This window comes from Butyrivibrio sp. AE3009 (assembly GCF_000420845.1).
GTDB lineage: Bacteria > Bacillota > Clostridia > Lachnospirales > Lachnospiraceae > Butyrivibrio.
The window spans coordinates 57,672-100,441 of the sequence record NZ_ATVS01000012.1 but is presented as its reverse complement, the minus strand read 5'-3'; the positions used below and the strand labels follow the sequence as shown (position 1 = coordinate 100,441).

Here is a 42,770-nt window from a genome sequence, read left to right as displayed (position 1 = left end):
TTTATAGAAAAATCATATCTTTTTCAGTGAAACAATGCTATGATTAGTTCACTCCATGTAGGGAGCCGTCGAGCACCTACATATCATAAGAAAACAGGGAGACTGCCATGTTCTTGGTTGTTCTCCCTGTACTACGTTTTAGCTATCCATTTAGTGTTACATTCCTTCTAAATATTATGCTTTACTTATGATTCCTGTCCACTATACATTGAAAGAATCTAGCATTCTCTTTAAAAGTTTTTCAACATCAAGAACCAAATCAAAGCACTGCTCTGCATCAACTTTTCTTAACTCATTAGTGTGTGCTGAAGGATTTCTATAATCATTCTTGACTTCTTCTATAGAATCCGCATAGTCATTGAGAAGCTCAACAATCTCATCATCAGTTTTTTCTGAAAAAATCTTTTCTCTTGAGTACTCCAACAACTTTCTTCTATTGTTTTCCTTTATTTCTTCCGACAACTTATCATCCTCAAGTCTACAGAGAACATACGCAACCGATCCTAACGTAAAGTGTTTAGGCTTTATTGGTTTTCCGTGTCTATCCAGCAACGCTGATGGATATTGAGGATAATTCACTTTTCCAGGGTATTGCTGCTTTAAAAAATCGATAAATCCCTTACAAAATCTCTTACTCATTTCATTTTCAAGAGCTTTCGTCACTAGCAAACAAACACCAGAGTAATCGACAACGTTCTCTAATCCCTCCAAATCATTAAATGTCACTTTAGAAGAAATCAAAAATGTCTTAGACGATTCATCGAGTTTATTCCAAGCGCTCTCTCCCAAAGATTCAATAAGATTGTTGCGCTCTGTATTAAACTCTTTTTCAGAATTACTAGCATTTACCTCTTTAACTATTCTTTCAACACATTCTTCGGTAAATGCATGTAATATATGCTCTTCTTCCTCTATTGAGGCAGCTATATCAAGCTGTTTATCTACAAGAGATTGAAAACCAGATATTTGCTTTGATAATTGATCTATCTTATCAGATATGTTGTGTACCTCTCTTCGAATATCTTTAATATCTCGCAACATTTCTATCAACAATCTATCTGATACCGAAGATTCTTCCACACTGACTTTTTCTACGCTAAGTACGCCTTTGTTTTCCTTCTTCTCTTCTTTATCCTTTTTCTTAATCGCATCCAGGCTTCCAGGTCTTGGCAGTTCTAATAACTGTTTAAGTTCTCCTTCATCATATTCATATAGTTCGTTATCAACAAACAAATATACATGCGCATTCTGAATGTCCGCTCTTATACCACCAAGATAATCTGCCATTCTATGACTGTTTACTACTTGGCTTGATCTATATTCCTTTACTTCGACTACTCCTCTAAGAATGCCATTATCAAAAAGGGCGATATCAAACGAATGCCTTCCTTTCCTGTACCATTCTTCAACAGTCCAGCCTAATTCCTTAAAAAGCATAACTGCTCTAGCTTGCTCATCAACAGCATGCTGCATACTATCAGCAGTTTTCATTACTTTTATATCAGGAACAAATATCTCAGCCAAATTACTGCATGAAATATGCAACTGCCTTCCACAATGACTAATAAAATCCAGTTGTGATTCAAGATACTCAACGCCTGTCTTTGTACTGAAAAACAGCTTTAACCATTCTTCATATTCCTGCTTTCCTCTAATTATTGCTACATGCTGATTCGCAATATAGTAGTCATCTTCACCATGAAATACAGCCCAATCAACATTATTGCTACTAATTGTGCTAATAATCACATCTCCGTTTTGTAATACACACCTCGATGCACGCCTGTCCGATGCTACAAATTCCTTACTGCAAAATGCCACTCTGCTATGTTTATTAGCAAATGCTCCTTCATGAATAAATGCAGAATTTATAATTTGGTAATCACCTTTCTCCAATCTATTCTCTGAATTAATCATGCATCCATAAAGAATATCTGCTATATCTCCAAGCTTAATGGTATCTCTTCTCTGTATAAGTTCTCTGACCTCTTTATAATCTGGATCAAAATAATTTGGGTCAAATCTTTCATAAACTTCTGAAGAATCCACATAAAACCCTGATGAGCCTTTGCTATATTCTTCGTAAGCATTTTCAGGATCATCACTGTTCATGAGCATATAGATTTTTTCACTTTGAATCTTTTTTTCTATTACAAGAGCTGACAATTCCATAGTCGAAAACGGTAACACTCTGCGCATAGAAATAACTGCTTCCAAAGAAAAATCGCGAAGTATACGCTTTCTCAACTCTTTGAAAGCTTGTACCGATAATAAGGATTGCGGTACCAACATAACAAGTCTCCCATTTTCTTCCAACAAGTCGAGGCTCTTGTTGATGTACAATTCCTCACTCCTGTCTCTATCTATTCGGGCTCCAAAAACTGGGCATAGAATTATGGTAGAATAAGCCCCGACTATATCAGTATTAAGGAAATCCCGATTCACTATATTTTTGTTAATTCCACAACCACTCTTTTCTATTATTTCAACCACATCAACAGATTTTGAATAAACATCTGCCTCATCCGCGCACAAAGCCAATTCTCCCTGCCCTGCATTTGGAATCAGACATCTTTCTATATGCTCTCCTCCCGCAAGCAAGTTTAATAGTTTAAGTATTTTAATCGGATATATAAAGTTTCCTCTACCATTTCCAAATCTATCAGCTGCTAGCCTTTGAATCTTCAAATAATCACAGTCTATGTCATTTGCCTTCATAGCATTCCTCCTTATGATGCGTCTTTATATTGAGTATCTTTTATAGCTGATTAAGTTTTTTGTGTAAAAATTCAAAATTCCGCCCGCGTAGCCTATTTCACAATCTTTTCTAATGCAATAATAATCTTTTCCTTTTCTCCGCTCTCATTTGTTCCTAACCTTACAAGGTTTAATCCGCACTTTTCAAGAATATGATTCTTCTTGATGTCCCTCTCATGCTGCACTGTTCCAGCCTTATGGTATTTAAATCCATCTACCTCAATAGCAAGAACCGGTTGCTTACTCATCTTGTTGAATACCGTTAAGTCCAAATGTGTTCCCGGGTTATATGCATATCTCATTTCTTCAGTATCAAGCTTAGAGACATCCCTAACCACCATAGACAATGGTTCAAAACACGTAACCCCATAATCAGGATACTCCTTCAGAATGTCCTGAATCATATTATATGCAAGGTTCTCAGAATCATATTCTGATACTCTTCTATGATTTCTGAGATACTCCCAGCGTTTTTCTCTATACTGTCCATAAAGATAGTCAAAGACAGAATAGATCTTGCTATCCACGACCTCCATCTTGTTGTACTGGATGTAGGATATAAGATCCACAATGTTACCGCTCTTTTCCTGTTTATTTCCGGACACAACAACAATAAGCTTTTTCTTCGCTCTAGAAACAGCTACATTAAGCAAGTTGGGATTATCTGTGAAGTTTCTTATCTGATCATCTACTGTAGACAGGATAATGACATCCTTCTCCCTGCCCTGATACTTGTGCACAGTCGCTACATCTATTCCAGGGATCTGTCTTTTAATCTCATCGACCTGCTCATTGTAGGGAGCAATAATTCCAATATCATCCAATGGTTCCTCCAGCTTGGGAAGAATCTCTTGTTTGATAACATCTATCTGTCGCTGATTATACTTTCCCCTGGCATGATTTCCTTCAACGGTTTTAACTGCCATAAGTGCCTGGCCAAGATTATCATCTTCAGTCATAACGACAAGTTCATTATCGTAGAACTTCTGATTGCAGAAAGAAATGATCCTCGGGTGGCATCTATAATGCTCCTTTAGTAGTGTACTGGGCACACCAGGAATAGCCTCCACCATACTCTGCAGAAAGCTCTTGTGTGCAAAGTCGTAAGCATCCGCAATGTTATAGTTTGTTCTAATCAAGTCCGCACTTTGCATGTTTTCAGGATTCACAACATTAGGAAGCTGCTTTAAATCTCCAACTATAACTGCATTGTGAGCACAGGATAATGCAAGGGCTCCTGTAGCAATATCTACCTGAGATGCCTCGTCCATAATAACGTAATCATACGTAACATCAGCAAGGTTAAGACTGGTTCTCGCTGAAAAAGTGGTACTTAGTACTATCGGATATTCCTTTAATACTGCAGAGGAATTCCTATAAAGATTCTCGCTCGAAAACTTAATCCTCTCTCCGTTCCACTTATATCTTCTCGCAATAATATTCTTCACAAAGCTTAATGATTTGTCCTGAAGCTGTTTTTCATAATCTCCGCGTTCCTTCTCTAGAGTATCTTCATTTTCCTTTAACTCTGACTGTATTTCCTCAAGGCTTCGCTCGTAGTACATTCCCTGAAGCACAGTAATTATCTTGGAATACTCCTGCTCATAAAAGTCCCAATCAGCAATTCCATATAACAAAACGCTTTTAAGCTTTGTCCAAAAAGTAAGCTTCTTATCCCTATCAGCTCGATCCTGTACTTCCTGCCAGAGGCGCATAAGCTTATCTGACTTAAGCCTTCTTCTGATTTTCACAGCTTTATAGTCCGCACCAGTCTCCTGAACGAACTCATCAAAATGCTTCCTCTCTATATCTACTGCATACTGCTTTTCTTTTAATCTCGCTATGTTTTCCTGGAGCTTATATACATTTTGCAGTCGTTGAGCCAGTGTATTTATTTCGCTTATTGAAACGGAATTCTCCCCGCTGATAAGCCAATTCGACAAATCCGGATATCTTCCGGTCTGCTCCTGTACAAAAGCCTCTTTGTTCTCAAAACTTCCCAAAGGTGCGACCAGAAAGTCCATTCCGTACTTTTCCTGGGAAAGCTTTTCCATTACATTCAGAGTTGCTGCATTGTTATTCGATACAACAAGAACTGTCTTATTCTTGATCAAAAGATTCGCAATGATATTTAGTATAGTCTGGGTCTTACCAGTTCCTGGCGGGCCTTGAATAACACTTATCTGATTCTCCATGGCATTTTTAACCGCTTGGAACTGGCTCTGATTACAGCCAAACGGGAAAATCAAAGGTCCAGGATTATACTTTTCTATCCTTTTGGAGGGCTCAAGGAAATTGGCCAAAGCAGAGGTGTTTCCGATGAATGGCATCTTTTCAAAATGCTTACTTAGGATAAGCTCTCCCTTGTCATTCTTGATATTGCTTAATTCAGATACATCCTTAAGATAGTCAAAAAGATTTGCTGATTTCTTGTTAGCCAGGCAGTTCTCAACTACATTAAGATCACTCTTTTTGAAATCCTGTGCATAACTCTCAAATACAATATGCCAATACAAGTCACTACTGCTGGCAAATTGATAAATGCACTTTATATCAAAAAGCTTTTTCGCTTCAGAGGTTCTTATTATATAGTTCTCTGGATTCAATACTGATGGGTTACTCAAAACAAGAACATTACTCGGCATGTAAGAGTAAGCCCTTCCATTAGTGAACTTTATATCATATTTGTTTGTGGCAGGATTCTTAACACAAGTATCAATCCTACTTGTCTCAATCTTCCCCTTGGCCACTATCATGTACTTAGTAGTGTCAATCATTCGTATAGCTCTTTCTCATTACAGAACACCAAGTCTACGTCACTTATTGCTCCAAATACTCAACTATTTTTCCATGATCTTTTGCATACTCTATTTCTGACTTCGTACTATCCCCAATATAACCGCCAACATTGATAACATAAATACCATCAGCCATATCTATCTTTCGCTTGTGCATATCATCCAGCATTTCCTTGGTTTTTGTCAGTGTTCCTTCGTCCATATTCTCCCAAACTTCCTGATCTCCTGAGTGTCCGAAGAGTCCAACGCTTATCACTATGTTTCCTTGTAGAGTAAGCTTTTTTTGCGCTTCCATAAACTCGTTTTTAAATCGTGTGCTACCACACAGCGTAATTACTTTATATCGCCCAACCATTAGTTTTCTCCTTAAAACTGATACTTAAATTATATACCATCAAAACTTCATTCCCTATATAAAGATGAGCTAGGTGCCCCTAGCTCATTTTCCTTTATTATCCTATTTTTATTGGAACATTGTAAAAAGGTGGTATTATATATACTTGGCGATGAAAAGCTTCACAAACTGTAAAACTTAAGAGGTTCATTATGACTACAACAACGATTAGAAAATACTGGGTAAAAGACTATCTAACCGGCGAGCAAATGGATATCTTTGCTTATTCCAACACAAAAGCCATTAAGGAGTATTTCTGTTCCATGAACATTGGAGATGAACCTGTAAACACTAGATTAGATCAATTCAAGCATCGATATGACTATTTCTCGGCTTCAAGGTTTGTTGTCGCACCCTATGGAAAAAACGGTTCTCCAGATGATTGGAATCACGGAACATACTTCAATCGCTATGGCTATGATTTTGATTCTAACGTATCAAAATATAAATCTGTAAAAATCCGTGGAGTAGAAAGATCAATCGAAACTGGTGAGATTTCAGTGGCAACCGATGAAGCAGTTAAGCTTATACGCAGAGCAAAAAAGAATAAGCTCAAGCAAGAATAATCGGTGGCTCCGGGTATTCTATCTTCATACAGAATCAGTATGCCCTTTAAAAAAGTCAAATACGGCAAGTGTAAACCGGAGAGTACACACTCCGGTTTTCTTTACTCCTAAATTAGTCAAACTCTCATTTTTCAATAAATCGATTCAATTCAGGAAGCTCCATATCATTTATGTTTTTACCTTTTCCTAGTTGAATATATTTCTCTGTATCTTCCCTACCGCAAAGCGTAACTATAAATAGATATGAAAGAAGCCTTTTGACATCCTCATCGGTAGAATCATTAAAACCATTTATGATCTTTTTATATCCGCCTTCTAAGCTAACACCTTCGAATGAATCAATGCGAATCGCTTCTTCCTGATTACAGATTTCTTCCGCCTCATCATCACTAATTCCAGGTTTGAACTTCTTCTCTATGTAATCATCCTCTGATAAAAAGAATTCTTCTATTCCCTCACCATCAATGATACTAAGCCACTTTGAAGAGCCTCCATCCTTACTATACTTGATTCCAACTCCAACAAATCCAGAGCATGCAGCCCAGCATTCCTCAATTCTACAGATAACATCCTCAATAAGAATCATGCATTTATCCTCATCATTCAAAAATCATCCGGGTCAAATCCAGCATCTTCTAGTGCTTCTCTGCGTTCTTCTGGATCCATGAATTCTATTTCGTCCCTGAGTTCCTCTTCCTCATCAATATCATCATGCACTTCCTCCGAAAAGATAGTGTCATTAATATATGCAGTCTCTCCTGCATCAATCTTTCCATCATGATTTAAGTCAAATGGTCCATTTCCAAATAATCTATCAAGTGGTCCTATCATAATAATCTCCTTTCTAATCAGTGATGATCTCTCCAATAATCCTCTGCAGCGTCATAAGCTTCATCTTCGTCTTCGTAATCATCTTCATAGTCGTAGAATTCTTCGTACTTATCATCCGCAAATGACTGTGCTGATTTATAGTTATAAACATCATATTGATCATATTTCTTCTTTGTCGATGATTTTGAGCTATTTTTTTTCGTGCTGCTATACTTACTCGTTGAATTCTTTTTAGTAGTTTTGGAGCTTAAACTAGTGGTTGTGCTTTTGGATTCATGTGTTGAGCAAAGGTTTGAGCCTTCCACACGCTTATTATTACAGCCGCCTCTCATACAAGCGTGAGAAGAACAATATGATCCTCTTGTTGCTTTTTTCATGCATCCGCTAACTGAACAGGTCTTGTAGCCTTCTGACTTTACATACTCAGATGCATGCCTGTTGCAGTAAATTGTACCGTTTCCACCCTTTTCGCTGTTGCATCCACTTTTTCCGCATTTATGCAATCTGCAATAACTTCCAGAGTCAACACCTCTGTCACATCCTGCATGCGCACAAGTTGTCTTCGCATAAACTGTAATAAAGCCCGAGTTTAGCATTGTTACTGTAATCGCTATCATTAAAACATACATAAACATCTTTTTCATTTTCAATACCTCCAAAGTATAAAACTCTTATCCAAAAGCCTGGACCAAAATAATAATGATTCCAAGAATAAGAAATAACGTGCCTACAATAGTTCCATCAGATTCACAAAACCTATAGTTACCATATCCTTCGCCAAAGAAATAATAATGATCACCATGATGGCAACCATGCCCATGATCATCGTGGCAATTACAGTTATGTCCCATATTTGTACCTCCTAAATCAAACCAAACATGCCCCAAACAATGATTCCTACTATAAGAACCGCAACTCCAAGTCCTCTATTTGCTGCTTGGTTCTTGTCTACAAGTAGATATAATCCGAAAAAAGGCATTCCAAAGATCAGTAATATAAATATCGCGATTATCTCAAGCATTCCCAACACCTCCTTTGTTCTGGGATTGTTATTTTAGAAAGGATTCGGCCAGCTGATCTTGCTTTGTTCCCCTACTAGCCTAGGTGCTCTCTATAGAGCTACAGATTCTTACTATCCAGAGGAATGATCATTTCATTCAGAATCTGCCACTATGTCAAACTCAAATGTCAATTTAAAAGAGGCCATACAGCAAACAACAATAAACCACATAGAAAGGAGCACACATTGAAACAAAACAACCTATTTGTACGACCTCTTTTAAATCGACATTTCTTTTATATATACATCATACCTATAATGGTTTATATATTTTCCGAATTATAACGACCTAAGTATTACATAATAAGAAAAGGCATTGTGATATGCATTCATCACAATACCTTTTTCCAATCATTCATTATCTAGAATGTCACTCAATACAGGTTCCATCTGCTTTATCAAATCTACAACCAAAGCATTCCCCATCATGAACTTACGCTTGTTGATGGGCATTTCTACAGTTTCACCATTTACAAGACATTCTTTAGTCCAGTTTGTTGGGAATCCCTGAATTCTTTCCATCTCAATAGGTGTAAGAAGTCTTATCTCCCCAGTTTTCTTATCTCTAACTATATGAGTAGTTCTGCTAAATGATCCTTCACTAGTAAGCATTGTCCTTGCTGGCTTGTCATACTCATCAACCATTGGTATTGCTCCTTCAGCAAAAACATACTCGTGACCATTTGCCGCTGTACGACAGAGCTTTTTTGCTCCTTTTAAATACTGCCAGGTCTGACGTTCTTCTTTTGAAAGCCGTTCCTTTGTCTCATCACTATGAGTCACTGTTGGGCTAGTATAATATAGTCTTTCTTTAGGAATAAAGAACTGTGAATCAACCTCACCATCTTCCATGATATCTCCCAGAGTGATTTGCTTACCACTGTATTCCGGAACCGTCTTTGCTGTATATATTGTTCCATCCAGCATCATTCCTGAATTCTCAAAAGTGAAAGTAAATGATGATGATAATTCACCAATTCCTTTTGGAAGTTTGCCAATCTTTACATATTTAGCATCAAGTGGTGCTACCGGAAAACATGTCGCAAAAAATCCCTGCGAAAGGATAACCTTTGAAATACTATGTCTATGCATTTCATCACCATGCATAGCGATATATTTAGCATCCTCTATAACCTTATTTGCATATTTCGTATCGTTACGATATGCAAATATAAATGTACGCCTCCTACGCTGCTGATAGCCATACTCAGCCGCATTAATAACTCTCCACTCAACTGTATATCCTAAATCTCTGAAGCAAGCAAGAATAATAGCAAAATCTCTACCTCTTTGACTTGCAGGACTCTTTATCAGCCTATCAACATTCTCCAGTAAAACAAACGGTGTATTCTTGGCTTCTAACATATCTCTAATATCCCACCAAAGAATACCCTTCTTTCCCTCAAGACCTTTTGAAGTAGCAAGTGTTGATGCTACCGAGTAGTCTTGGCAAGGGAATCCGCCAACTAGTAATGTATGATCTGGCACCTTGTTCTTATCAACAGCATTTATATCTTCATTGGTGGTATCATTGCCGTCAAGATCTAAGCATGTTCCAAATCTATTCACATAGCAATCATGGGCCCACTGAGTTTTTTTGTCAGCAGGTTCCCACTGACTAAACCAAACGGTTTCCCACTTTTCTGGCTGTTTTGCATCATCTATAGAACTTATGTTGTTAAGTCCGCATCTGAATCCACCTACTCCCGCGAACAATTCACAAACTTTTTTCTCCATTAATAACTCTCCCAAAAACAATTATCCGTAATAGGATCTTACCACATATATTATAAAGGATCAAGCACTTTCGATCAATCCCTATCTTTTATATTTTTTCACCAGCTCATCATCAAGCTGACCTTCAATATATGCTCTATTAAGCCAATAAGCCTGCTTTGTCATACGTTCCCCACTTGGCAAAAGGTCCGAATCTGTAATGCTTCCAGATCCATATCTCTGGCCATCTTTGAGTTCATAATATGACTTAACCGCATGTGGTCTAATGTGAAATACACCATTATCACTTACACCCGGAAGATTATTTTCGATATTTACTTTTCCATTAGCCAGTATCACTTTAGTCAGCTCGACACCATATTTCAAGATATGTTTTGTCCTATTCCATGCATCTCTAACTATTTCCATGTCAGACTCTGGCATTCCCCATATCTGACACCCTTTAAACACTGTGCCTTTGTCATCTTCCCAAAACACCAGCAGAAAATATTTTCTATTTTTTAAAATATCATACAATGCAGATGCTTCCCACCCTGCTGGTTCACCAGTTTCTTCATCAACTATCTCCGTATCAAACGCCTCTGATGCAAGATCAAGAAGTTTAAAATCCTCAAGTCGGAATTCTTGATTCTTACTTTTCTCCTCTCTGAAACGAATTATCTTTGTAATGATGCCCGCCTTAACAAACTCCTCTACCCGGTTTGACTTCACGCCAAGCATTCTACAGGCCAATATAGCCTCATAAGACTTATTTTGCCTATTAACCTCTATGCCGAGAGCTCTTTCTATTTCCTCTTCATACAATCCAACATACCTGCTTACACGCTCTTGTAATGCTTCTTCAAAAGACATTGTTCTTAATTCATTCACTCCAAAAGCTGCTTCGTATGTATCTTTGCCAGGTATTACGTAGTTATTAAGCACATATGTCATATACGAGGTTTTAAAAGAAAATGCTCTTGGTTTTGCAGGAATATCGCTAAATGGTTGCGATATCCTATCAGTAGACTTTGAACCTTTTGTGCAAGCAGCCAAGTACATCGTGTCGCTTTCCGATAGTTCATGTGCTCGGCCAGACTTGATTTTATTCACAATAATATTGTAATCATTGCGTATTATCATCAAATCTTCAGATGGAGGAGTAAATAGATGAGCATATTTTATCTCATAGTCATATCGTCTCAACACTTCTTGTCTATAGAGATAGTATATAAGTAGAAGAAGCCTAGACTTTGTCCAAAAATGTCCTGTTTCAAAGTCTTCATTTACTACATCATTATAGTTTATCTTTGTGAGAACCAAACGTTCTTTAGCAGAAACTGAGCCGTCTTTGTTTTCTTTGAATGGAGTGACTTTTAGCTCAACTCCCGCCTCAGGAAAATCTGGTCGCGAATCACTATTGCATTCATAATGAAAATGATGTTTTTCTACAAGTTGGCCTAAATCCCCCTTATTACTAAAGTCTTCAACATCAGATGAACTATCATCTTCAATAACTTTTGCAAAAGTTTTTCCTACAAGTTTTTTCGCATAAGCCTCAATGGAAGACGGTTTTCTACCATCATATTCCATTGAGGCATTTATACACCCATTTTCTTGTGCATTTATAATAATCTCATACTCTTGTATGTTTTCTGCGTTCTTTTTAATCAGTTTATCTTCTGACCGATCATCGTATATCTTGTTGGTAGCGTAAAAGTTCCTTCCCGAATCAAGATTTTCTTTATATCTACATGCATCCCTATATCTCTCATCTGGATGAATACAGAATCCTTGATTTGAACATTCAATATATCGATGGCAACAGCCAAATTTTGTAATTTTATCGCCATTTACATCCATAAACGCTTTCCTTTTTATGAATATGCTTTTCTATTGTGACATTTCAGCTTAAATTGTATCAGTATCATCCTCTGTCTTTATATCAAATATTGCCTCTTCAACCACTTTAATGCACGTCTCTGTATCGTTCAGAATATCTTTCCCCCAGAAATGAATTACCGTCCATCCCTGAAAGAGCAATTCAGCATCCTTCTCTGCATCACGTTCTCTATTTCTCTCTATCTTCTTGACCCAATAGTCAGCATTCTTTCCTTTTTCAATCCTGGGCCTCAAAACGTTCCATTCTTTTCCGTGAAAAAACTCACCATCACAAAAGATGGCTATCTTGTATTTGGTAATCGCTATATCTGGACTACCTGGGAGTGTCTTGCAGTTCTTCCTGTATCTATATCCTTTTGCCCATAAAGACTTTCGCAAAACAAGTTCTATCTTTGTATCTTTCCCCCTGATTTTACTCATCGTCCGGGAATTCTTTTCAGTTGTTTGCCCATGAAACCGTGGCTCGCGGGGAGTATTCTTACCTTTCATTGCTTAAGCCTTATCATTCATTTTAAAGCTGTAGAATCTACTGATTCTAACCATTCATAAATATTCCTAGAAGAAATTGAATTATTCCTCAATACTGCTGCTATATCTGATGCTGTTATAAGGAGTATTGGATAACCATTTTCAACAACCTCATAGTAGGCCTGTTCATCGACAAAACTTGTAGTAATAAATACACCCATTTGTCTGTTCTTCAGTCTAGAAATCAACCTAGACATATCCTTTACGCCAACACCATCATCAACATCACTGCACTTTGCCTCCAAAGCACAATCAAAAGAGAGTGGTACATTAACCTTTCCACTTTGAGAAATGATATATTTCCCTACAATATCATTTGCACCATCTGTCCATGTCCCGGCCGATGCAAAGCTCTGAAAGTTAGTGTCCATCTTACAAACAATATTTGCTGCGCAAACCTCAAACCCTCGTTTATTTCCTCGATAATGGTCTCTTAAGATTTTCAGGCACAACATTCCTTCTTCATCGCTTTGAAGTTGATCATATTTATTTGGAATGTCATGTTCTTCATGCGGCCGTAGCGGAACTATACCATTTCTTCCTTCCCGAACAAACTTCTTCCATGCTACAGGTGCATAATTCAAATTGTTTCTATGGTCATAAATTAAGGCCTTTATCCATTCTCTAGAAATTGGCGTTTTGCCAGTATCTAAAATAGTGAAATATGCCTCGTAATTCTGAAATGTCTTGTCGTTTACCTTCTTCCAGGAAGCAAAAAGATCTTTTCCCGGAACTATGTTGGGATTACCTGGCGCAGCAAGACCTAAAAACTGGATATCTCTTCCATGTCCAGTTTTCTTGAATATCAAAAACGGCGGGATATCTTCAAGCTTAAACCCATCATTAAGTAGGTCAAATGTTGTTTTTAAAACTAGGTTCCCCTTCTTCTTTGTGTCTAACAGTGCCCTTCCAGGTTCTCTATTATCACCAAAATACCTAAAGACACCTGTTTGCTCGTCCAATGAATCAGGCCATTCTGGCTCTTCCAGGCTTGTGTACAGGACAATGTAAGCATACTTTCCAGAGCCATCTTGTCTTAACCTTTTTCTAAATCCTCCAGAATTTTCACATTCCGGAATCAGCTTGTGAAATGGCTCGGCTGACATGTTAGGAGCCTTACCACCTTTGTAGATACAATTTAAAATCAAATCTGATTTATCAAGATCATCAAATTGTACTTCCATCCTCTTATCCTCTCCAAATCAATGACACCTAAAACTCTTCACCCTGGCAAAGTTATATCACGCGGTCTGACTTTCTTTAATTCTTGGTTGATATCATCAGAAGCACTAGTAAGTGGCGTCAACTCACCTATGATCAGTGGAATATCTATCGCTCCATTTAAGCTCATAATCTCATTTTCAAGTTTTTCAAATGACACTATTGCATTAGCATCATTTGGAGAAATGATATCCAATGCTCTTTTATTTGCGGCCATGATTATTGCTAGTTTCATTCCTTCAATCTTACACACCTTCAAAGCGTCCAAGATATCAGATCCCAAGCTCATCTGATGTCTAAAGGTTACTCTGACCCACGTTTTGTCTTTAAAGAAGTAACCCGCATCACCTTCCCAGCCATTATCTATGAACTTTTCTACTAACACTTCATTTAAGTAGCGCTGCATCCCTTTAGGTGCACTCTTCCCCGCCCGGAGTTTATTCTCGCGTTCAGCAGAAAATCTAATAGAAGCCTCTTTCCAAAGATCGTCCCCTATTATGTTTACAGCCTCTGCTGCTTCTTCTGTTAGTTCTGCTTTCACCCATGGCGGTGCCACCAACCTAACTCTCATTTAATCCACCTTCATTCCCCAGACATCGGGACTTTCTTCGCACATGTTTTCAATAGCATATGACAAATCAAGACGTTTTGGATTTGGAAGCATCTGTGGATATCCTTCCAAAGTATCCTCTAAAGTCAGCTCATAGCCTAATAGGCTGTGAATAACCTCTTCATGTTTCAGTATTCTTCTCTCTTCCGCACCAGCCATCTCAAAGCATATTTCATGATTTTCATCATCAGTAATATCCCTTACCTGATTGCTACTGAAATCCGAATAGCGCCAAGGAGATGATTTAAGAGAAATACTCTCCTTCATCCCCGCTTCCGTAGTAAGAGAAACAGTTTTTCCATCTGGCATCTTGAATGTTTTGATTCTGCCTCCATATGTCTGCTCAATATTTTCAAAATTCTTTTCGCACAGCTCAAGAAGAGAATTTCTAATATATTCGCTAGTGGTGACCTTTTCATCAGACCTATTCCACAATTGTTCAAGTGCTTTTATTTGTGAAGAATTACGGATTTCTCTTAACTCTTCAACACCACTTTGCTCATCATCCTCGTCATCGATTACAGCCAAACGTATATTTAAAGCCATAACCTCAGGAAACTCTCCTATGGCAAGGTTAGTCTGATCAAGCCTCTTCTGTATGCGATGGTACATTCTTGCTTCTATGCTGTAAGGATACCAGACATTGAAAACTTTAACCTCATCTGCCATCTGTCCTAATCTAGCTATACGGCCTATTCTTTGTTCAAGTCGAGCCGGGGTCCATGGAACATCAACATTTATAAGCACCGTGGCTGCTTGAAGGTTTAATCCTTCAGATGCAGCATCTGAGCAGAACATCAACTTTAATTTCCCGGAAAAGAGCTCACGTTTTATCTCATTCTTGTCACAATCTACTTTATTACCATGCTTAACTATACATGACGTTTTTCCTGTATATATTCCATATTCGATTTCTGCTGCGTTCTCAACTCTTTTAAATTCAGTTAAAAGCGCCTCAATTGTGTCAGTATATCTAGAAAACAGCAGTACTGGCTCACCCTTACTAAGATACTCACGCGCAAGCTCGATTGATTTGATTACCTTCAAATCTCCGCAGCTTTTCATCAGTTTCTCAGCTTCATTGATAAGGGACGTAAGGGCAGTTGTTTCAATCCCAATAGCTCTTTTTAAATCTTTAAAATCTATTCCGGATTCCTTCTCCTTGCCTATTTCATCCGCATCAGAGTTTAATCTTTCATCTGAGTCAAAGTCATCCAAAGAATCATTAAATGAAATTTCTTTATATAGCAGACTGTTTGCATGTTCATGGATTTCCAAGAAGGCTTTCACCTGATTAATCTTTTCTAATCTACGCTCCAAGCTCTTCATGCATGAATATAATGACGATGCAACTCTCTGCTGATAACTTACTCTTACAAATCCGACCGATTTCTCATCCTCATCATATAATGCTTTTTCGACTAAGAAACATGAATCTGTAAGATAATCATTCACTTTGTTGTAATAGAGCTGTATCGGCATAGAATCATCAATAGAAACTTCGGTGAGATTTCTCTTCGGGAATTTATATCCTACATGTTCAAGAGCTCTTCTTGTGTTTCTAACAGTAAGCAGATGTGCAGGATGCATCTTAACAAATACTTTGTGCAACTCATCCCAGTTATTACTAACATAAGTTCCTATCTCACACTGATCATCAGTGCTGTGGTACATAGATACTAATCCTGAAAGAGCCGCATTTTCCCTGGCAGACAACCTACTACAATCTGGTTTCATTACATCTATGGTCTTCATCAGGAAAGATGCTGCACTATACCCATCTGAAATATCTGCAATCTCGCTGCTAGCGATAAGCCTAAGGGAAGTTCTATACACACGATTTTTCTGCCACAGAGAAGGTAAGCCTAATAATTTAAGCATTGCATGATACTCGTCAGCATCTTTCTGCATAGGAGTAGCTGTGGCTAAGATGAGATGGGGAATCTGCTTTGATACTGATTCAAGAACGTTATACATTCTTGTTTTCCTACTATTGCCGCCAAGATCCTTGCTGATTCTAGCAGCATGTGCTTCATCAACAATCAAAAGGTCTGGAAGAATCGCGTCTGGCGAGTCAAAAACACTCCCCTTTGCCTTAGTCCCTCTAGCATACTGCGCAGACATCAGTATCACATCAGGAGCATTTTTTCCAATAGGGCTACCATAACCGATACTCTTTGTTCTACCATGGACATCAATATACATCCTGTTTCCAGAATCATACAGCCAAGCATTAATCCCAAAGTGCTCACTTAATTCATCCTGCCATTGCTGCAACACTGATTTAGGCGTGAAAATATACGTTTTCTTTATTCCACAGTATTTCATTAAAAATACCATGGTAGCAGCGACTTCAAAAGTTTTACCCAATCCAACTTCGTCTGAAAACATTACTCTGACAGGCCATCTTGAAAGAGCATCAATGACAGCTCTTTCCTGATGCATATATAGAGCCGGAATATCTCCAGAGACAAAGAAATTCGTGAGCATTTTCGAAGATTTCTTAATGATATTGTCACATGCATTATTCTTAAGGTCTGTTAAATGTACAAACTCTTTTCCCAGACCCTCTCTAATCATATCTGCAGTGTCTTCAGAAATATCATAGCAATAAACGTCTTCATCCTCATTGTTCCACAATGATTCAAAAAACTGTTCCTGGGTCTTAATCGCTTCAGGATTTTCCCAGGATTTCACAACTAAGATTTGCTCAAAATTACTTCCTAGGCCGCTCCTCGTCTCATTCGGGCTTCCAATGGCAGCAATAGCATTCTCTTCTTGATCTTTAAAAATCATTGTCTTAGGATGAAAAAGACCTCTTCCTCTAACAGAAGCCGCCTTTACTTCCAGCAGTCCATCCTGAATCATCCACGCGATAGTCGCTAATCTTTCCTTTTCCAACGAATCAGATATGGTTCTAATTCCTATAACTATCTTTTCTCGAATCTCACTTATTTGTTTTTCTAAATACTCTTGTAAAACGGATGCTTCAACTAACTCTTCCGGAAAACTATGGATACCGATGATAAGGCGCATTTTTCCACTTTTATCATATATATCCTGTATTCCCTGTGAAACTGCCAATAAAGATTCCACAGTAAAAAAGCTCGTGACTCTATCATAAGTCAGAGCTTCTTTCATTACGGGAAGAAGAAATGTTTGTAATATAACATTCCCTTTTCCTGCGTAGCTCACATTAATGTCTAAATCTCTAATACTCATCACTCTTTTCCAATCGCATCAAGTATTCTATCGCATGTTTCCTGATCACCATCGATACTATTTCTGGTGATAACGCCTTTATCCGCTAATTCTGTAAGTATCCTTAGTAATATAGGTAATTGCTTGGAAGAAAGAGTTTTCCCCCTCTTCTTTTGTGCAGCAACACTCTTTAAATACTTCTTGTCCCAGTCCGAAAGAGCAGTAAAATCCTCACTCTTTTTCTGCGCAAGCGCTAAGTCTGCACCTGAAAGCATACCAACCTTTTGCTCGGTTGTAGGTCCTGCAACCTCTATCATTTGTTGATATATAAATTCGCTTAGAGCACTATGTACTCTATTTTCTGCAGATTTCTCACGATTCTCTTCCAGCGCATTCAAAGCTTGTTGTATCTCTTCTTCACTAGCATTGGCCAAAAGCTGCCATGTAGTCTTGGGTGGATTGATTTCTCCAATCCTTTCTATCAACTCATCATCTAATGCCCCCAATGCCAATAATGCATCCAATTCAGCTGGAGTTGCATTGATGTACGCTGCAGTTGTCGAAAGATCAAGGCCAGCATCATAAAAAGCACTAGACACCTTTATAATCTTTTGCCCAAGATTATTCTCTTCATCATTCCATATGCTCTTTATCTCTTCCAAGGCTTCAATTTTATCCATGGCTTACCCCTTCATAGTTTCTGTTCTTTTTGTCATCCACTCATTCCGGATTTTTAAAGCTTTAGATGTATCCATATCAAGCTTTTCCACAAGTAATCGATAAATAGCATCAGCTGTGGCAAGAATCCTTTTTACTTCATCGTCAGTCTTTTTCTTCCACAGAGGATGATTCTTAAATAGCAAAACCTGTAATTCAGCTTTATCCTCATCCTCACTCTCACTAAAAATATAGTCAAAAGGCATCTGTACTCCGCCACCATCTTCCTTCTCGATAAAAGTGATTATTATCTCACCTTCATCCTCAAGAACAAGGGAGTTCTCTGTCACTATGTTTTTGATATTTTCATTTATGCTATGTCTCTTGTCTTCACCTTCGCCTTCCTTGGACTTTCCACCAGTCTTAGGATCCGATGTATAATCTTCTTCTTTTACTTCCTCTTCAATCTCATAATCCTCATGTAATTCAGATACAATCTTTTTTAATTCTGCGGGATTATGAATATTCCCCTTTTTACTGATATTGTTTGAAGCAGATACGATTGACTTAAGGTATTCTCTCATATGCGCAGCAACATATTTCCAATCTTCTGACTGCTGAATACCTTGCTTATAAAATGTTGCATCAAGGAAATCCATATTGACTTCGCCAATAATACGGCTCGTCATAAGATGGGCTCTGAACCATGTCTTATCATATTTTTCAACAAGCTGATCATGTCTGTAGATGTTGAAACCATAAAGCCCATCATTATGCGTTTGTGAATCCAACGCCATCCAACCAGTAATATGGTACTTATTGTTTGGGCCAAATAGTTCATCAATCTCTACTCTTGTACCCTTGATAAAGTCGTATTTTTTAGGTACAGCCTCATTTTCTCCAGAATCATCGATAATTGTTATCTTATCGCCTCTCTCAATATGGCTCTTAAAAGCTTCTCCCATATAAGCAAGAACGGCACTAACAGTAATATTCTTATCCTTTAATCTCTCAATCACAAAAGCTGTACCGTGCTCCAGATCACCTAATGGAGAGTCTTCATCACATGGGGAATCCTCTATGACGACATCCCAAGCATCAGATCCGGACGGTCTACTACCGTAATCACTTATGTCAAATTCAGTATGATACTCAGTATCCTCTCCCGCGGGCCTAGTAAAAATCTCATAATACTTTCCCAAAGTAGAACAAGAGGTTTTAAATCCCATTCCGAAGTGGCCTTTTGCACCTTCTCCACGTTCAATATGCCTAGACATATCTTCAGCAATACATACTGCTTTCTCAAGGACCTCTGAAGTCATTCCTTTTCCATTATCAACAACAACAATTTTCTCGTCTCTCATGTCGATAGTGATGTCAAGCTTTTCGTCTTCATATCTTGCATCAAAGCAGTTAGCAACCAACTCTCCGATCGCCTCTTTAGGGCTTTGGTTTGTAGCACCAATAGTCTCCATTAATCTTGGTGATGGATAGTTTTTTACCACTCTCTGTCCCATAATTTATTCCTTTCAATCTGTCATCTCTTAATTGTCCAAGCAAGTCCAATACAATCCAATATAATTATAGCAAAAAGAAGCTTGAATCCTAACTTAATTCTTGGCTGAAAAAGCGATTTTTCTTACAATTCAGATATAAATGCATAATATGATGGTATAGACCACTCATCCATATCACACATGCACTGTTTCCAGAAATAAAGCATGCATATTTTTTCTTCGATACTTTCCGCTTCGTATTCACTTAATCCCAATGTCTTAATGCACTTATTCACCTTCTCTTCATTCAGGCCATAAATATAATAATATGGGTCATATACCCCCATTATCATTCCTGCAATCCTCGGCGTTAATACACTATGCCTAATAGCACCGTTATAATCCTCTGGCTGACTAAGAAGTTCGTAATAAGCCATGCCGATTTCTTGAAAAGACTTTCCTAAGGGGTATAAATCCCTTCTATCTATGATTTCACCATATACATCGCTAATTGTTTTAATAAGTAAAGCGCAATAGTCAGCTTTAAAGCTATCTTCTCCCAGCCTAATAATTCTAGCAAGGCTATAATTATCAACCAGCTCTTTCGTTTTATTCATATACTCATGATAAGCTTTGCTATGATCGTATGATTCTATAGTCTTTTTATGCTTCTTAAAATCTCCAAAGAGGTAATAATGCTCAAGCGCTGGATTTCCTTCTACTTCGTAATAACCACTGTTGATACCATCACACCAAATACTTAAATCAATATCTCCTCTGAGTTTTCGTAAGACGCGTCTATCTCCAGTTGAAGCATTCAAATCTGTCATAAAAGTTCCAACATACTTGTAGTATCCATCGTATCTATCCGATTTTAAAAAAGTAAAACACGGCGTAGCATCTTCAGGTTTTGTTGGCCTTTCTTTTACAGCGGGCTTTATCGTCTCTCCAGGGTTTAAGTACATATACATCTTCTTGCCGTTATCATCTACATAATTCTTCCAATTAACCTCTTTCGACCCTGGCAGCCACTCACCATTCCTTGCTTTTACACGTTCTTTAGGAAACCAAACATAACCACCATAAACTTCCTTAACTGGATCATTGAAATAATGGGTATAATTTCCACCAAAACACTCATTCATGATATCGCTGTTATACTGGAATAATTTATCCTCTGATTCCGAAAGATATCTTAGCCTTCTAACTGACATAACCTACTCCCTTCTCACGGTAGCATTCGATACTTTTAATCAATCATATATCTTCATAATGGCCAGCATTAAAGAAAAAGAAGGAGCACCTATCAAAAACGCTCCTCCCTCCACCATTTTAGTATCATACAGCCTACAATTGTTGTTATTTCGAATATTTTTATAATAGTTTTATAAAGCCATCGCCTTAATGCTGGTTTTCAATGAATGATTAAATCTTAAAACCAGGCAGTCACCTTGAATATCAGCATCGGTAACAATCTGATGTAATGTCTTTTTCCCATCTTTGCCATCCAAGCAAATAGACCAATCATAAATCGAAGATCCATCCAGTTTTCTTTTTATAATATCCCCCAGCATTGTCCTAGTCTCTCCCACAGGGGGCGTGAGTTTGCTCGCTATCTCTTCCGCGTCAATACATACTTCGTACTCGCTTTTTTCCAAATCCAAATCTGCTATTGCCAGGAGAATCACTTTATATGCGAACATATCCGGTTCTGGATATGTATTAACCACTTCAACCCCATTAACTACTTCAACCACTTTAAACATATTTTCTCCAATCTCATTGAACTAATCAAAATGAACTGTCAACTTAAAAGAGGCTATGTTGAAAGGCAACCAATAACAAACACAATTCATAACCACATGAAAAAGAGATAAACATAGCATAGCCTCTCTTAAACTGACAATTCGCTGTTTGCTTTATAAATACATAATACGCATCTTAATTCATATATTTTCCGAATTATATGTTGTAAACGCCTTCGTTCAATAATATGATTATGTATATAAACTATTGAGAGGCTATATATGGAAGAGAAGAGAGATTACCAGAGTGCTGTTTTGGACATATTAAAAAAGCATATAAACGAAGATGTCTCCAGAACAGAAATCATGCAAAAAACCAACATATCAAAATCAAGGCTCAGTGAGGTGCTGCTTTCAATAAAAGCCAACGGGTATGTGATAGTAACTCCGCCAAGAAGCGGAATTGTCAGATTAGAAGAAAAATCTTCATGCGAGGTGCTTTCTCCCATAAAAGACAGTGACATACGCCAGTGGCTTATTCTTTTCCTCCTCTCTAAATATGAAAAACTATCATTTAATGAACTCCTGATAAAAACCATAGCCTTAAGAGACTACAATATTGATCAAATGCGAGTTCTTATTGATTCAGATAACCCTAGCAAGCATTACGATAATGCAAATCTAATAAAGAATCTCCGTAAAAACCTTCTTGATGCAAGTGAAAATGGAGATGTTGCCAAAGATATTGCCTCCGTAACAGTATTAAGACAAGATCTTTCCAAGCTATGTAAAGAAAAGCTGGTTGCATGTGAAAAAGGAAAGCATACTAAGTATCGTCTTTCAAATGCAGCACCTTATATTATCCCCCTGTCCGGAGATAGCTTATATGAATTTTGTCAAAGATATGAAGAATCAGCCTCATCCGCTACAGATTCAGTGCTTTTAAAGCAAACATATGCCAAAATCACAAATCTTATTAATCTTGAAGGCAAGGATTCTGATCAACATCGTTTCGGAAGGATAAATGATATAACACAAGAGCAAATAGACTCTTTTAATATTTTTATTCAAAGCGGTTATAAAAGCAATCTTATCCAGTTAGATTATGAAGCAAGAGGTCGAAAAAACACATACATATTCTCTGTAGGCCTTTTGTTTTATAGTCCAGATACATCTTTTTTCTATGCCCTAGGTAAAAACATCACAACAGGTTATACCACTTCACTACGCCTAGACCGCATGAGTAATGTCACAACCTTAGATGAACCTTCAGACCAATATCATCAACAATGTTATTACAACATTTTAGAAGAGATGTTTTCTGCTGCTTATGAAGATAATGTGTATCATGTAAAGGTTCTATTCCAGAGATTTAGCAATGTACATAAACGTTTCTATGATTTATGCCAAGTAAGAAAAAATGCAATCATCCGTGAAATTGATAATAAGCCAGATGATTGTATTTACGACTACATTTATGAAGATACTATTCGTGGAATCTCAAGTTTCGAAAGGTATCTACGAAGCTTTGGTTTCTCTGTACTAGCATTAGAGCCACCGAAACTAAAGCAAGATATGATTGAAACATACACTAAGATAGCAGCTAATTACGAGGATAACGATGAATTCAAATGATAAGTACAACCTTATAGGCAACATCATATCTTTCATTTATTCCGATGAGTATGATTCAACAATCACAAATATGGCAAGAGATTGCAATGTACCTCTTCCTTACATGCGAAAAACAATCATCGCCATCATTAATAATCATGTTCTCAAGACCTGCCTATACACTAACACCGATATGGACCTAGGTGATGATGAATTATCTTTTTTTGAGAATTACGAAGAAACACCTGATGAAATAAATCATAAGATTCTGAATGGTGATTATGACGATGTCATATGGAATATGAGCATTAGATTATTATCTTCAAATGAAGATGCGATTTTAACTCTAACACACATAGAATATGGTGCACTTAAAACGCTAAAAGAAGACGTTTTATCCATTAAACGGGGATCGTTATATGAAAGAAAGAACACTATCAGCCCGCTTTCCTCAGAGGTAATCAAAAATAAGGCCATTATATCCGATGCTATAGAAGATCATTGTTCTATATCCTTTGCCTATAGTGATAGAAACAATTTCACAGAGACTATTACCTGCTATCCTAATGAGCTCTTCACAAACACAAATGATAACTGGATATACCTTAGGTCCTCAGAAGGCAAACTATATCGTCTTGATAGAATAGTGCAGAACTGTAAGATTATCAGGGATTCTTCACCTATGCCACATGCAAACAAATCTCCAAAGTCAAAATATGCTTGGGGCGCTTATTTCAAGGAAACAGAAAATCCAACACACGTAAAAATAAAAATAGGATCTTCAACTCCAAATATGATTCAGAAAATTGAAAACGATATCGCCTATCGCAAAGCCACTTGCAAATTCTACAAAGAAGGGGACAATTATTATTTTGAAGACGATATCATTGGTATGGGTGATTTTCAACGTTGGGTCAGGAGCTATGGATCCTCGATGATTTATTTGGAACCATCATCCACACGTCAAACAGTTTTAGAGAGAGCACAGCAGACCCTAGATAACTACAGGCTATCAGATAATTGGTCGATTATATAAACCAAAAAGAAGGATACCGCTTTTATGACCCCTGTCACAAAAGCGGTACCCATCAATCTAACTCCATTTTAGAAACTTCTCTGGCATATTTTTCGACTTCTTTACTCTCTGTATTAGCATTTAGAATCACCAAGAATTCTGACATAGTCTGAAGATAACCCACCACTACATCCTTCTGCATAGGTGCAACATTAAAATGAGCAATACCATTTCTGACATCAAACATATCACTCATGCATTGCCATTCAGAATCTGCCAAAAAGATGTATTGCTTAAACAGATTCCAGTTTCTACTGCAAATTCTAAGTAGTGCTGCCAAATCAAACTCTTCAAGAGATGTATAATGTCCATCTTGAGCTCTTAATGCCTGATCATTGCTAAGATTACAGATTACTCTCCGCTCCCACCAATCATTGAAATTCTTCAAATACTTATGTAACCATCTAGCAAGTTTCTTCGCTGTTATATATTCAAAAGTTTTGCATTTTCCTAGTATTACAGCTGCTTTGTAATCAGCAAAAATCTGTGATTCTGCGCCTGTACTGTCAAGCTTTGCTTTGAGACTACGATTTTCTTCAATACTGTTCTTAAGCTGCTCTCCAGTACTTTGTAATTTCTCTTCAGATTCCTTTAAGGCATCCTTTACAGCAGCTATCTGTTCTGTCAACTTGCTCTTTTCATCTTGAGCTACTGCGATTCTTTCTTCTAAAACCTTCTTTTCGCTCGAATCACCACTGGCAGAAACCAGTGCTTGCTCTAATTCCTTTATTTCTTTGCGCTTTTCTTCTAACTCATTATCATATTCAGAAATGTCATTGTTAAATTTCTCAACACTAGCCTGTAATTCTCTGTTCGCCTGTGTTAATTGCTCAACAGTACTTCCAGCCTTCTTTAACTCCTCGTTTTTCTGATCCAATTCAGCTTGCATTTTCTCTAGCTTCTTCAATAGATCCTCATATTTTGTATCCTGGGTTGTCTCTTCAGGTTCTGGAAACAAAGAAATAACAAGAGGACGTTTTACCTCTTCTTGCTTGGCTGGCTCAGTCTTTATCGCTGTGTCAGGTTTTATTTCATTCTTGATTACTTCTTTTATTTCGCTTGAGAAGTTTCCATTTGTTGCATTTACAAAAGTTGTCCACTCTGAAGAATCAGCAAGGCCATATCCAATTGCAGCTTCTTTTATTGCATCCATACCCACTTCTGCTGTAGGATTATCAGATAAGTAAACCACTCCAGCAGCGAGGAACTCTTTAAATATATTTGTCTGCTTTCTCTTCACTTCCAATGAGTTTTCATCATTGCGTGATAAATCAGCCAAGAACATCTTCGGATTTTTCAAATTCCGTTTTATAGCTCTAGTCCTATTTTGCGCGGAAACAAGATCATGGAATACCCAATCAGGAGCATTATCATCCAATTCCAAAACTGAATTTAGACAATTCAATGTCAGTTCGTATCTCCCTAAAAGAGAATAAACCCCAGCCAATTTCTTGATTACGTCAAGATAGTATTCCTGATTCAGTCTGTATGTAAGACCATATTTCAACGAATTGTTTAAAATACTAGAAAGCAACGTGGGATTAAAATCATCCTTATCATATTCTGAAATACATTTTGCTCCCCAATAGTAATCCTCCCAACTTGTACTGGAAGGATTATCATATAATTCTTTTTTTACGACAGCTATATCAGCCTCACTAGGTGTATTGCTGTAAATACCTTCATATTTATTCATTTGCTTATCTTCCTACACCATTCCTGGACATTGTCTGTATTCTTTTTGAAAAACTTTTTATAACGGTCTTTATCTGCTAAATATCTCTTAAATCCCTCTATATTAAAGTCTTCTTTTGCTGTCTTTACAGCTTTTTCAACTTTCTTACCAAAGTCCTTGGCATCCTTTTTATGAGTGATTTCATACTGCTCAATGACCTTTTCTCCGACTTTGACCACGATACTGATAGGCTCTTTCAAAGAATACACATCCTGCTCAGGGATTGGATCATCTTTCATGCTCTTGCTCATAACAGAATAGATTTTTTCTAATAAAGCCGCATCATTACAGTCTATAAGAAGCTTTTGAGAAGACTCGATATCATACCATTCATTCTTAAATGGCTTTATTCCATATACAGCCTCATCTGATAACGTGCCTTTCATAAATGGAGTTTCAGCAGCATTGCCCGGAACAGGAACCAGATAATCATTAGATATCAGTTTCATGACTTTCGTCTCTATCTGATGCTCTAACGCTCTATTGGATTTATTTCCTCTGTCCACTTCATACATCCCATTTAGGAGTCCAAATAGAATATATGCGTATCTTCGCTCGTTCTGGCTAAGCTTTGAGCTTGCACGTTTAAGGAAATCTGAATTATCCTGCTGGTCCATGAAAAGCATAAATGCTCTGAGCACATCATGTGGTCCAATGTTCTTAAGCGCCTCATCTGGATCCATGTTTGATGTCAGATATGTTTTTATCGTTTTCAAAGCTCCAGCGACAGTTGTTGTGCTATCGCCAGCAGCCTCAATACATTTTCCGCCTATTTCAGTAAAAACATCTTCGGTTATCTTTCCTCTGGTCTCTGTCAAAGAAAGAATAATATCCGCAATAACTCTAAACAAATTTTTATCTATGTCACTACTATTCTCATCAAGGACCTTATCTCTAGCATTTTCAAAATCAGAATAAGAGTCCCCATATATATTCTTTACACAATCACGGAGCTTATCATTGTTATCCAAGAAGTTTATTAGCTCAGCATCAACATTTGTCTTTAAACATCCAATACTCCAATCACCAGTTGCCTCTATGCCATAATATGCTGCAGCTTTTACACGCAAGCGGTCAATCACACTTCTCCGAACAGCCTTCTTTTCATCTTCACTGACACTTACATCAGCTTTTTCAGACAAGCTTCTGATAACCTCAGGAGTTATCCTTTCATCAACCCCTTCGTCACTCCAGATATAATACAAATCTTCTGGGAACCATAAATCCAAAGATGATTTTTTAAATGACAATTTCTGATCTTCATTATCAAAGATAATCTTGCTGAGATACGTAATTGGCACCTCTCCACATATAAATGCACCAAAACATGCCTCATCAGCAAAGGCATCCGCAACGCTCTTTTTCTCGGACAAAGAGTAAATTCCGTCCGCACTCATAAGCGTTAAGTATGCAGGAATCTTACTAGCATTTTCATCAAAAACCACTTCCAATGCCACCGGATAATATGAACTTGAAACTCCATATATCCCTACTTGTTCAGATAGTCTCTTTTTAGACGCAAATATAAAATCATCACTCATAAACGATGCTGTATCACTCTTAAAATCCGCTGTCATAACAGCCTTTGAGACAATATCGTTATTTATCAATACATGGTATGCCTGATTATTACTACAGTAGATGTAAAGTTTTTCCATCGGCTCACTCCCAACTTAATAGATCTCTATGTCCATCTATTCTGGAGAAGAAATCAATAAACTTAGCAGATGCATGTTCCTTAAAATAGAATCCGTACAATTTCTGTGAAGCTCTGGTTGTCGCAACGTAAAGAATATTGTTATCCACCTTGGAATCTCCACTTGAATTAATGCATTCTGGTCTTGGCAAAAGAACTGCATCAAATTCCAGCCCCTTCATGGTGTTATATGACAAGATATATACTCCAGGCTCGTCAAAATCAATCGTGTTATGATCTTTTGACTTTGCCTTAAACATGAACACATCTGTATCATCCAACTCATTTCTCAATTCTTCGTAAGTGGCGTTAAGGCTCTTATTGTTTACAAATACTCCAATATAGTTCAGGCCATAGTTTCTCTTAATAACCTGCACCATCTTACTCGTAAGCTGTGTCGCATTAGCATGACCATAATCAGAACACTTAATCATGGACGGCTTTGTGGTATCTTGGTTAACAGTGTCGGAATCCGCCTCCGGATTAAACACCTTTGCGAAATCATAAATCCCTTTAGGATTCCTAAAATTATTCCATAGAGCATATGCTGTCTTTACACCCAAAACCTCTGCAACATCCATTGCATCAGTATATCTGTCCATAATAGACTGCTTCTCATCCATAAAGCATGTTACGCCTTTGGAAATAAGCATCAGTGACTCAATAAGCTCAAGCGGAACATCCTGAGCTTCGTCAACTATCACTTGATCAAACTTCTTTCCAAGCCTTCCAAAAGCCTTCTTTATAACTGGCCAATCATAAGTAAATGCGCCATCAGTTTGCGGGCATGTTGTTCCAACCTCTTCTTTATAAAACTTTGAAATCCAAGACTGCCATGTACTAACCTGTGCATCTATATCTAACGATTCCACGGCTGACTTAATGTACATCATAAGTGGCCTGTTATATACAAGCATCAATACATCTTTTCCAGCATTAGACATGTCAGAAGCCCTATAAATCGCAATTACAGACTTTCCTGTACCTGGAGCCCCTGTAACCAAATGGTTCTTATCAAGAGGCAGGTTAACAATTACTCTCTGCTCATCTGTCAAATCTGAATATCTTGGTAACTTAAATCCCATCTCTACACCACCTTAAGCATTATTTATTCAAATATACCTTTAAGCATCTCATAAAGGGAACGTGCCTCATCGTCCGTTAAAGTCACTCCCTTGCCCATTTTTTCATGCTCTGGGCTCCAATCGCGAAGATCATACTTTGCAGCCCCACCATTCCAAGAAACCTTGTTAAACTCCTTAGTCCAGCCTCTGGAGCCTTCAGATAAAACTCCTATTTCCTCTTCTATTTCAAACTTTATATCTGACATAATATCTCCTTATTTATTATCTAAGTTTATTTTTTCACATACAATCCAACTAAAAAACTATTGTTGTATCTATTTCATCCATTATTTCCATAGTTCGAACTATAGCATATATGTTTTCTTTGTAGTTAAGCACATCTTCTTCCAAAAGCACTGTACCTTTTCGATCTTTTAACCATTTTTGAAGCGGTTGATTTCCTCCTATTACATACTCCCATGCATCATTCAAATTACCAGTTCGAACAGTAAAATACTGAGTTTTGTTAATGTAAATTCTTCCATTTATCAACTTGTATTTTTCTACCAAACCTTCTCCTTCTCCACAAAAATCAGCAAACATATTATTCATTTTGCCCTCTTTTGTATGAAGCAATCTTAATTCCTTTCCAAATGACGCAAGAGTCCAAAAATAATCACTGTCAGAAGGGTATGGAATTTTCGGATAGTCAATTTTCAAATCATCTTTAAATGCATTTCTATACTTATGCGAATACAGGATTGCATAAACATAATCAATCACATCTATTGGAGAAAACGAATTACTATCATTGCTTTTTTCTTGACAAAAGATTAATCCAGTCCTATTTGCTATAGCATCTATGATATCCTTTCTTAGATTAGAGACTCTATTTGAATTATCTAATATATTCTTCTTATACAGGTATAACGGTGATACCAAAACACCGCCCCTCCTAAATATATTCTCATCAATTGGATATCTAGAAACAGTAGCTAAGCACCACTCTATATCTCCTACCGCCAATCCTTGTCTTCCAACCCCGAAAACATAATTGTCTTTATTTGCTACCTGTTCTGCTAACAAACTCCGCGGCCGATCCATAAAGGCTTCATCCAGATAGCACCACCTACAATCAAGTATCCTATATTGGCATTTAGTTATTTTTCGCGCAATTTCTTCTACACTTTCCTCTTTTATCTTTGCTCGAGCCTTGTGAACAGTCCAGCTTCCCGTATCACTTAACTTATACTTTTCTTTTATAGCGTCATCGTTAAGAGTCTCTTCCCTCATATCATCAATTCTTTCTTTAATAGATTCTTCATCAAACGATACCGCAAAAAAGTCTCTATGTGTCTTTACTCCAGCTACAGATTCAATAAATAAATCTGCCACGTTAAATGAACCATTCTTATCAACGGTAGTTTCTTTTGTAGGTTTAAAGACATAAAAGTCCGGTTTACATTTCACTTCATCCCACTTAACATCGTAAAACAAGGTATTATTAAGAAATTGATATTTTAAATCCCGTGCTCCATACAAGTCATAAAAATGAATTTTAGCCAGCGATCCGTTCTTCATAGAATTCTTTTTTATGAGAAATAACAAACATACACCCTGTTGAATATCAAAAACATTCTCATCTTTACTTCCATCCTCAGCAACTTCTTTCTTCTTTACATTTCCATGTAGATCAATAATATATATATCTGTGAAAGCTGCAGCCAATTGCCATCTCATTCCTCTGAAAGTGGGATTATCAATAAAACCATGCGGACATATGAACCCCATCACTCCATTGTTAGTTTTTTCAATAATAGATTGCGATAAACGAATAAACTTCACATAATCATCATTTATATACTTGGGATTTTTTTCTTTTAATCTCTCATTGCCCCCTGGTTCCCGCTTGTAAAGCTCTAGCATACTTGAAATCCATTCACCATTATTCGCGCTTTTCCCCGCATAAGGTGGATTACCTATAATAACATTTATACCATTATTCTTCTTAACAGAATTAGCTGCTATGGATTCACTAGCTAGCGGATCATCAAACAACGTCAACTGACCATCCGAATTACCTGGTTCCTCTAGCGAATTTGATAAATACACGTTTAATCTTTCATTGCTATCAAACGTATATCCAGTATCCTTAAGGACCATCGCAAGCTTCATATGCGCTACTGCATAAGGAGCCATCATTAGCTCAAAACCATTCACTCGCGGCAAAAGATACTTAGGGACATACTCATTCCACGCTTTTTTTAATTCATTTTCATCAAGATTACTATTATTCTCTTTAAAATCATCATATATTTGAAGTATTGTTTGACGTAAAAATGTCCCCGTACCTGTAGATGGATCTAGTATTTGAATCGCCGGAACATCCTTAATATCTTCCACCTGTGTTCTGAAAAAGCCATCCACCCTCTTCTTACTATCTCGTAAAAATTTTATTTTTTTTGTTTCTGTGGAAGCAAGTCCATCTCTGACTGCAAATTCTTTTTTTATTATCGCATCAACTGCTTTCACTATAAAGTTCACTACAGGCTGTGGAGTGTAATACACTCCCCTCTGTACTTTCTGATTCTTATCATAAGCAGTCAAGAACTCCTCATAAAAATGGATTACAGGATCCTCCTTTCCTCCACCAGTCTGTCTGTTAAAATCTTGAATAATAGCATCCGTTTTAGTATGCAGAAGTAAATCAACCACATTTCCAATTTCTAGTTCGTCATATGAAAGTTTGCCATTATTCTGTGCTCCAAGGCACTCTTTCATGAGACTTTTCAAAAAGGGATTAGTATTAGGAATGCATTCTACCGCTTCAGCTGCACTAAAGTCATCCTGAGACTCATCCATACACCTTGCAGAGAAAAGTCCATAAACCACTGTCTGTGCGTACATATCTGCAAACTGCACTTCTGTCATGTCATGAATCAAAGTATCCTTAAATTTTCCGTATAGCTGATGAACATAACCATTATCAGTTTCAACTTCCAACGTTTCCAAAATACGGTCTCTTATGCCCCTTGCTTCAACAGCAAGCTGTAATGTCAAAGTGGATGCATCATGAATTATCTGTCGATAACCAGTCGAAAACGCATTGGACCAATCATCGTGCCATTTTTGTACATCTTGTACATCTAAAGGCCATGCAAGATTTTTTAACCGGGCCTCAAATTGCCTGATTTGCATAGTATCCTCAATAGCAGGAGCGCAATATATCATTTTTATCTGAGGAAGCCCCTTTTCCTTATCTTCAAAATGAGCTATTCCTATAGTTCTATTTGAATTTTCTCCCCAAAAGCATAAAAAGAGTAAGTCTTTCTGATTCCATACTGCATGATCTGCAGAATTCCTTTTTTTTGGAATCAACCCGGACAATACCTTCCTGAGCGCAGTGACCTCAAACTTTTTACTGTCAAACTCAATACTAAAGATACCCCACTTCTGTCCATCAACTAATGGCTGCAACTGACGTAGAGTTTTTATTTTTGCAAAAGCCTCCTCTTTTAGTCCGAGATCTTTCGCCTCAAAATCATATGAGATGTCTTCTATATCTTCAAAGTCATCCTCATCGATCTGCCAATCTAAGACTTTTGAAAAATAAGTAATAAGTCTATTTATCGTTCCGATGCTTCTTATATCTTCGCTCATCGTATTCCTCCATCAGCTAATTTGCATCCAGGTAACAAGTCTGGGTCTAACTCCAAGTGGCGCCTGAACAGCTCTCATATATGTTTTCTTTATATATGAATCCAGTGCTTTTTTCGCACTTCCAAAATCATCTTCTGTTATATTAAGTTTTCTTAATTCTTCTACAGAACACTTAATAGCATGCCATATTTCATAAACTTGCTCAGAAATATCCCCTGTCTCTGAATCAAGCATATACCAGCGATACAGTCCATCCCCATCAGACCAACTACCATCAAGCCTCTTTGTAGGTAGCTCATAGCAGAAAAAGTATCCTGCTCTTGTAGATACTGCTTTTCCACTGAACATTTTCTTAGGTAACGCATTTACCAAAGTTTCATAATCAGGATTATCTGCCAATAGGTCTTGATACGCCAATGCCATTTCTTCGTCAGTTGAAGTTGCCCCTTCATATTGGGAATTAAACTCTTTTAAAGCCTCATAATCATCTTCTGGTGTTAAGAGTTTTTTACCTTCAATACCAAATGTCTTTGAAATACGTAAAGTTTTCTTTGATACCGTTTGATATAATGACAGAAGTTGTTCCAATTCTGTAGGTGGCAAGAAATTCCAGTAGTATGCATTTGCTCTATCTTTTGCTAATTCCGGATGATCTTTAAGCAGTTTATCCTCAACTTCCGCATTTCTACGTCTATCCACACGGCCGATTCTTTGCATAAGGCGAACAGGGTTCCAATGGAGTTCGTAATTTATAAGACAAGATGCATCCTGTAAGTTCAAACCTTCTGCTAAAACGTCTGTTGCTACAAGAACATCAATCTCATCCTTTACTTCTGAAGATGATTTGTCATTGTAATAAGGCGCGAACCTTTGCACCAACTCATGTCTATTAACTTTACTCTGTCCGTCAACTTCTGCAATATTCTTGAAGCCACACCTTACAAGCTCTTTATAAATATACTGAGCTGTGGCCCTAAATTCAGTAAATATGATTACTTTCTTTCCAGCTAGGTGGTCTTCCTCTCTTAATGTTCTGACCAACTCTTGTATCTTGTCATCATTTTCAGGTTTTATTTCTTTAATATCCTTGATAAATTCTGCAAGAACATCCATGTCAAGCAGCGTATCATCCAGCATTGCCCTTATGTCAAAATCCTCTACATTTATCGTCTCATCGACATTCCAAACATATTCTGGAAGATCATCCTCAAGTTCTTCGACAGTATCATTCATATTGTTTTCGATAAATGTATCAACAAACTCACATATCTCTTCCTGTTTAGCCAAGAATCTCTCAAGCTGATTCTTATTTCCGTAGTCCTTGTAATCAATGACAAACTTTCTAAGGCGAGCATATATACGTATACATGTCTCAGCAAAAGCTTCTACAGAGCTTTCAAATCGCTTGAGTAATAATTGGCGCATCAGATTAACGACCTGCTGTTGTCGTCCAAAGGCCATGTCATCAATCTTGCTTTTATCCCCAATGAAGTACGTTTCCTCATAAGGAGAATAAACTGCCAGTGCGAGAATAGGAAGGTTTTTTCCTGTCTTTTTATCTTTTCTGTAGAATGAATTAACAAAGTGATCTATCAAACTTCCATACGATTTTCTAAGTGAGTAATTCACAACACTCGGAGCCTGTCTATTTGAAAAGAGAACCTTATCTCCCTCCTCTTTTGATAAACTCTTCTTTACATATGCACGGCTTCTTTGAACAACCAATTCATTAACCAGTACATCTCCACGGAATATGTCGTCAGATATATCTATAGAATCAGACACATTTGTTCCCGTCATAGCAGAAAGCCTTGCTTCCATTTTCTTAAAATGTCCAGACAAACTATGAATTCCAAGTGGGGCTTCCCTGAAGAAATCATCCTGTCTATGAGTGAACAGTTCTATAAGATGCTGCAAATCAAGAAAGCTATTATTAATAGGCGTAGCAGTAAGCATAAACATCTGTTTTTGTCTTCCAGTTGCCATCATTTCAAATAGTTTTCTATAACGATTTGATGATCTATTCCTGAAGTGGTGTGCTTCATCTATAACAACTATTTCTGCCTGCTGTGAAATCTGCTCCATCAAATATTCATTTTTTTCTAAAAGAAGATCTGTATGGTTAATAATTTTAAAAGGATAAAAACCTTCCAAAATCTCAGGTATATATTTCTTAATCGTTGTTTCCCACACAGATACTCTGGCAGCTGCAGGAACCATTAAGACGACATTTTTTCTTTCCTTCTTAACAAATCTCTCAATCAGCATTAGACCCACAAATGTTTTTCCAAGTCCTACGCCATCACAAAGAAAAGCTCCCGAATAATGATTTGCAATCTGTATCAAGCTATTATAGCCATCTCGCTGGTACTGAGATAAGCCCTTGTATATAACCGAATCGTTATTCTCCCACTCTGATACAGTTTCCTCTCTGTTCTTAAAAAACTCATACATCGAACGAAGGTACACATCATAAGGACTATATTCCTTACAGTGATTTTCTATCACTTCAAGAATTGCTTCTGTTATGTCTTCGCCTTCATCCCAATGCTTTTCAAACCAATTCTGTAGCTGGTGTACATCGTCACGGATTTGAACATTTAATTCTATATTTTGGTTGAGTCCTGGTGCAGTAAAGTTACTTGATCCCACAAGTGCATATCCATCCGGAACATTCATAGCTGTAGGAAATTGCGCCTTATAATCATCCTTAAAATATGTTATGTAAGCCTTGGCATGAAATTTGTTTTTGTCATAAACCCTGCATTCAATCTTTCTGCTTTTCAGTGCATCAAGAACAGCAGGAACTCCAAGCAAGAATTCATTCTTTTCATGCTCTGTATTGATGCTTTCATTAAGCTTTTCCAATAGAACCTTAACAGCCTGATCAATTACATCTTTAGTCCTCTTTGTAACTTGATTTCCAAGAATAACTCTAATCTTGTCGAGTTTTTGCCAATCCTCATCAAGTGAAAGCAGACCTCCAATTTCCAAATATCCTGTTGCAATATCCATCTGCTTTGATATAGGGCACCATTCTTTTAAATATTTCTTTACTGTCTGTTCTTCATTAGAATTATCCACAATGTATAAATCTGTGTGTTCCATTCCGTACTCTCCTTGCATTATGAATACACGTTATAACTAACCCCGTGCTTACAGAATATGTATCAACAATCATCCTCATCGAATATTATTTCTGCCACATCAGAAAGCTGGCACCCTAGTTTCACACAAATCTTATCCAAGACACCAATCTCAACATTGCTGCCCTTTTCCAATTTAGCGATGGTGCCATAACTTAGCCCCGTCATATCCTTAAGATCCTTTTTCTTTATATCTCGATCAATCATCAGCTTAAATAATTTCTTATATGATACAGCCATTAGTTCACCTCTTTTTCCACTAATTTCGCATAATATAAGTATATCATATAGCTCACTCGAATATTGCATAATTCACACGTTCGTGTGACTAATTAAGCTCGCTTTTTATATAAAAATAGCGGGAGGCTCATCACATCCCGCCATAATTACCTGCGCTCATTCTTCTTCCAGTACATCAGCCGAGGAGTCATCCTCAACATCAACTATATCTGTATCATCTCCTCTAAGAAGTGATTCAATATAATCAATTAGAATCTTCGCTATATCTTCCCTTGAAAGAACATCCAGCAAAGTTGCTCCCCCAACAGCATTAAGATACTTCATAGAAGCTCTGACATGAAGCTTTTCATCAAGAGTCTGCCCTTTTTCTTTAAAATATCCCAGCATATCACATATGCCTGCAATGATAATAGGGCTTGAAGCAAAAGTATTGCTGTAAAAAATATCACTAATCTTGGTTGTTAAGTCATTTGGTCCAATGACATCTAATCTCTCATAATGATTCTTCATGTTTTCCTTGTCATAGGTAGCACGACCAACCCACCAGCACTTAGCCAACGCATTCCTATAAAAGCCACTTCTTGAAGCACCTTTAAAATAAAATCTACTAATGATTGCACTAGCGTCAGAATCCTTTTTCTTTAGCTCCAAGTTATCATAATCATATCTAGAACGTACATAGCCATAAAATGTACTATTGCAGAGCCCCGCCCACAGTCTCTCATCAGAAGCCTGTGATTCGCTAACATTTCTAAGATTGTCATATAAAATCTTACAATTGTTAAAATCAGCTTCACCAATGCTCATATCTTTTACACTTGCCAGCTCAAAATCTGGAATTTCCATGAAAAAGGAAAAAGGATCATCTCCATATTCTCTCGTCATCCAGTCATTAGTCTTTTCCTGGTAATAATACACATATAATCTATCCATATTAGCTTTGAAAAAATCTAACGCATCCTGTTTCATAAAATATAGTTTCATTCTTCAGATTCTCCTAACAGTTCTGGGATATTCGCAAATGCTTTGCCTATTGGAAGTCTCAACATTTCCTGGGCAATATCCATTATTGTCTGATCACCATAAATAACATCATTTACAAAGTCTTTGCCATTAGCGTCGTACATCTTCTCAAACGCCATGAACCATCTTGAACTTTCATAATCCTCATATCCCTGAGTTCTAAGCAGGTCCACCATCTCTACTAATGCTGGCAAAAGAAGTAATGAATGTATCATAGGCTGCATCTGCACGTTATTTTTGAATTGCACGTAACTTTTATATACACCTTCGCCAACACTAATCCTGATTCTGTCAGGATCAAAAGAGAATGAAATTGGCGTTTCCTCGTACTCATCAATAGCAGTTCTCTTTACGATACTGAACAGTGATTCCTCGTTAGCCAGCTCCTCGTAGTTCTTCATTACTCGTAGCTTAGGCATATTACAATATGCCATGATTGCCGCTTCAGGCATAGTTATGTCTGCATCCTCATAATCAGAATTTAGAAGGACGTTATTGAAATGGGGTATCTCCTCTTTTGAAACAACCATCCCGAGCAAACTTACGTCGCCATTGACTTTACTATTGGAGATTCTGTAAATTTCTTCCTGAGAAAAAGTTCGAATTGTTGTCCTAAATGCCGTTGTAGAGCACTCTATATGAATCACATACTCCGCTAATCCCTTGTCCACAAGTCTCTTTAAGCCTTTATTATCAAGACTAATATTGAATTTCAATACAATGTTGTTTGTGTTCTGTTCGAGAATCTCTGCATTAACACTAAACTCGCTATCACTATAATCATCACTATCAACTGATAAAACAGGATATGGAAAAAGTCGATTTTTAATTTCCATTTACATTAACTCCCATCGCATATGTTTGTTTTCCATGTACTCTAAAAGATATAACTACCTTATCGTCTGGATTTACGTCCTTTACGATAATCTTTCCATTCTTCATGCATGTTTCGTGAGAAGAATCAACTATGCTGTCAATGTTTAGCGGCATTGTCTTTCCATTCTCTCCTGTTGCAACAATACTTATCTCTCCATTTTTCATTCCATCAGAAGGAGTAAATATCAGCCTATTCTCGCCATTGCCAGCACTTATAATTCTCGCATGCACTGCAATTTTGCTCATGCCAGCATACATGGAATCTTCTCCTTCGCCACTTACTAATCCTCTGCGACCTGTTGCATTTAAAGGCCTTTTTCCTTTGCCATTTCTATGTCCCATCAGATTACCAGCATTATCCACCATTCCCTTGACAGCTTTATTACCTGATCCGCCATTGTCATCGTCACCCGCACTAGAGCTCGTGTTTCGTCTTCTTGGCTTTCCCATGACAACTTCAACAGATTTGGTTGTATCTAAAACATTTTCCTGCGGCGTATCAGGATTGGACACTCCAGCATCATAATCACCTGAATAGTTGAACATATTACCAGTATCAATCAAAGACTCAGCCCCTGCCTGCTCCTCAATCTTTTTTCTGATAGTATCTCTTACCCACTCTTCAAGTTCATTCTTATATCGCTTAGCCCCGTCCGGATGAGGATGTCTCTTAGGCTCCCATTTATCATGAGTAGGATTTTCCATATTTCTAAAATACTCATTCAGCTTCTCGCCTTGAAGCTCTAGGATACCGGTATAAGATATGCCTTTTGGCAAATTCTTTATTTCTGCAATCTTCATTCCAGACTTACGAACTATAAGTATCTTCTTATTGAGATCATTCGCGTACATAAGTCTCAATCTTGCCTGCCCAAGGCCGTGAAAATCAAGCACCTCTTCAACAACATTGTCATCGTCACTCTGCAGAATTCTGTTGAACGAGTTTGCATTTTTAGCATACTTCGAATAACGTCCTACAATATACTTTAACGCATCTCTGTCTATCTTTATCCCGTCAATCGATACGCTAAGATTGTTGTACTCTATAGCCATCAGGAAATTCTCAAGGATTTCACCGATCATCAACTCTTTCCAATCATTATCTCCATCTATTGTTGAAATAAATCCCGGAATAAAAAGATCGGTACCTGTCTCTGTCCTTACATCGATTTGATCTAGCTCATCAATCTTTTGAACAGGCATATTTCCTTCAGCATTACCAAAGTATCCCACGGACCTTCTCACAGGGTCCATATCTCCGTATGACTCATCCTTAAAAGCCATTAGATGAGCTACGCCTTGTACTGCCTTCTCACCTTGTAGATTTTGTGTTCTATAGAACACGGTCTGGTATTTTGAATTTATAAATGGAGCTGATTTTCCTATACCAAAACTTCCGGCTGCGGCATTATTACCACCTTTAGCAGAAAAAGCACTTCCTTTTACAAGGCCTCTCCATGATGAGATTGAATCCTCATCATAAGCCCCTTCAAGGCCCGTCGTATTGTAATCGCTTATTCTTAATACACTTATCTTTCCGCTGTTATAATCTGATAAAGCCTTATCGATAAATGTATGCGCCTTTTCATTTCCCTTCTCAGGCCAAAACTCTCTACATTTGTAGAGCACGTCTCTAAGCCCATCCATACCCGGAAAATCTTCTGCATCTACAAGATGTTTTTTAAACACTATTTCAACTGGATCGTTATCGTCATTCTGCGCATCAAGAGAATTCTGACATACTTCTCTTGCCAAAGCACACAATGGATTTCCTTTAAACCACTCTAATGCAGAATTATTAAAACCTTCTGTATCACCATTTGCTCTAGACGGGAAACTCCACTTAGTCATCTTTTAGTATCTCCTTCATTTTCATGATTATTGAAATATGTATCAGTACTCTTCTCAGCTTGTCTTTGTCTCTTTGCATCTTCTAATTCTTTATCCAACATTTCTGTTATAAAAAAATCAGCGGGATCAAGTTTCCCATTTCTGTTCCAGTCAAGTGACATAGCTTGCTCCTTTATCAATAATCTACGTGTCTTTCGTTTATGTATTCATAGTATCATTGTTAGTTTATTATTATTTCGAATTATAATTATTATAGTATGCTCTTAATCACCAGTTAATTCTCAAGCTTCAAACAAGTCAGTTATCGTATCTAAGCATTCCTGAAGAAATTGTGACTGATCTATATAGCCATGAGCGTCATCGTACTTTTCATCGTTGATACTTTTCTTGGCTGTCTTGTCAAACTGCTCCTTACATTTATTAATCTCATCAATCAACAATTGTGCGTATTTGAAAATCTTTTCACCTTCTTCAGGGTAGCTATCACATATTTTGATCCAGTCATCATTCATCCCACTAAGCACCGAGTGTTCTATTGACACAGGCTCGCTAGTATCGTCTTCTTTTTTGGGTACTCCATGAACTTTTTCATTTCTCTCATGCAAAGCTTTGCCATCAAGATTAAATACTGGATCAACCGTCTTTAGTCCTCTTCCACCACCATTTCTTATTATTCCTATCTTTATAAGTAGTTCACCAAGTGTTGAAGGAAATGCCTTAAGAACCTTCCTATTAGCGTCATATGTCAGAATAACAATATCAAAAACATCCACGCCTTCTTTCTGAAATCTCTTGATATTCTTAGAAAGAGAGTTTAGTGATCCATGTATTCCAGTTTGAAACCAAACTGCCTCTTCTGTCATTTTGAGAACACTTGCAAACATTTTAGTTGCAACACTAATTGTTAAAGGTCCTGCAGCACCTCTGATAGCAAACCTAATCGCAAACAAGCTGCCATCCATAGAATTTTCATCTGCAAACAAGTAGTTTTTCCAATCGGCTGTAATAAACTCTAATTTCTCAATGTTCTCTTTCTTAGAAAAACCATATGCTTGCGAAGTTAATCCATAGATTTCTTTTTTATCTCTATCAATTGACTTTACCTTTGCGATTTTTTCAACTCTGACCATGTTGTCATAGTCTTTTCTTAATATGTGTTCTTCAGTTAATACATCATAAATTTGATACATTTGTCTCTCCTTGGTTCCCAACTCTCTATAGTAATGGATCAAAATGAATAGCCGCCAAAATCTACCATTTCATCATCTTCATTATCAAGCTCTTCAAAATCCTCTAAGTCGTCAAAGTCATCGCCTTCTTTGTACATATCATCCTGCGTAACAACATGATTCTTGATTTTATAAACATACCAACCATGTTCAAACATGTCTTCATAGTTTGGTATATAGGGGATGCTTTCAGTATAAAGCTTTGTATGTACATTTACCCAACCATCTCCCTGACATACATCACTCAAAAAGCACTTGCTAATAATATGAACTCCACAGAGATTATCCAGAAATACTGCTTCATGATTTCCTTCCCAATCATCTCTTTTAAAATAAATTGTATTTGGGCCAACATATTTCATCATGTCTAGCATCTGTCCAAAAGAAACCGGTGTCCTCATTTCCTTAGAAAAATCTTTCCCTTCAACATTTACTCCAAAATAATGCTCACCCTCTTTAGTAGTTCCATTTAAAGAACAATAGCCCTTAACGTCTTCCATTCGCTCATATGCTTCTTCAAAAATGTCTGTGATAAAATCAAAATCATTTGAACTAATATGCAATTCCATCTTTAAATATCCTCCAAATCTCTGTGCATCTCATCATTGTCTTAACTTAGTTTAAAAAGAACGTACTCACCAACCATCTCGTCTTTCTTAAGGTTTTCACTGCATGCAATAGTTTTCATGGTGTAGTAATTTTCGCTACTAATCCACTCTCTATCTTTGCTGCAATAGTATCTTGTACCACGGTAACGACAGTGCTTACATTTGTAACACTTCATTTTTGTCAGCTCCTTTTTTAATCGACTCATCGTTTAATGATGTGCGCACATCAATTTGACAATTTGAATGATAATCCCCCTTCTAACTATGGTCAACAAACATTATTATATTTAGATATTTAGCGATTATATTTAGATATTTACACAGTTCTTATCCCATTTTCCCATCATTTTGACTTCTCTTGCAACATCCACACATCGCCTTAATGTTTAGATCTATTTATTACATCTTGAATTTTAGATCTAATTATGATATCTTTTCATCATAGGAGGAATACTATGGATGAATTATTATCTGCAGTCGAAGAAGCTCAAACTTTAGGATATTTTAAATCCTTCTGTGATAAAAACTGCTCTCCATCCGCAAAACAACGCATTCGCAATATTATTAGCAGAGCAAGCAACAAATCCTCATGTATAAAAGGATTATTCAAAAACGAAATAAACGTAGACCTAACTGATTCCCAAACCGATTGGATGCTTTCTCTTGTAACTGCATTCATCAACAAATCAACGTATAGAAAAGCCATCTCTGATCAGACAAAGGTACAACTTCTAAAAAGTCAGACGTATAAATGCAATATTTGTAATGCCACCATAAATATCCATGCTCATGCAGATCACATTGTTCCCTTTAAGTATGTTGGTGACGAACTTAATGAGAATCACAATCTGCAAATGCTTTGTTCAAAATGCAATGAAGCAAAAAACGCCAGCATTGATTACCAAATAAAATACTTGTTAAAACTTGTTTAAGGAGGTTCTTATGAGGAAAATTTATGTATTTGAAGTCACTCAGCACAACATGAAACGATACGTTGGAAAAGCCCCTGCAAAAGATTTTGTCCGTCTTGCCACCACAGTAGAATTATCTGCCGTTCAAGAGGCACAGCGTCCTATAAATCCAAAAAGGCTTGAAGAAATTTCACAATTCGTACAAAGTGACGGCACATTGTCAACCTCAGTAGTTATTGGTACTAAAAATGATTTATTGAATGTAAAAAAGGACAAGAACACAAAAATTCCTGAACTATTCTATATTGATTTTCCTGAAACAGAAGAAGAATTCAATGAATTCAAGAATTCTTTTGATATAATGGATGGTCAGCATAGACTTTTCTCATTCCTGCCAGATTACATCAAAATAGGAGACGACGTTACTTTTGAAATCACCTTTGAAATGTATATTAAGCCAACACTAAGAGAGAAGCGCATCATCTTCAAAAACACTAATGAAAAACAAGAAAAGGTAGCTTCAAATCTCCTCATGTGGTTCAGAGAGAAACTTAATATGT

36 protein-coding genes (1 of these 36 only partly in view) are annotated in these 42,770 nt (G+C 37.2%); 5 read left to right on the top strand and 31 right to left on the bottom strand.

Going from position 1 to position 42,770, the window contains the following annotated elements; all coding sequences use genetic code 11:
• Positions 1–201: 201 nt before the first annotated feature.
• The 3 genes from G588_RS0108535 to G588_RS0108525 all read right to left on the bottom strand — a co-directional run bounded on the left by G588_RS0108535 (position 202) and on the right by G588_RS0108525 (position 5,910).
• Entirely contained in the window at positions 202–2,718 is a 2,517-nt protein-coding gene (locus G588_RS0108535; RefSeq protein WP_022778317.1) for a restriction endonuclease subunit S, read from the bottom strand.
• A gap of 92 nt (positions 2,719–2,810) precedes the next feature.
• Positions 2,811–5,534 carry an AAA domain-containing protein gene (locus G588_RS0108530; RefSeq protein WP_022778316.1) on the bottom strand — a complete coding sequence of 908 codons (2,724 nt, stop codon included), beginning with the start codon at positions 5,532–5,534 and terminating at the stop codon, positions 2,811–2,813.
• 43 nt (positions 5,535–5,577) lie between these two features.
• On the bottom strand, positions 5,578–5,910 hold the full coding sequence (locus G588_RS0108525; protein WP_022778315.1) for a hypothetical protein: 333 nt from the start codon (positions 5,908–5,910) through the stop codon (positions 5,578–5,580).
• A gap of 191 nt (positions 5,911–6,101) precedes the next feature.
• On the opposite strand from G588_RS0108525, the gene G588_RS0108520 reads away from it, so the two are divergent.
• Entirely contained in the window at positions 6,102–6,515 is a 414-nt protein-coding gene (locus G588_RS0108520; RefSeq protein WP_022778314.1) for a hypothetical protein, read from the top strand.
• Between the two features lie 124 nt (positions 6,516–6,639).
• On the opposite strand, the gene G588_RS0108515 is transcribed toward G588_RS0108520, so the two are convergent.
• The 14 genes from G588_RS0108515 to G588_RS0108445 all read right to left on the bottom strand — a co-directional run bounded on the left by G588_RS0108515 (position 6,640) and on the right by G588_RS0108445 (position 21,503).
• Positions 6,640–7,101 (bottom strand): hypothetical protein, encoded by a 462-nt coding sequence (locus tag G588_RS0108515; RefSeq protein ID WP_022778313.1) that lies wholly within the window; start codon positions 7,099–7,101, stop codon positions 6,640–6,642.
• Positions 7,102–7,118: 17 nt separating this feature from the next.
• On the bottom strand, positions 7,119–7,346 hold the full coding sequence (locus G588_RS0108510) for a hypothetical protein (protein WP_022778312.1): 228 nt from the start codon (positions 7,344–7,346) through the stop codon (positions 7,119–7,121).
• Between the two features lie 17 nt (positions 7,347–7,363).
• The gene (locus G588_RS0108505; protein ID WP_022778311.1) at positions 7,364–7,990 is read right to left on the bottom strand and encodes a hypothetical protein; all 627 of its coding nucleotides are present in this window, start codon (positions 7,988–7,990) and stop codon (positions 7,364–7,366) included.
• A 218-nt stretch (positions 7,991–8,208) separates the two neighbouring features.
• The gene (locus G588_RS22470; protein ID WP_022778309.1) at positions 8,209–8,367 is read right to left on the bottom strand and encodes a hypothetical protein; all 159 of its coding nucleotides are present in this window, start codon (positions 8,365–8,367) and stop codon (positions 8,209–8,211) included.
• A 390-nt stretch (positions 8,368–8,757) separates the two neighbouring features.
• Complete coding sequence (gene dcm / locus G588_RS0108490; protein ID WP_022778308.1) at positions 8,758–10,143, bottom strand: DNA (cytosine-5-)-methyltransferase; 1,386 nt, start codon at positions 10,141–10,143, stop codon at positions 8,758–8,760.
• A gap of 81 nt (positions 10,144–10,224) precedes the next feature.
• Positions 10,225–11,985, bottom strand: coding sequence for a Sau3AI family type II restriction endonuclease (locus G588_RS0108485; RefSeq protein WP_022778307.1), 1,761 nt, complete (start codon positions 11,983–11,985; stop codon positions 10,225–10,227).
• A gap of 48 nt (positions 11,986–12,033) precedes the next feature.
• Positions 12,034–12,513, bottom strand: coding sequence for a very short patch repair endonuclease (locus G588_RS0108480; protein ID WP_022778306.1), 480 nt, complete (start codon positions 12,511–12,513; stop codon positions 12,034–12,036).
• Positions 12,514–12,530: 17 nt separating this feature from the next.
• Positions 12,531–13,736, bottom strand: a complete 1,206-nt coding sequence (locus G588_RS0108475) for a restriction endonuclease (RefSeq protein WP_022778305.1) — start codon at positions 13,734–13,736, stop codon at positions 12,531–12,533.
• A 38-nt stretch (positions 13,737–13,774) separates the two neighbouring features.
• Positions 13,775–14,344 carry a hypothetical protein gene (locus tag G588_RS0108470; RefSeq protein WP_022778304.1) on the bottom strand — a complete coding sequence of 190 codons (570 nt, stop codon included), beginning with the start codon at positions 14,342–14,344 and terminating at the stop codon, positions 13,775–13,777.
• A complete protein-coding gene (locus G588_RS0108465) occupies positions 14,345–17,605 on the bottom strand; it encodes a helicase-related protein (RefSeq protein WP_022778303.1) in 3,261 nt (1,086 codons plus the stop codon). It lies immediately after the preceding gene.
• Complete coding sequence (locus tag G588_RS0108460) at positions 17,605–18,264, bottom strand: hypothetical protein (RefSeq protein WP_022778302.1); 660 nt, start codon at positions 18,262–18,264, stop codon at positions 17,605–17,607. Before G588_RS0108460 ends, G588_RS0108465 begins: the two co-directional genes overlap by 1 nt.
• A 3-nt stretch (positions 18,265–18,267) precedes the next feature.
• Entirely contained in the window at positions 18,268–19,758 is a 1,491-nt protein-coding gene (locus tag G588_RS0108455; protein ID WP_022778301.1) for an ATP-binding protein, read from the bottom strand.
• Positions 19,759–19,880: 122 nt separating this feature from the next.
• On the bottom strand, positions 19,881–20,951 hold the full coding sequence (locus G588_RS0108450; RefSeq protein ID WP_022778300.1) for a hypothetical protein: 1,071 nt from the start codon (positions 20,949–20,951) through the stop codon (positions 19,881–19,883).
• Positions 20,952–21,122: 171 nt separating this feature from the next.
• Positions 21,123–21,503, bottom strand: a complete 381-nt coding sequence (locus G588_RS0108445) for a hypothetical protein (protein ID WP_022778299.1) — start codon at positions 21,501–21,503, stop codon at positions 21,123–21,125.
• A gap of 261 nt (positions 21,504–21,764) precedes the next feature.
• Between G588_RS0108445 and G588_RS0108440 the strand changes: the two genes are divergently transcribed.
• Entirely contained in the window at positions 21,765–23,117 is a 1,353-nt protein-coding gene (locus tag G588_RS0108440) for a WYL domain-containing protein (protein ID WP_022778298.1), read from the top strand.
• Positions 23,104–24,132 (top strand): WYL domain-containing protein, encoded by a 1,029-nt coding sequence (locus G588_RS0108435; protein WP_022778297.1) that lies wholly within the window; start codon positions 23,104–23,106, stop codon positions 24,130–24,132. Before G588_RS0108440 ends, G588_RS0108435 begins: the two co-directional genes overlap by 14 nt.
• A gap of 52 nt (positions 24,133–24,184) precedes the next feature.
• Here the strand turns inward: G588_RS0108435 and G588_RS0108430 are convergent, their stop codons facing one another.
• From G588_RS0108430 to G588_RS22460, 14 genes are all read right to left on the bottom strand, one after another.
• Complete coding sequence (locus G588_RS0108430) at positions 24,185–25,867, bottom strand: Swt1 family HEPN domain-containing protein (RefSeq protein ID WP_022778296.1); 1,683 nt, start codon at positions 25,865–25,867, stop codon at positions 24,185–24,187.
• Positions 25,864–27,564: a hypothetical protein gene (locus G588_RS0108425; RefSeq protein WP_022778295.1), complete on the bottom strand. Its 1,701-nt coding sequence runs from the start codon at positions 27,562–27,564 to the stop codon at positions 25,864–25,866. The genes G588_RS0108430 and G588_RS0108425 overlap by 4 nt, the downstream gene beginning before the upstream one ends.
• A 4-nt stretch (positions 27,565–27,568) precedes the next feature.
• Positions 27,569–28,687, bottom strand: a complete 1,119-nt coding sequence (locus tag G588_RS0108420) for a DNA/RNA helicase domain-containing protein (protein WP_022778294.1) — start codon at positions 28,685–28,687, stop codon at positions 27,569–27,571.
• A gap of 23 nt (positions 28,688–28,710) precedes the next feature.
• Entirely contained in the window at positions 28,711–28,932 is a 222-nt protein-coding gene (locus tag G588_RS0108415; protein ID WP_022778293.1) for a YdbC family protein, read from the bottom strand.
• Between the two features lie 49 nt (positions 28,933–28,981).
• Positions 28,982–32,326 carry a type ISP restriction/modification enzyme gene (locus G588_RS0108410; protein WP_022778292.1) on the bottom strand — a complete coding sequence of 1,115 codons (3,345 nt, stop codon included), beginning with the start codon at positions 32,324–32,326 and terminating at the stop codon, positions 28,982–28,984.
• 12 nt (positions 32,327–32,338) lie between these two features.
• Positions 32,339–35,434, bottom strand: a complete 3,096-nt coding sequence (locus G588_RS0108405; protein ID WP_022778291.1) for a helicase-related protein — start codon at positions 35,432–35,434, stop codon at positions 32,339–32,341.
• Between the two features lie 62 nt (positions 35,435–35,496).
• Entirely contained in the window at positions 35,497–35,712 is a 216-nt protein-coding gene (locus G588_RS0108400; RefSeq protein ID WP_022778290.1) for a helix-turn-helix domain-containing protein, read from the bottom strand.
• Between the two features lie 156 nt (positions 35,713–35,868).
• Positions 35,869–36,696, bottom strand: a complete 828-nt coding sequence (locus tag G588_RS0108395) for a DUF6339 family protein (protein WP_022778289.1) — start codon at positions 36,694–36,696, stop codon at positions 35,869–35,871.
• Entirely contained in the window at positions 36,693–37,571 is an 879-nt protein-coding gene (locus G588_RS0108390; protein ID WP_022778288.1) for a hypothetical protein, read from the bottom strand. Before G588_RS0108390 ends, G588_RS0108395 begins: the two co-directional genes overlap by 4 nt.
• On the bottom strand, positions 37,561–39,462 hold the full coding sequence (locus tag G588_RS0108385; RefSeq protein WP_022778287.1) for a hypothetical protein: 1,902 nt from the start codon (positions 39,460–39,462) through the stop codon (positions 37,561–37,563). Before G588_RS0108385 ends, G588_RS0108390 begins: the two co-directional genes overlap by 11 nt.
• Positions 39,459–39,623: a hypothetical protein gene (locus G588_RS22465; RefSeq protein WP_022778286.1), complete on the bottom strand. Its 165-nt coding sequence runs from the start codon at positions 39,621–39,623 to the stop codon at positions 39,459–39,461. Before G588_RS22465 ends, G588_RS0108385 begins: the two co-directional genes overlap by 4 nt.
• A 120-nt stretch (positions 39,624–39,743) precedes the next feature.
• The gene (locus G588_RS0108375; RefSeq protein ID WP_022778285.1) at positions 39,744–40,652 is read right to left on the bottom strand and encodes a hypothetical protein; all 909 of its coding nucleotides are present in this window, start codon (positions 40,650–40,652) and stop codon (positions 39,744–39,746) included.
• Positions 40,653–40,690: 38 nt separating this feature from the next.
• On the bottom strand, positions 40,691–41,260 hold the full coding sequence (locus G588_RS0108370; protein WP_022778284.1) for a hypothetical protein: 570 nt from the start codon (positions 41,258–41,260) through the stop codon (positions 40,691–40,693).
• A 41-nt stretch (positions 41,261–41,301) separates the two neighbouring features.
• The gene (locus G588_RS22460) at positions 41,302–41,475 is read right to left on the bottom strand and encodes a hypothetical protein (RefSeq protein WP_155830769.1); all 174 of its coding nucleotides are present in this window, start codon (positions 41,473–41,475) and stop codon (positions 41,302–41,304) included.
• A gap of 279 nt (positions 41,476–41,754) precedes the next feature.
• Between G588_RS22460 and G588_RS19675 the strand changes: the two genes are divergently transcribed.
• Both G588_RS19675 and G588_RS0108360 read left to right on the top strand, forming a co-directional pair.
• A complete protein-coding gene (locus G588_RS19675) occupies positions 41,755–42,231 on the top strand; it encodes an HNH endonuclease (protein WP_022778283.1) in 477 nt (158 codons plus the stop codon).
• Positions 42,232–42,241: 10 nt separating this feature from the next.
• Positions 42,242–42,770: the 5' end (the start) of a DGQHR domain-containing protein gene (locus tag G588_RS0108360; RefSeq protein WP_022778282.1), read on the top strand. The gene runs 569 nt beyond the window's last position; 529 of the gene's 1,098 nt are visible here — the first part of the coding sequence; its start codon is at positions 42,242–42,244; its stop codon lies off the right edge, out of view.

Coding starts and splice junctions, on each gene's coding strand:
- G588_RS0108535 (WP_022778317.1), bottom strand. CDS start 2,718: ATGAAGGCAAATGACATAGACTGTGATTATTTGAAGATTCAAAGGCTA.
- G588_RS0108530 (WP_022778316.1), bottom strand. CDS start 5,534: ATGATTGACACTACTAAGTACATGATAGTGGCCAAGGGGAAGATTGAG.
- G588_RS0108525 (WP_022778315.1), bottom strand. CDS start 5,910: ATGGTTGGGCGATATAAAGTAATTACGCTGTGTGGTAGCACACGATTT.
- G588_RS0108520 (WP_022778314.1), top strand. CDS start 6,102: ATGACTACAACAACGATTAGAAAATACTGGGTAAAAGACTATCTAACC.
- G588_RS0108515 (WP_022778313.1), bottom strand. CDS start 7,101: ATGATTCTTATTGAGGATGTTATCTGTAGAATTGAGGAATGCTGGGCT.
- G588_RS0108510 (WP_022778312.1), bottom strand. CDS start 7,346: ATGATAGGACCACTTGATAGATTATTTGGAAATGGACCATTTGACTTA.
- G588_RS0108505 (WP_022778311.1), bottom strand. CDS start 7,990: ATGAAAAAGATGTTTATGTATGTTTTAATGATAGCGATTACAGTAACA.
- G588_RS22470 (WP_022778309.1), bottom strand. CDS start 8,367: ATGCTTGAGATAATCGCGATATTTATATTACTGATCTTTGGAATGCCT.
- dcm (WP_022778308.1), bottom strand. CDS start 10,143: ATGGAGAAAAAAGTTTGTGAATTGTTCGCGGGAGTAGGTGGATTCAGA.
- G588_RS0108485 (WP_022778307.1), bottom strand. CDS start 11,985: ATGGATGTAAATGGCGATAAAATTACAAAATTTGGCTGTTGCCATCGA.
- G588_RS0108480 (WP_022778306.1), bottom strand. CDS start 12,513: ATGAAAGGTAAGAATACTCCCCGCGAGCCACGGTTTCATGGGCAAACA.
- G588_RS0108475 (WP_022778305.1), bottom strand. CDS start 13,736: ATGGAAGTACAATTTGATGATCTTGATAAATCAGATTTGATTTTAAAT.
- G588_RS0108470 (WP_022778304.1), bottom strand. CDS start 14,344: ATGAGAGTTAGGTTGGTGGCACCGCCATGGGTGAAAGCAGAACTAACA.
- G588_RS0108465 (WP_022778303.1), bottom strand. CDS start 17,605: ATGAGTATTAGAGATTTAGACATTAATGTGAGCTACGCAGGAAAAGGG.
- G588_RS0108460 (WP_022778302.1), bottom strand. CDS start 18,264: ATGGATAAAATTGAAGCCTTGGAAGAGATAAAGAGCATATGGAATGAT.
- G588_RS0108455 (WP_022778301.1), bottom strand. CDS start 19,758: ATGGGACAGAGAGTGGTAAAAAACTATCCATCACCAAGATTAATGGAG.
- G588_RS0108450 (WP_022778300.1), bottom strand. CDS start 20,951: ATGTCAGTTAGAAGGCTAAGATATCTTTCGGAATCAGAGGATAAATTA.
- G588_RS0108445 (WP_022778299.1), bottom strand. CDS start 21,503: ATGTTTAAAGTGGTTGAAGTAGTTAATGGGGTTGAAGTGGTTAATACA.
- G588_RS0108440 (WP_022778298.1), top strand. CDS start 21,765: ATGGAAGAGAAGAGAGATTACCAGAGTGCTGTTTTGGACATATTAAAA.
- G588_RS0108435 (WP_022778297.1), top strand. CDS start 23,104: ATGAATTCAAATGATAAGTACAACCTTATAGGCAACATCATATCTTTC.
- G588_RS0108430 (WP_022778296.1), bottom strand. CDS start 25,867: ATGAATAAATATGAAGGTATTTACAGCAATACACCTAGTGAGGCTGAT.
- G588_RS0108425 (WP_022778295.1), bottom strand. CDS start 27,564: ATGGAAAAACTTTACATCTACTGTAGTAATAATCAGGCATACCATGTA.
- G588_RS0108420 (WP_022778294.1), bottom strand. CDS start 28,687: ATGGGATTTAAGTTACCAAGATATTCAGATTTGACAGATGAGCAGAGA.
- G588_RS0108415 (WP_022778293.1), bottom strand. CDS start 28,932: ATGTCAGATATAAAGTTTGAAATAGAAGAGGAAATAGGAGTTTTATCT.
- G588_RS0108410 (WP_022778292.1), bottom strand. CDS start 32,326: ATGAGCGAAGATATAAGAAGCATCGGAACGATAAATAGACTTATTACT.
- G588_RS0108405 (WP_022778291.1), bottom strand. CDS start 35,434: ATGGAACACACAGATTTATACATTGTGGATAATTCTAATGAAGAACAG.
- G588_RS0108400 (WP_022778290.1), bottom strand. CDS start 35,712: ATGGCTGTATCATATAAGAAATTATTTAAGCTGATGATTGATCGAGAT.
- G588_RS0108395 (WP_022778289.1), bottom strand. CDS start 36,696: ATGAAACTATATTTTATGAAACAGGATGCGTTAGATTTTTTCAAAGCT.
- G588_RS0108390 (WP_022778288.1), bottom strand. CDS start 37,571: ATGGAAATTAAAAATCGACTTTTTCCATATCCTGTTTTATCAGTTGAT.
- G588_RS0108385 (WP_022778287.1), bottom strand. CDS start 39,462: ATGACTAAGTGGAGTTTCCCGTCTAGAGCAAATGGTGATACAGAAGGT.
- G588_RS22465 (WP_022778286.1), bottom strand. CDS start 39,623: ATGTCACTTGACTGGAACAGAAATGGGAAACTTGATCCCGCTGATTTT.
- G588_RS0108375 (WP_022778285.1), bottom strand. CDS start 40,652: ATGTATCAAATTTATGATGTATTAACTGAAGAACACATATTAAGAAAA.
- G588_RS0108370 (WP_022778284.1), bottom strand. CDS start 41,260: ATGGAATTGCATATTAGTTCAAATGATTTTGATTTTATCACAGACATT.
- G588_RS22460 (WP_155830769.1), bottom strand. CDS start 41,475: ATGAAGTGTTACAAATGTAAGCACTGTCGTTACCGTGGTACAAGATAC.
- G588_RS19675 (WP_022778283.1), top strand. CDS start 41,755: ATGGATGAATTATTATCTGCAGTCGAAGAAGCTCAAACTTTAGGATAT.